Origin of the sequence: Nocardia coubleae NBRC 108252, from assembly GCF_001612805.1 — a bacterium.
Taxonomy (GTDB): domain Bacteria; phylum Actinomycetota; class Actinomycetes; order Mycobacteriales; family Mycobacteriaceae; genus Nocardia; species Nocardia coubleae.
In genome coordinates this window covers 172,303-229,729 of record NZ_BDBD01000025.1, presented here as the reverse complement: position 1 = coordinate 229,729, position 57,427 = coordinate 172,303, and the positions used below count along the sequence as shown (strand labels likewise).

Genomic DNA, 57,427 nt, shown 5'->3' with positions numbered 1-57,427 from the left:
GATACCTCATTCCGCTTCTGGCGGCGATGCTCTTGGCTGCAATGGGTTGTAGCTCACCGGCCTCGGAATCATCTGAGCCCTCCGCCGAGGTTCGTCATGACCAAGAGCCGCTGACGAAGCGGTTCCCGTTGATAGATGAACCCGTATCGGTCAGCTGGATCACTTGGAACAACGAGGAGGGTCGTGTGCCTGGCCCGACTACCTACTGGATCCAAGCTGTCGTAGAGTTGCGACCCGAGATTGCCGACGAGATGCGATCGAAGTTCAACCTCTCCTCCTCGCAACCGAAGCCGTTCGAGCCCGCGCTGGAACCGAGCGTGCCATCGGTGAGTTATGTGTCCGGCCCTGAAATAAATTCTGCATTCAGTGTGAATGGATGGAAGTCCAGCGTGTACTTACAAGCTGATGGGCAGACGCTCCTCATCGACACAGTGGACTGAAGGAGGAGCAATGAGTGTGCCAGGGAGCGAGGACCAACTCGGATTAAAGGTTCGCCGAGCCCAAGAGGCGTTGGCCGCGATTCGCGGCGTGGGCACCTCTGGGAAGGTTCGAGTTGTTGTCGACGCAAACAACAAACTTCTCGACGTGTTCGTTCCAGGGCTTGATCTGGACACCACCGATGCGATCATTGCTGCGTACGGCGCAGCCGTCGCGGACCAGCAACCGAGGATCGCAGAAGCGACCCGCGAGATCACGGCTGACCCCCAATTCGAATCGGTCTCGGCATTTGTGCGCGCGAACTCGAAAAGTCCTGAACCAACGTGGACCGAGGAAGACGAGGATCGTTACTTCGAGGAGCAAAACCGTCGTGGGTGGCGCTGATCGAGAGCGTAGGCACCTTGTGGCCTACACCTGGGTATCACGTGCTACCAGCTGTCGATCTCAGCCGGAATATGCTGTGGACTACGGACCTTGAGCCAGTTGCCATCGGCCTGACGATCGAATCGGGAGGTCCCCACGTCTCCTGAATAGACCCATAGCTGCTCGGGCTCGCTCGAAATCCAGCCGACGACATAACGGTGATGCCGACTGGTGCTGTACTGGTCGGTGTCACGGAAGACGATCTGACCGGTTCCAGTGTCGGTGATGGACACGAACATCGAAAGGGGCTCGCTCGGGTTCACCTCAGCCTGGAACCGCCCACTCGGCGACACCGCGGGTTTGCCTGGCTGCGCAAAAATGCTGTGCAGAGGCGCCTCTGTCGTCGTCTCAACACCATTGGCCCGCGAATGATCCGGGCCTGCACACGCTGTCGCACTCACTGTGGCGAGCGCCAGCAAGGAGGCGACCAGTCGAAATCTACTCATTTCGGGTACCCGGTCTGGCTGATTACCCGTCCCGAAGCGTCCATGATCAGGGTCGTGTTGGCATTCCAATTGATGTGAATGTCGTACGGATCCGCCTGTCCGAGGCTGATCGCTTCTGCAACTCTGTTCTTGTCCTGGTCGGACTCGTACTGCTTGTTGGCATCGATCGTGTCGTTCCAGGTGTAGCTGTTGAACATCGTCACTTCATACGTGCCGTCGCCTCTGTCGCGGACGGTGGAATTCGGAACGACTGTGAAGCCGCCGACGTCGTCGTTGGTGCCATGGAGGTACTGGTATCCGATGATCTGCTCACCATTCTCGATCTCCATTTGGAGTCGTTGTGGTGTGCCGGCCTGGGATGCGTTGCCGTTCTGCAAATACCCTTGCACTGCTGCCGCTGCTGCTGTCGTGACCGGTTCTTCGAGCTGGTTGCGGAGCAGTTGGTTGTTCATCATGTATTCCGACCACTTGGGGTCGCTGTTGATGTACCAATCCCCGCCGCCGGTCAGGTATCGCGCCAGGATCGCGCGGCCTTGCTCGTCGGACGTGGTATCCCAGATGTCCCGGTTTATCGACTGCGGTGCGCCGGTAGCAATGATCGGCGACGCGTCGGGAAGATTCGTGAACGCTGTGGTGATCGCCTCGGCGACAGCTGCCGCAGCCGAGTGTGCTTGTGTCAGTGCTTGTTTCACCGTGACTGTCGACGCATCCGCGTCCATCTGGAGTGCTCCGGCTGCGGTCGAGTACGACGCCGCGTCCGGCAGCTGCGACAGCAACGTCTGGTGTGTACTGGCCGAGATCGTCACTGTGCCGTCGTCAGCGACCTCATAGCCGTTTGCCTCTGCGGTTTTCACCGCGTTCACGACGGCAGATTTGGCCGACTCCAAGCTGCTCGCACCCGACTGGGCCGCCGCCGCGCCGTCCTGTAGGGCCGCTATGAAGGTCCTGGCTGATGTGCGGATCTGATCGTGCTTGGCTCGCATTGCTTCTGCCGCGGTTCCGGTCCAGAAATCTCGTCCCGCATCGACAGCGCGATCTTGGTTGTCGTCGAAGGTGAGCAGCTTCGTCGCCTGGGCGGACCAGGCATCGGCCCGCGTGGTCAAAGTTGCGGTGTCCCACGCGAGCACCTGCGCAACCGTCAACCCGGTGGCCTCGGCGACTGCCTGCTGCTCGGTGGTGCCAAGTGTCGTCACGACAGCGCCGACTGTGCTGCTGCAATGTTGCCGGCGTTCTGGGTGTCCTTGCTCTGGAACTCCGTGACTGCTTTCGAGGTAGCTGTCGACAACGCCGCGTACTCAATGACCAACGACTGCGCTGCCTGTGCGATTTTGCCGAGCGCTGTGGTCGCCGCATCTGGGATCTTTGTGCCGGGAAACGTCAGCGCAGTATTCTCGGTCTCCCCGGCGAACACCGCCGTCACCTCGGACTCGGCCTTGGCAAGAGTTGTCGCGAGCTCCCGTGTTCGTACCGGATCGAGATCCAGACCTTTTGAATCAGACACGATTCCCCCTTCGCACGTTCCCCGGTCGGCGGCTACGCTATCGGCTGCTCAACGCCGTTGCAACAGTTGACGGATCAGGCCGACAAACACGAACACTCAACTCGTGGTGATCATCTCAGCCCGCCACGCGTCGGTGCGGAAGCGGTAGGCTCAGCGGTGGAGTAGCTAGAGAAGGTTGCTGTATGGGGGATGTCGACCCGGTCTCGGGGCAGATCGAAAGGCTTCAACGCGCCCTCACCGATGCCCGCGGTACTGCGACCAGTGCCGACGGAACAGTGCGGGTGGAAGTCGGCGCGAACGGTACGCTGCACCGTATCGAATTGGGCGTTGGCGGAGAGGATCTCGAACCGCGGCGGTTGGTCGAGACAATCGTCGAACTACATCGACAAGCCACTGTCGACGCGTCGGCATCGGTACGCGACGCTGTTGCTTCGCTGAGTAGCGACCCCCGTTTGCGGGAAGACCGTCAAGAGATTGTCGATCAGCTGGCCCGGCCACCATCGCCGAATGAAGGTTCCAGCCATGCAGCGCCCTCCGCACCGGCTGTTCCACCGAACGATTGGGCGGCGGAGAACACCAGGTCTGCGTCACCGCGGCGGGTCTCCCTGCCCGGGCCGACGCAGGACAGAGGCTTTGACCGCGATCGCAAAGGCGGGCCCGGGCTGGTACGACCACCGTCCCCCTCGGCATCTCGCACCGCACCGGAATCGCGGCTACCAAGTCGCACTGGCACCTGGACGAGCTCGGTTTCCCCGCTCGACCCGGTCACATTCCTTCCGACGGCGAGTCGTCATGTGAAGAACCCCGAACCGCACGTTAGTGGCACCGAGCGAAGCCCGCTCGTCGATTCGGAATTCGCTGACGTCGCGGATCGGACTTCACCGGAAGTCGATCGGGTCATTGCCGCGCAGATGAGTGACGTAGGCCAGGCCGATCGTGACACTGCCGATTCGGAGCCCATGGACTCAATCGCCGCGTGGGGCGATCCGGCGGACGAGTCCGATGCCGCCTGGGCATCCTGGCCGCAGGACGACTATGTCCCGACTTCCTGGGAATGGTGGGCTTTGCCCTCCACTGACTGACGGCGGTCGCCGGTAGGCTCAGTCTTCGTCAGCTATTAGCGATCTGGAGATCGGCGTCCGGGCTCTGGTCGACGATCAGTCGCTGAGACTGAGGCGATTAGGTTTTCTGACCAGCTGGGTGATTCAGTCGCTCATTGGACTCTCCATGTGGTGCAACCGGTTACGCCTGCCAGAACTGCTCGAACGCTGTCTGATCCTGGTCTGGCGCTCACGCGTTGTCTCGTTCCCCCGCTCGACAGCGACGACGGCGCCGTTTCCGGCTTCGAGTCGACTCCTCACCAGCTCCCGCAACTGTTCTGCGGTAACTCCCACTGTGCCGGTCAGACCGTTCTTGACGAGTTCTATAAATTGAGTGTTGTTCAGGTATCGATCAACTTGTTTGTAGCCGAGCAACCGGCCGGCTATACCATCCTGGTGGGTGCGACCGCTGAGGGTCGACTCATGCGATAGCAGCAAACGAACATACGAGACCGGGAGATACATTCCTGGGACGAGTTCGTCTGCGGGGCATGGTGATGGCCCGATAGGCCAATGCGCCAGCTTCACGAAGCACGGGTCGTGGCTCAGGCGCCAGTCGTCGGGCTCCTGAGCGGTCCGACTGAGAGTGCGCACCTGTTCGAGCCGCGTCAACTGCTCCATGAGACGGTCGTCCACCGAAAGAGAACGGTCGGGGTCGAGACGCTTGTATTGCACGAGAACGAAGCTCGCGGTTTGCTCGTGATAGTAGATGAGGTCGGTGCCGAGGCGGGCTTCTACAGGGGTCGCATTGACATTGGCGATCTCTACCCGTCGGCCCGATGCATCGGCGAATACGTGGATGTCGCAGCGTGTCGAAGATGATTGGGTCCAGTCATGAAAAACGGTATTGCCGAAAAACACTCGGGAATCATGGTCGATCAAGCTGTGCTCGACAGGGGCTGGAATCAGGCCGGCGAGATAGGGCTCATCGTTCGACGCAGGACGTTGCCACCCCGCGAGTTCGGTCGGCTGGATGCCGGCAATGCGCGCCGTCATACCGAGTGCATCACGTTCTTCCTGCCACCGAGCATCAGCTTCATTGCGGCTGTCCAGAATCACAGGGTTTGCGACCGCCATCAACCAGCCCACGAGGACCTCGAGTCCTGCGCTTCGACGTGTTACTTCTGCACGTACGGCAGCCCACGTGTCATTGCCGATCACGCCTACACCACCGATCCTGCAGGCAGACTGAAACTCTCGCTGCAGCGCTGGAGCCGCGTCTTTCAGAATGCCGGCATGACCACTGACAGGAATCTCATCGAAGACCTCGCGTAGCGGGTCGATGGTGATCGTTCTGTCGAATCGTCCTGATGCTCCTTGCTGGGCGACCACCCCGAGCCAGGCCAGGTGACGGTTGCCGTTGTCGTCTTCGCGGAGAATCATGGCCAGGCGCGAGTAGTGCCGGGATTCGGCCGTGTTTTTCGCGAAGGCCTTGTCAGCCGCTGCGTCGTCCGCAACTGCGACTGCTCGGCCAAAAGCGCTCTGTCACTGAGTGTTACGACAAAGACCACACCGACAGGGTATTCCATGACACGGCTGCCGCAGGGGAGGCTGGACTGCGTCGTGCACCCGAACCGACTGGCGGTCGTGGTGTCGAAAGGCGTCGGGCACTGCGACAATGGCCGCACAGTCCCTCATTCGAAAGGAACCAAGGTGAGCTCTGCCGGTGTTGTACCGCTGCTCGGACGGGTGGCTGCCGCTGTGTCGGAGGCGATCGTGCGAGTCCGTCCTGAAGTGACGGATGCGGACCCGGTAGTGCGACGATCCGACCGCGCTGATTTTCAGTCCAATGCCGCGTTACCGCTGGCCAAAAGGTTCGGTATGGCACCAGCTCAGCTCGGTAGTGAGATCGCTGCCGATGTCGAGCGGTCCGACAACGCGATCGCCGACGTGCAGGTCTCAGGTCCCGGATTTCTGAACATCACGCTGACTGACTCGGCGATCTGGGAATCGGTTGCTGCGCGGCTGGCCGACGATCGGCTCGGCGTACCGGCCACAGAGGAAGGGCGTCGAGTGGTCATCGACTACTCGGCGCCGAACGTGGCCAAGGAAATGCACGTGGGACACCTGCGCACCACCATCATCGGGGACAGCCTGGCCCGGGTCATCGGGTTCCTCGGTGCCGACGTAGTGCGCGCCAACCACCTCGGCGACTGGGGAACCCAGTTCGGGATGCTCATCCAGTACATAGATGAGCACCCCAAATCACCCTGGCACACAGATGAACTCGATCCCAACACTAGCTCGGTGTCGGCGCTGGACAGCCTGTACAAGGCCGCACGCGCGCAATTCGATGCCGACGAGGAATTCGCGGACCGGGCACGGACCAGGGTGGTTGCGCTTCAGGCGGGCGATCCAGCAACCGTTGCACGGTGGCGCGAGATCGTGGCCGAATCGGAGAAGGCGTTCGGCGCGATCTACAACCGACTCGGGGTCCTACTCACTCCTGACGACTACGTCGGCGAGTCGTTCTACAACGATCAGTTGGCCGACACGGTGACCGAACTGGTCGACAAAGGAGTGGCGATCGACAGTGACGGCGCGGTCGTCGTCTTGTCCGAGCAGGCCAACGGCCCTGACGGCAAGCCGACCGTCCTGATGGCCCGCAAAAGGGACGGTGGCTACGGTTACGACAGCACAGACCTGGCCACGATCCGATACCGGATTTCCACGCTCCATGCGGATCGTCTGCTGTACGTCACGGACTCCCGCCAAGCACTGCACTTTCAGCTGATATTCGAGGTCGCACGTCGGGTCGGTTGGCTTACCGAGACGATCCAGGTCGACCACGTTGCCTACGGCACGATCCTCGGGCCGGACGGTCGGCCGTTCAAAACCCGTGCGGGTGGGACAGTTCGGCTGATGGACCTGTTGGACGAGGCCGTTGCCCGCGTGCGCGCGGTGGTCGCGGAGAAGAACCCGGATTTGCCGTCGGCAGAACTCGACACCATCGCCGAACAAGCCGGCATCGGAGCGGTGAAGTACGCGGATCTGTCGACTTCGCGAGTTAAGGACTACACCTTCGACCCCGTGCGGATGACCTCGCTCAACGGGAACACCGGTGTCTACCTGCAGTACGCCCACGCGCGTGTGCGTTCGATTCTGCGCAAAGTCGGTTCGACAACCCCTCCGCAGATTGATACCGGCGTCGCGCTGGAACCGGCCGAGCGCGAGCTTTCTCTGATGCTCGACGGATACGCCGATCTTCTCGCAGAAGTCGCTGACTCCCTCGAGCCGCACCGGCTGGCGGGATACCTGTACGAACTGGCGCGCAGCTACACCGCGTTCTACGACGCGTGCCCGGTCGTCGCCGCGCAGGAGCCGATTCGCACCAACCGAATCGCGCTGTGCCAGTTGACTGCTCGGACGCTCGAACTCGGTTTGGAGCAACTGGGGATCGCAGCACCGCAACGTATGTGACCGAGCGGCCGGGCGCACATCGCGATAGTGGTGCGTCCGGCTGGACGGGCTACTACGCCGTTGCTCGCCGATGCCGAGCTGGAAAGACGCCTTGCGCGAGGTTGCGAAGGAAACTCTGAACCCAGCAGCTATGCGCCGCGGCGTGGACATGCTCAAGGACACGTTGAGGATGTGGGAATGGTTGGCGTGCAAGGCTGTTGGGCTTGCTCGACTTACGGGCACGTGCTGTTGGCGCATACCCGGGGTGATCCCGATGCCGATCTGCGGGCTTGGTTACGCGGATGCGCCACCAACACCCAGGCCACGGGTTCCACCGCGCGTGGGCAACGCTGCGCTACGACGAGGGCGGGGAGGTGAACAAGAAGAAGGTCCACCGGCTCTGGCGTGAAGAAGGCCTACAGATTCGGGCACATTGCCCACGAAAACAGCCCGGGATCTCCTCGGTCCTGCAGGTCGACGCCCGATGCACCGAAGATGTCTGGTCACCGAGATCGACAAGGTCTTCGACGTAGTCGGCGGGTCGCCGAAGGTGTGGATGGACAACGGATCGACGTTTATTACGTTGCACTGCAACAGTTCTGCGACGGACGAGTCGGGCTGGTCTACATCCCGCCCGGGTACGCCCTAGAACAACGGCCATATTGAATCGTTCAACCATCGGTTGCGGACAGAATGCGTCAACCGCAATCACTGGACGAGTTTGCTCGAAACACGGGTCGTGATCGGCGACTTCAAATCCGACCACAACCTACGGCCTCGGCACTCGGCTCTGGATTATCTGACCCAGGCCGAGTACGCAGGCTGCCGCACCCACCGCCGTCATTCGGCGGCCTGCGGTATCAACTGAAAGGATCGAACACAAACCGGGCTCTATGACGACTGGGTGGACTCGATTTCTGGGACTTGCAGTGCTGCCACAGATCCCGCCGGAAGCTACGTCATTTCCGTCGCCACCGGCCACACATTGTGAGCATAGCCGCACGCCGTGGCGATCAGTCGAATCGGAAGCCGAACAACCCGCCGGTATCGGACTCATCTGTGAGCCGTCGATCGAGAACATACGGTGTGGCGTCGAAGGCTCCGTCGCTCTGTGACTGGACGCTGTCGAGGAAGTCCGAGTTGAGCGCGACGATGTACTGGAATCCGTATTGATCGGCCAGGCGGGCGCCGATATTCAGACAGGAAGCGACCTGGCGACTATCGATCGGGTCGAACAGTGGGCTGTCATGGACGAGGATGCGGGGTGCTCGGCCAGCCTTGATGGCAGCGATGGTGCAGACGAGATCGAGCATAAAGGTCTCAACGCTCTTGACACCGGTACTCGCATCGCCGGAGATACGTGGTTCAACTTTGAGAACGCCTTTGGCGGATGCGCGTATCAAGAGAGTCGCGTCACGATCGGAGTAGATCTCCGCGCCGAGTTCATTGAAGAGCGAAATCGACTCTTCCAGCTGTTCTCCGCGATCCTGGGTCTCGGTACGCACCGCAGCGACCAGCTCTGCGGTCTTGATTTTCATCGTGTCGCTGATCGAGCTGATGGTTTGGGCATCGGCAAGTCGACGTTCGATGTCGGCCACAACAGCTTCGCGGGCGGCGAGGTCTCGCTGCCCGCTGAGGAAAGTATCCAACGCGACGGTTTCGCGAAGGAGAACGAGCACCCGCGAACGCCGCTGGTCCAATATGGTGCGCTCCCGGTCGATAGCTGTGAGTCGAGCCTCAGCCGCATCGAGTTCCTGTTGCAGAAACATTCGACGATTCCGGACAACGGATTCGTGGAATGCGGCGACGTCGGTGTAACGACGGAGGATCAAATCCGGAAGCGTCACACCGATTTCGGCATACACACGCTCGACCTTGTCGGTCAGCTCTTGACTTGAGGTGACGGTGACTTCGTTCAACAGGGTCTGCCGGAGTTCACGTACTCGACGCTGAAGCGAGAGCCCTTCGTTGTTGAGTCTCTCGATCTCGCGAGTCAGGTTGTCGGCTTCGTGCTGATGTTCGCTGTATTGCTCGTCGACCCGGAAGCTGTGCAGCTGTTCCTGCATATGGTCGCGGTGGCGACGGGCTTTGACGAGTTCGGCCCGTAGATCGGACTCGTCGAGATTCAAGTGGGTGAGAGCACCGTCGCGCACTGCTTTGCGGATCGCTTTGCCCTGCTTTTCGAGGCGATCGAGCTCGCCCGCTCTGCCCAAAATTTCGGGCGAGAGGCCGAGCATGAAACCCAACCGCACCCCCGACTCCCAGTCGGATTCGGCGGAGAACCCTTTCACCGGACTGCCGAACCAGGTGCGTACCAGTTGTGCCCACAGCTGGCCGGTCGTCGGGCGCTCGGCGCCCTCCGGGATGTGGAACAACTGCCTGGCTTGCCATGTCTTCCACTCATCGAGCCGATATTCTGGATCGCCAAGCGCTGTTCCGCCGACGAAACGAACCCGGTTCGAGGGGCGGATTCCGCGCGTGACGGTTGCGAATGACGAGTCTCCGCTATGGGATTGAGGAAGTGCGAGCTCAGCCGAAAACACGTGGTTATCCAGGTGGTGTGACCTGAACTCCGGGGGTAGATCGCCTCCGACGAGGTACCGGAGGATCTTCACGAAACTTGTCTTGCCACTGCTGTTTCGGCTCTCGCCTTGCTCGGATACCTCGGTGCGGTCCGCGACGAGGATGTTGAGCCCTTCGTGAAAAGTGAGGGTTTTGAACCTCGGATCCGAGCACGAGAGCCTACCGAGGAACATGTGCCCGCCGAAGATAGCCGTTCGGTGAAGTGTCGATGAGCCCCATCGCATACAAGGCGGCGAGAGAGAGCGAGAACCAGTCGAACGTGACTCGAGCGGCATTCTTCGTAGCCTGCTGGTGTCGGCTGTATCGATCCCAGAGCGCAGACACCGACATCGGGTCTCGAAGTTCGTCGAGCAGGTCCGCCCCGATCGTGATGAGTGCGCGATCGACGGACACGCCCTTAGTTGGCAAGAGCACGGGTTACCTCCTCACCGGACGGGGTCGCACCGGGTGGCTCTTCGAAGATATGGCATGAGTCGAAGAAGTACGACACTACTGCGTACGTCGCGTTCGCCCGCGTACGGTCCATGCGTGGGTTGGCTCCGGCCAACGCGACATAGAGCCGTTCCAAGACCTCACCAGGGTCTGTGGTCACTGCCAGGACGCCCTGGTACAACGCGCGGAAGCGGGCACCGTGGGTGTCGTAGAGGCCTGGATCCGAGGCACTGGCGTACCAAGCGTCGATTCTCGGCGCGAGTAGGCGACCGCTGTTGAACTCGAGACGACTGCTCTCCGGCAGGTTGTTGAAACTCATCTTGTTGGGTGGCACCGGACGGATGGAGTCGCCGAGGTTTGGGGTCACTGCCGTGGAGCCCAGCGAATCGAGTAGTGGGATCAAGTCGTGGAGTTCCACGTTGGCAGCGCCTGGCACGCCCGGGAACAGCTCATCGAGTGTGTCGGCGGAGAGCTTGCCGACGATGTCGGACCAGAGTCGATCGGTGTTGAAGTGCACAATCTTCAACGGGCGCACCGGGTCCGCATGATGTGTCTGTTGTAGACCGACCATGACCTTGGTTGCTTTCGGCCCGAACGGCGCGTTGGTGACAAAGCGCCAGGTGTGGAACACGGGCCACTCCTGGAACGCGCGCTTGAAGTCTTTGCCGATCTTCTCCGCAAGTTCGTCCTCGGCCTTACGGCCTGGCCGTTGTCCGTAGCACGCGTACGCGATAGTGCCGGCTTCGGCGATCCCGTCGCAGCCGCCATCGCCGTAGGTACCGGTCGGCGCGGGATTCATGAAGTCGCTGTGGAATCGGGAGAGGACCGTGGATACGTACTCCTCGTACGGTGTGCCGGACTTGAAGCACTCCTGCTGGTGACGGCACCGGTACCACTCGCGCCAGTTCGCAGACGCCAGCTCCATCGGCCCCCCTCGGCTCGTCTGTCGGATGATCTTCGATACTACTGAGCTGCGACGACCTGGGCCAGTGCTTGTTACACCAACTACCGCTGGACATCTCGGCGCGACGGTTCATGTTGTCGATTCGAACCCGCGGCCGCAGTGACGTAGCACTTTGTCGGCGACTCGAGCTAGCTTCTGCCGACCAAGCCCGCCTGGTCTGGATGGCAGAGGATCGGGTTGGGACCACGCAGTACGGCAGAATCGCGAGGGACGCGGAAATACGCTCTTGCGTAGGTACTTTCGTCGTCTACCGTGATGATGTCGCAGACGCTGACCAGGTCGGACGGAATGTCCGCACCCAGGTGCCCCACATGCGGCGTGAAGATTGCTTCCGCCCTGGCGTTCCGGACACTCGAGATCAGTTGGTGGATCGGATCCTTGGTTCGGTCCGAGAACACGATGGTCTTGGCCAAGTCGTAGCCGTATCGCTTTGCCAGCGAGCGGATTCGGATCTCGTGCCAGTGCTGGCTCGGGCCGGCGAGGTCTGAACGCAGGTAGCCGAGAGCGAAAGGCTTCATCTTGGATCGCCGATCGTGGAACATCGAGCATGGCCTGCCGTTCGCCCTGGTAACTTCGGCGGCGGTTTCACGACGCCTCCGTCGAGGCTGCGGTAAGGCTCGGTCACGTCATGCTTTTCGTTAACGGTGTGTTCTGATGGCCGCTTGTTTTGCTGCGGTGAACTCTACGTCGGTTAGTAGTCCCTGAGCATGGAGGTTGGCGAGTCGCTGGATCTCCTCCGCAAGGAGAGAGGCTGGCGGGGAGGGGGATTGGGAGGCTGGCGGCCTCTTCGACGCGGAGATCTTCGATTGGAGGGTGTTGAGCTGGGGTAGTGCTTGGTCGTAGAGCGGCCTTGGTACGGGAATAGTGTTCGAGAGCGCGCGTGGGTTGTTGTCTGTGTTGTTGGGGTTCTTGAGGAAGGATCTCCAGTAGTCGTGGTTCCGGGAGCCTTGATAGCTCGGGGTGAGCACCTCTAGAACACCCATCAGCAGTCCGCTGTTGTATTCGATGTTGGTGATTCCGGGGTAGGGGAAGGTTGTGATTCGGCCTCCGCCGAGGGAACCGGCCATCATGCTGGCGTTGAATCCGACCTTTGCGATGATCAGTCGGTCCTCAAAAGCGGCGAGTAGGCCGTCCGCGTCGCAGCTGAGGATGAACCAGGGGACCTCGTCGGGTCCGCTGTGGTCGTCGATGGCGCGCCAGTGCACGTCTTTGAGAGCCGCACCGATCACGACTATCTCGTTGCGGCGAGACTCTTTGACCTGTCGTTGGTGGCTGTGCATCCAGCCGCCGCGTGGGGCGTTACCCGGGTTGTCACTGGCCGCGTTGGTGATGGCCTCGCGGATCGCGGGGGGAAAGCCGGCCTTCTGTAGACAGTCGACGAAGTACGCCACGAACTTGTTGTCCTCCTCGTTTCCGAGCAGCGGGAACTTCACCACCTGCCGGTCGCGCTTCGTCACTGTCAGCACCGAGCCGGTGAACTTCTTCTCGATCCCGAACGCGGCGATCGTGTCGGCGTCGACTTGGAACGCTGGGTCACCACCCGCGCGGAGTTCGTGTTTGGCGAATCCGATCACCCTGGCGTTGGTGATGGCTAAGCCGTCCATGATCGGCTTGAGCCCATTGAGTCGTGCCAGCGCCCAGACTAGCTCGCCTGGATATAGGTAGGGCGGCAAAGCTTCCATCCACTGGGCGGCGGTTTTCTCTTTGACCTTGGGTGCAAGCTGGGGGGTCATGCGAGTCCCTCCGCCAATTGGGTGAAATGGATGTGAGCTTGGCGCATGTCTTGTTCGCGGTCTACCGGGGTGAAAGGCTCGGTGTAGGTGATGCCGTCGACGGTGAGATCGGTGGAGGAAAGCTTCCCCTTTTTGCGGTATTCGGAGGCTAGTTTGGTGGGGAGTTGGCGGCCGGTGGCGTCGTAGAGTGCTTCGCGTTCGTATTTTTGGAGGACGGGGAATTGGGTGCGGTAGATGGTTAGGAGTTCTTCGGCGGTGATGTTGAGCATTACGGCTACGATGGCGTCGATTTCGATTAGGGCTTGGCGGCGGTCGGCGTCAGTGCGTAGGGGGGTGTGCCAGGTCCAGTCGGGTGTGCTGGCACCAAGACTGTTGCTGACGCGTGGATAGCCGGGCTCGATACCTGGGGTCCAGTCATCTGTCGACCACTCAGCGTCGTACAGCTCGGTCCAGAGCGGTCCGTATGCCGAGACCAGGGCGTTAAGTCGAAGAGTGCGGTGAATCAGGTGGCTGGTGAGGGGATGGTCGACAGGGAAGGGAAGCTGGAGCCAGGTTGATGCTTTGATATGGGCGTTGCCGATGGCCTTGATCATGAAGTCGGCAACGATCGAATGGCTGATGCCTGCGAGAAGGACCAGCCCGTGATTGTTTTCGCGGAGGTTCAGGGTGTGAACGGCGTGGACATGGGTCGGGCCTGGAGGTAGCAGGGCGGACTGTAGTGTGCGGACAGTTGCGATGTCGCACATTTCGCGCCAGGCGAGGCGGAAGAGGGATGAGGTCGGCTCGTCGTTCCACTTCGGGTAGGCGGCTTGGTATTCGGGGAGGGGGCGGGCGATCTGGTAGTTGGTTCGTGGGATGAAGTTGTCGGAGATCGAGGTGAGGTCGATGGGGGTGTAGTCGACGTTGCTTCGCATTGTCGGGTTGCCCTGTTGGTAGATCGGGCAGGCGACGGTGAGGTGGGGGCCTTGGAGGATGGTTTCGTCCAGAGTGGCGGGGACGGCGGAGCGGGATTCGAAGTAGCCGAGTTTGCGGTCGGCTGATTCGTGCCAGCCTGCGGTCCATTGAAACTCGAAGTCGCCGAGGCGTGGTGCGGCCGCGATCTTGTCGAGGACGGCCGCGCTCGCGCGGTTCACCGGGTACAGCATGCGGGCTTCGGCGGCGGGGGTGCCGGGTTCGTCGATAAGCGTGGCCCAGCCTGCAAGGTCAGCTTCGGTGATGTCGATGATGCGTTCAGGGTGGGGGCGGACGTCCCATTTGCCGTCAGGGTCTTTCACGCCAGGGACGATGGTGGAGCTGTTGTTGCTGGAGCGGCGGGCCTGGAGTGAGCGGGCGGGGACGTCGGGGTGATAGAGCGCTGCGCCCTGTAGGAAGTTGACGTCGGAGTCGGCGCCGTAGACGTGGACCCCGTACTGGCGGGTGTTGTTGATCTCGGAGAAGAGCTTGTGTTCGTTGCGGAATTGCCAGTGTCGCTTGAGCCTTCGGTAGCAGGCTCGTCGAAGTCCTTGGGCCCTGGCTTCGGTGAAGTGGCTTTCCGGGTGGATCAAGGATGTGATGCCCCGGGCGGAGGAGGATCGCCAGGTTCGTTCCATGAAGCAGCGGTACAGGTCGGGCTGGAGGCCGGAGAGGACGGGGCGGTCGATGCCTGATCCGACGTGCTGGTTTTGGCCTGCTTGTGCTGCTCGTTCATCGAGCAGTTTCGAACGAACCTCGGGAATGGCAAGCGCACGTGCGGCTTTGGCATTCTTCTCGGCTTCCGAGGGTTTGTGGGCCAACTGCCACCACGGGTCGAACTCAGCCAGTACGCCCGCTTCATCCCAGTCGGGTCGTACCCAGGGGGGATTACCCACCTGCAAGTCGACCCCGCCACGCGCGAACAGCGGTGCGAAATCGAGCTCCCAATGGTGGAACCCTTGTGTGTGGGCGATCCCGGAAGCGATGTTCAGCCAAGGGAATTCAGCGGCCGCGGCTTCGGCGGACTTGGCTTGGGCGAAGACACGATCGTTGTCCTCGGCGATGTCGAGTTCGGACCAGTCCAAGTCGGAAGCGAAGCTGGTTTGGCCGTACTTCTCGAACTTGCCAGCCTTGGCGGTGGTGCCGAGGACCGCTTCGAGGCCCCCGACCCACTGGTCCCAGTCCGGTGCCGCGATGTCGCCGGTGACCGGCCACGACCAGAGGGCACACCAGGCGTCCATCGCGCGACGCAACCGCTGGTAGGAGCCGTTCTCGTCGTTCAGTACCGCTTCGATCTGTTCCCGGGTGACCGCAGGAACATGGTCGATGGGTTCGCTGCGCCATAGGTGCAGGTCACGGCGGATTTCGGATTCGGCGATGGTCAGGCGGCGGAGGGTGAACTCCCATAGGGTCTCTACGCGTTGGGCGAGGGAGGCCAGGCGTTTGGTGATGTCTTTGGAGGGGGACTTGCGGATTTCGTTGCGCCACAGGCGGAGTTCTTCGCGCTGGTCGGGGGCGTAGGTTTTGGCTTCGGCGGTGTCGACTATCGCGCCCCAACCTTCGGCGGGGAGGAGGAAATGGTGGATGCCTGTGCCGATTTCGGTGCCGAGGGGGACGTCCTTGGGGATGATTTTGAGCCAGGCTCTTTTGGTGAGGTCGGTGGGCGTGTAGACCGCTCGGCGGGCGCCGATCAGGGAGTTGCCTCGGCGGAGGTGGAGGCCGAACCAGGGGGCTTGTAGGCCTGCGACCATTGTGTCGAGCCAGAGGGAGATTTCGGCTAGTTCGACGGCTGTTGCGTTGAGGTCGACGCCGTAGACCTGGTGAATGGCGATGTGGGCCTTCACCTTTTGGAGTTCGATCGTGTACTGGTCGGCGTCGATCAGTTCGCCCAGGTCTTCTTGCTTGCGCTTCAAGTACTCGGCGGCGAGTTGGCGGACTGCTTCGATGGCGAAGGCGCCGGAGCCGAGGGCTGGTTCGCAGATGGTGAGGGAGAGGATTTCTTCGGGGGTGGTGCGGTGGCCGTCTTGGTCGAGGAGTTCCTCGAGGGCCTGGGAGACGACGAATTTCGTCAGGACTTCGGGGGTGTAGTACGAGGCGGACTGTTGGCGTTCGCGGCCGGCGAGGCGGAAGACGAAGGTGCCCTTGGGGTGGAGGACGGGCTTGAGTTCGCCGGTGATGGGGTCTTCGGTGCGGACGAAGTCGGATTCGGAGAGGTGGTCGGCGCGGTCGACGGGGACGACCCAGGAGCCCTTTTCGGGATTGCCGTCCTTGGCCACCTCATAGAGGTCTTCCTCGGCGAAGAAGCCGGTGTAGGACATCAGGCCCTCGTAGACCGCGCCGAGCTGGTTGATGCCGAGCTCGGCGTAGCTGATGAAGCCGCGGTCTCCGCCCTTGCGGGTCTTGCTCTCCTTGGTGAGAAGGAGGTGCGCCAAGACCTGCTGGGTCGCTTCGTTGCCGAGGCCGACCTCATCGATCAGAGCAGTTGCCTTGGGGGAGAACAGGTCTGCACGCAGCGGGTTGAACTCGAGGCCGGGAGCTGGGTCGTCTGTGACGTTCTCCCGTACCTCGGGCTTGTGGCCCTGGTCGACGAGGTCGAAGAGCTTCTTCAACGAGTCGTACAGATGTGTGCCGGTGCGGGCGTGGTGGGAGACCAGTTCGGTGAGGGTGAGTTCGCGGAGGCGGTCCAGGCCGTAGCCCTCCTCGTACTCGGCGGCGCCGGTAGGCAGCACCTGCATTTCCGGTGACGCCTCGGCGTAGAGCAGGAACAGGATGCGGTACAGGAAGCGCAGGGAGTGTTTGGCGAGGTCGTTGCCGTCGATGCTGTCCATCGGGAGATCGCGAGCGCGGCGGCGGCGCACGACCTCGTTGGCGATGATTTCGATGGACAGGCGGATGCCTTCGCGCAGATCCTTGGAGACACCGACGGTGTGTTTCACCGAGTCTTCGAGGACGCCGATCCACCAGATGTTGCCGTCGGCGTCGGGGCGAAGGGATTGGTGGCCGAAGATGGCTGCGGCGCGGTCGATTTCGCCGCCGCGGGCATCGTGGCGGCGTTCGGCGACGACCAGCAGGTCCATGGCGAGGTAGCGGCCTTCGGCCCAGCGTTCGGCTTCGGCGAGCAGGAGCCAGCGGCCGGCCTGGACGACGATGAAGGCGGGCGGGGTGTCGGAGCGGAAGGCGGCCGACACTGTCTTGGGGGCCGATTCGAGGGGTTTTCCGTCTTCGGTGGCGGTGGTGATCAGGGTGCCGGTGCCGAGGAAGTCTTCGATCGATTCGACGGGGTTTGCTTGCAAGAAAAGCACATTGGGGGTGCCTGCGAGTTGGGCGTCGGGGATCAGCAGTTCGGAACCGGCGCGTTCGGCTGTGAAAGGGGTGAGTTCGCCGTCGAAGCCGAAGGCAGCGCGGACCTGGGCATGCGCCTTCGGGGCGGCTTCGGGGTTCTCGGCCAGAGCACCGAGTGCGGTATGCAGGTCACCGGCGCTGGACAGCAGGGAGCTGCGGACTGTCTTGCGGCCCTCTTTGGCCTCGGCGTCCCACCCTTTGCGCAGCTCCATCACCTTGCCGTGGAACGACTCCTTCACCGAATCGGTGGTGAAGTAGTGTTCGCTGATCCAATCTTCGCCGACGACGATGGAATCGAAAGAGGCCATGATCACTGGTCCTTGTCTGCGACGATCACCAACAGCGGGCGCACCAGCTGCTGGGTGGGGGCGAGCGATTCGGCGAGGCGCTGTTCCTCGGCGATTCGGCGGGCGTAGGTGTCGACCTTCTTTTTCTGGCTGCCGAACAGTTCGAGTTGTTCGGCGCCGGAATACCAGCGGTCGGCGCGTTGGCGCCATTGGGCCAGACGCTCGTTGGCGGAGCGTTCCTGCTGGTCGAGGACGAGTTTCATCGACTGGGTGGCCTTGTCGACGGCGACCGGGATCAGGTGCTGGAAGCGGTCCGGCTCGGGATTCGGGCCGGGGTTGGCGGTGTTCGGCTTCAAACCGGTCTCGGTGAGCAAGAAGTCGAGGCTCTCCAGCGGGCTGGCGATCGCGAAGTTCGGTCGGGCCGGGTCGGGGAACTCGACGGTGGAGAACACACGGGACACGAGCTGGCCGCGGCGGTTCATCAGAGTGCCCATGAGCACGACGGTGACGGCGTCGACCTTGCCGCGGATGGCGAAGATCTGATTGCGGCCGAGGGCCGATAGGGCGCGGTCGCTTGCCCAGTCGAGCACGGGGTGCAGCGGGCCGAGGTAGTGAGCCTCCGGCCAGGTGGTGTCGTTGATGCCTTTACCCTGGCGGGCGGCGCGCAGTTGGGCGTCGCCGACCTGGGTGGAGGTGGCGAGCTTGAGGCGCTTGTCGATCTGGCCCTTCTCGCGGTAGTTCTGCGGGAGCTGCGACAGACGCTGGCGAAGGTCCTTGGGGGGAATCAGTTCGGCGATGCCGTGATTGGCGTGCACGGTCCAGCCGACGCCGCCCTTGCCGGGTTCGGCCTGGGGGACATCGTCGAACGCGGCGCGCAGTGCCTCGTCGAGGTAGCTCACGTCGTCGGGGTAGAGGCTCTGGCGGGGGAGCTCGGGGAGGGTCGGGGTGAAGTCGGTGTCGAGCTGGGCGAAGAAGGAATCGAAATCATCGCCGTCGAGGACGTCGTCGATGGTTCGGACCTGCGCGTCGAGTTCGGCCTTGCCCGCGAGGACGTCCCGGATCGCCGATTCCTCCTCGGTCACACTGTGTTTGCCCATCAGCGAGGCCACGTCGCCGAGGGTGGTGTGGGCCTGGTTCTCGCGTTCCAGCAGGCGTGACAGCACCCGCAGGTCGCCGGAGAACTCCGGGTCCGACGGTTCGAGGATGAGCGAGGAGATCACCGGCGGGAACTTCTGGCCGTAGCGGTCGACACGGCCGTTGCGCTGTTCGATGCGGATCAGTGACCACGGGATGTCGTAGTGGATCAGGTGATGGCACTGGGCATGCAGGTTCACGCCCTCGGAAGCAACATCGCCGGTGACCAGCACGCGGATCGGGGAGGTCTCGAGTTTGAAGCTCTCGACGATCTCCTGCTGCTCCACATCGGACAGGCCGCCGTGCAGCATCGCGATGTTCTCGGGCTTCAAACCCAATGCGGCGGGCAGGGATTCGGTGAGCCATTTCAGCGTGGCGACACGCTCGGCGAACACTACCGCCCGCATCGCGGACTTCGGGCCGACGCCGATCTCACGCAGCCGATCCACCAAGGCCGCTTGCTTGCCTGCTGATTCAGTGAATGCCTTGTCGTTGAGGTCGGCGAGGGTGTTCAGCGCTTCCAATTCGATGCGCTGCTCCGGGGTGCCGTCGCGCAGTTTGGCGCGGCGCTGGTCGATCGACTCGCGCAGGGCGGCGGGGGAGGACAGGAAGGCTTTGGCCAGCGTCCACGGGAACAGGCCCTTGGTCTCACCGGAGTACGGGCTCGTGTTCTCGGGGTGCAACCAGACCTGCGAAAGGTCGCGGGCGACAGCGTCTTCGGCGGGCGAGGGGGTGACGAGTTTGTGGACCGGTTCCGCGCGTTCGGCCCAGTCGCTACCGACCTCGGCGGCGACCTCGTCGTGGTGACGGTGGCGGCGGATCAGCAGGTTCTGCACATCGTCTTTGGTGAACGAACCATCGGCGGCCACGGCGGTGGGGTCGAGCAGGCGAAGCAGTTCGGCGAAGGACTCCTCGCGACCGTTGTGCGGGGTCGCCGAGGCGAGGATGAGTGCCTCGGTATTGGGGGCGAGCACGCGAGCCAGCTCGTTGTTCTGGGTGCCGACATTGGTGAGGTTGTGCGACTCGTCGATCACCACCGCGTCCCAGTGCTGGCGAGCCAGGTGGGCCTTGTAGCGGGGGCTCTTGAGGGTGTCGATCGAGATGATCGCCCGCTTGTAATAGGTGAACGGGTTGCGGGTGGCGGGCAGCTTCTGGCGGACCTTCTGGATGCCCGTCGAATCGAGGCGCACGAACGGCAGGGCGAATCGGCACCACAGTTCGTGCTGCATCTGCTCGAGTACGTGCTTGGGAGTGACGATCAGGATGCGCTCACCACGGCCGCGGCGCACGAGCTCGGACAGGATCATGCCGATCTCGAGGGTCTTGCCGAGACCGACCGCGTCGGCGAGCAGGATACGTGGCCGAATATGTTGGGGGTCAAGGGCTTTGGCTACCGCGGCGCGCTGGTAGCCCAGGGAATCGGCGAGCATGCGCGTCGAGACCGTCAGGGTTTGGTCGCCGTAAGGGAAGGGGGTCTTGCGCAGCAGCGCTTCGAGCCAGAGGCGGGAATCCCGGTATCCCGAGGACCCGTCGGCGATCACTCGTGCTTGGGCTGGATCGAGAACTTCGATCTCGTCGAGGCTGTCGTAGAACGTCGCCGTGGTGTCGGCGACGAGTTCGGACAGGCCGCGCACGCGCAGCAGCCAACCGTCGGAGCCCTGTTCCGCTGAGGTGACCAGCCACTCCTCGTCACGGACCACGACGATCGAGCCGGGGGCGACGTTGAGCGGGCGCGGCTCGACGGCGTTGGTCATCAGGGGTACTCCTGGTTGGTCGACGGTAGAACGGTCCAATTTAGTACCCATTCGGGAGTAATTCGCCGTTCTGCATGTTTAGGTTCGCGTTGTGTGGGATCTGGCTGGTGGAAGGTTCGCCGACGGCCACGCTACGTGGAAGTGAAAACTATGTCAATCGCAAACGTGGCAAAGTATTCGCATTCACCCGATGAGGTCGTCGCCCGCCAGCCGCACCTGGCGCTGCTACCGTTATGCGTCCAGAGGAAGGTGAGCGATCGGTGGTTAGAGACTCGGCCAGCGCGCCGACCGAGCCGGGCGACAACTCCTATGTCGCTCGCCGCGCCGATGTTGTTGCGTTCTCCCTGCCATCGGTACCCGAGCTAGAGATCCGCCCTCGTGTGCTGCCGGCAGTGACGATCGGTGAGCTCGTCGGGGCGGGCGCAGTAGAGGTACTCGAATCACCGCCCACACTCCTCCCCGTCGACACCGGAAGTCCGATGTTGAGCGCCAAGGATATTCGGGTCGACAGGTCGCCGTCCACATCGGGCGACCCCAGCGTTCCCGGTGCGGTCACCACCCGACCCGGCGACGTCCTCGTGGTCACCGGCAGTGGCCCGACAATCGTTCGGGTATGCGCGGTTTCAGCCCTGCTTGCGCCGCGAGTGGCGCTCGTGCGGGCCAACCCGGGAGTGGTCGACCACCGATTCCTCGCCGGTGTACTACAAGCCGCGGCGGACAATGAAGACGGCAAGCTGTCGGATCTGTTCGCCGTGGGCTTTCCCCGCATGCCGCTCGCCGAGCAACGCCTGACAGGCGACAGTGTTGTTGAGCTGATGGCGCTCGACGACGCGTGGCGGCGTCAGCGGTCCGCGGTCGAGCGGCTGGTTCGCGAGGGAATCGCCGGGCTCGCTGGAGGCCGGCTGTCACCGGGGCCGACAACATGACGCCGCGCATCGTCGCTGGGCGATACGAACTGATCGAAATCATCGGTCGAGGTGGGATGGGGCAGGTCTATCGAGGATTCGACCGGCAGCTCAAACGACGGATCGCGGTGAAGTTCATCCATCCCGGTCTGGCCGACAGCGAAGAGTGGGAGCGGCGCTTCGTCAGGGAAGCCGAACTGATGGCGCGAATGAGCCATCCCGGGATGCCAACCGTCTTCGACGCGGGCATCGACGCCGGTCCCCCCGAACAGCCGTTCCTGATCATGGAATACATCGACGGGATTACGCTCGACAGCGTTCTGGCCAAGCGGGGGAGCCTGTCCACCGGGGCGGTCGCATCGATTGCCGCGCAAACCGCCGCGGTGCTTGCGGAAGCTCACAGCCACAGCATCTTCCATCGCGATCTCAAGCCGTCGAATCTGATGCTCTGTCCCGATGGGACGGTGAAGGTGCTGGACTTCGGAATCGCCGTCGCGATGGACGCGAACCAGACCCGGCTGACCAGAACCGGATCGGGGATCGGGACGCCCGAGTACATGGCGCCCGAGCAGGTGCGAGGGAAAACCGTTGTGCCGCAGACTGATCTGTATTCGCTCGGGCTGGTCATGTACGAGCTGCTCACCGGGGTGCGAGCCATGCTCGGTGCTTCGGAGATCGACACCATGATCAACCAGATCAATGCGGACCCGCCGGTGGTCCACCACGCGCGCGGTGACGTACCCGAGGAGCTGAGCGTGCTGATCACGAGCATGCTCGCCAAAGATCACACGCACCGTCCGGCCGATGCGACCGCCGTGTACTCGGTGGTGATGCGTTATGTGGGCGCCTTGGACGGGCTGCATGAAAACCCCGATCCGACCAGTCCTACTCGGTTGTACGCGACAGCGGTCGGCGCTTCGGCAGCGACGAGGACGGCAGCTACCCACCATCGTCGTGCCCCGAAGTCCCCGGCAGAGTCGGACTTCACTCGTGGCGACCTCGAGCGGGCCGTTCGGCAGGCGCGCGATCTCGCCGACGAATCACGGTATGTGCCGGCCATCGGTCAGCTGAACACTGTGCTCGAAGTTGCAGTGCCGCAACTCGGTGCGCGGGATGCCGACGTTGTCGACGCTCGGGTGCGGTTGGCTGATCTGTGCATGGAGGCAGGGGATTACAAGCAGGCCATCGCTCACTACAGCGAACTGATAGACGACCTCACCGCCGAACGGGGACCCTACGACGACCAAGTGATGTTCTGTCAGCGGCAAATGGCGAACTGCCAGGTGCACAACGGGCAGGTGCGTGCGGCGTTGACTCGATTACGGCGGCTGCACGAGCAGTTGGCTGCTTGGCACGGGGAGGATGATCCGAGGGTGGGGCAGTTGGCTGAGATGATCGCTCAGATCCGAGCTGGGAATCGATAGCCGAGACGGGTGAACTCGACCGGGCGACTGAAGGAGCGGCGGTGCAACCGCAGGTAGTGGCTGGCCGGTATGAACTGGTTCGATCAGTTGGGGCCGGCGGGATGGGCCAGGTCTTCGAGGGATTCGATCGCAACCTCAAACGACGAATCGCGCTCAAACTGACCAGTGCGAATCTCGATGCGGGCCCGGAGTGGACCAAACGGTTCTATCGGGAGGCAGAACTGATGGCCGGGGTCAGCCATCCTGGCATGCCGACGATTCATGATGCGGGGATTCACCCTGGTCATCCGGATCGGCCGTTCTTGGTGATGGAATTCGTCGAGGGACGGACCTGGGAACAACTGCTCGCTCACCGGGGACCGCTCCCGATCGGCGTCGTCGCGTCGCTGGGTGCGCAGGCCGCGGCGGTGCTCGCTGCGACGCACCGGCACCGGGTCTATCACCGAGACCTCAAGCCCGCCAACCTGATGATGTGTGACAACGGCACGGTCAAGGTGCTCGACTTCGGTCTGGCGGTAGCACTGGACGGCGACTTCACCCGATACAGCAACACCGGTCAGACGCTTGGGACGCCGGCCTTCATGGCGCCCGAACAGATCGAGGGCGATGAAATCGTCCCTCAGACAGATCTTTACGCGCTGGGGCTGGTTCTGCACGAGCTATTGACCGGGCGTCGGGTGATGACAGGATCGAATCCGTATGTGGTGTGGCGAGACCAAGTCCATACTCCAGCTCCCGACATTCGCCTCGATCGGGGAGACACACCACTCGAGATGGCGTCGTTGATCATGTCGATGGTCGAGAAGATGCCCAGCCATCGGCCGGAAGACGCGGCGACAGTACACAACGTGCTGCTCCGGCACGCGACCCAGATCGCAGTACTACCGGAAGTCGGCGACCGGCACAGCCCGGTCCACATGTATGCCCGGGCGGTGAGCGCGCCCGCTGCATCCCGTACTGCACCCACTATGGTTGCCGACGCCCAGTCCACTTTCGCACCGTCTGTGTCGGCGCCCGAAACCACCAAGTCCTTCAGTCGCGGTGAGATCCGGGCCGCCATGCGAAGTGCTCGCGAATTCGCCGACCAATCGCGTTACCAGCAGGCCATCCAGGAGCTGAGCCACGTCCTCGAGGCTGCGCAACTCGCGCTCGGCTCGCGCGATGTCGATGTGTTCGACGCCAGAATCGAGTTGGCGGATCTACGATTCGAGAGTGGGAACTACCCGGTCGCAGCCGGGTTGTTCCTCGGTCTCGTAGACGATCTCACGGCCGAGCGAGGACCCTACGATGAACAGGCCATGTACTGCCGCCGTCAACTTGCCGGCTGCAAAGTTCATTTGGGGCAGGTTCGTGACGCCCTTGCCGAACTCGGACGGCTACACGGACAGATGCTGGCGCGCTACGGTGCCGACGACAAGCGGGTGATCGATATCGGCGCTCAGATTACCCACATTCGCGCTACTTGAACCGTCTCGAGCTTTCCGGTCTGTCACACTGTTTCGGCTTGGAAGTGACGGCTGCGGTGGAACGAAGGTGGATGTGGGTACTTCGGGGTTTACGGATGACGGTGAGTACCGGCGTGCACTGACCGCAGTGCTGAAGGAGTGGCGAGAGTCGCTGATCGACCTCAGCAGCCGTAATCGGCTCCTGAACTACAAGCCCACGCGAACGTCCTCCCTGGAACTGTCCGCACCTGCCGCGGACACGATCATCGCTGCGCTCGAGCGGGGTATCCGGTTCGCGCCGTTGCCCGACGCCGACGAAGACGAGGTGACCGACGATACCGTTCGCACCGGCCGGCGTCAGCGAACGCTCACGGGCTCGGAGATCATCACCGAGAAGACTACGACCAAGGCGTTGCATTCCACTCTGAAGGCGCTGAACCGCAAGGCAACCCAGATTTTCAACGACTACGGCTTGTGGACGTTGCAGCTGGGGGTCGGCATGCTTGACTGGCGCGAAGACAACGCCACGAGTGGAACCGACGCACCGTTGATCCTGATCCCGGTGCGGATCCGACGTGACAAACGTGGTGAATACCTGCTCGAACTCAACACCGATGACGAACCTCGGTTCAACCCGGCACTGCGAATCAAGCTCGGACAGATGCACCTCGAGTGGGCAGTGGCCGGCACGCACGAGCCAACCGATGTACCCGGCGTCCTCTCAGCGACCCAGAGCCTGGTGCGCCACAAGCCGCTGTGGACCGTCTCGCCGAGAATGGTGCTCGGCATCTTCGCCTCGCACAAGGAAGCGATGTATCAGGACCTGCTCGACAACGAGGCACAGGTCATCGCCAGCGATTTGTTCGGAGCCGTGGCGCTGGGACCCGATGCGCGGATACCCGAGGACCGGTTCAGTTTCGACCCGGTCGAGCTCGACCAGATCGACGAAGCCTTCCCACCTGAAGACGTCCCGCTGGTCCTCGACGCCGACGCGTCGCAGCGGCAAGCTGTCGCTGCGGCGGTGGGCGGCAATTCCTTCGTCCTCGACGGTCCGCCGGGTACCGGAAAAAGCCAGACCATCGCCAACATCATCGCGGCCCTGTTGCATTCGGGTAGTTCGGTGCTGTTCGTGTCGGAGAAGGCAGCCGCACTCGACGTAGTGCTCAATCGCCTTCGGGGTGTAGGCCTCGACTCATATGTGCTTGCTCTGCACAGCAACAACACCTCACGCAAGGCGGTCGCGCAGGAGCTGGGACGAACCCTGCTCGAAGCGCCCGCCGCGAAGAAATTGGCGCTAGAAGCTCTGGATGAACTGCGTACCAACAGATTTTCGCTGAGTGCCTACGCCGAGGCGATGAACGCGGCCCGCATGCCGTTCGAGTCTTCGATCCACGATGTGATCGGGCGGATCGGCGAATTGACGGAGGTACCCGAGGCGGACCATCTCGTCACCGCTGCTGTCCAGCGGGGTAGCGGGCGGCCGTTCCCGCTGGATCTGCTCGATCGTCGGGTGCTCACCGAGATTCTGGACCACGCGGCGGCGATCGCGCAGACGCACGCGGTGGTACACGATCCCGGCTATCCATGGAAGGGCGTCAGACAGATACCCGAGGGTGCCGATGTCGTCCGTCGGCAGGCTGCGGCGGCGCTTGATCGTTTGCGGGCAGTTGTCGCTGTGTTCGGCGCGATGGCTCCGGAAACCGGCCCTATCGACGACGATGCCGGATTGGACCGATTGGGTAAGCTGATCAACCTGCTGGCCGACCGGCCTCGTGTGCCCGAATTCTGGTTGACAGCAAGCGGATTCGACCATGCGGTCGAACAGCCAGTGGCCGAGTTCCGCGGGCTTCTCCACGAGGTGCAAACCGCACGGACGAAGGCGCACCAAGTCGGTGGTTCTCAATGGGAAGAACTTCCGGTGTCCCTGGACCCCGAGAAGCCCGCGGGGGAGCGCGCACTGACGGCGCTGACACCGGCCGGTATCGAACCCGCCGATCTTGCTGTCCCATATCTCAAAGAACTGCAGGCAAAGTTCCAGACCTGGACCGATGATCTCGAGTCGTTGGTCGAGGCATTGACCGGGCTGGCCGAAACGATGGGGATCACCGCGCCGACAACGGTGGCGCAGGCACGGACCGCCGGCGAACTCGCCGGATTCGCCGTCACCGAAAATGCGCCACCCGCCGCGATGCTGGAGCCAGGTGGACTCGCTCGTGCCGAGGCCGCGGCTGTGTCGACGGTTGCTGTTGCCTTGCAGCTTTTTTCGACGCAATGCGCAGACGTCCGTTTCGCTCAGCAACGGGCCGCAGCCGGGCTAGGTTCCCGTTGGGTCGCGCTGCCTGCAACGTTGTCGGAGGCGGCGCCTATCAGTGAGCAACAACTCGCGGTGCTCACACCGACCGGAATCGTCCTTTCAGGGTTCACTGCCGCGCGGTCGGCCGAACATCGCCGACGATTCGAGCTGCTGAGTCAACGCCTCGATTCGGTGGCCCGCCAAGCCGAAGCCGTGGCAATGCAGTTCGGCATCGACGCGTCGGTCCCGGTGTGTGAGCTCGGGCGGCTGGTGGAGCTCGCCGATCTCGCGCAGGTCGCGAATCGTGCTCTGCCCACCTGGTTTCAGCGCGGCGCGATCCAGAAAGTACAGAAGGCTGTCGACGAACTGAGTGCTGCGCTGTCGGAACTGACGGCAGCTCGGACCGTGGGGGCAGAACACTTCACCGAAGATCTTCTCGCCTCGCCCGAGACGGTTGCCGCTATAGAACGCCTGCAGAAGGCCCCGCCCGGCCTCGGTGGTGCGTTCTCCAAGCAGGTTCGCGCAGATCGCAAGCTGATCGGCGCTTTCACCCCGGCAGGGAAGTGGCGTAAGGACGTGCATGAACACTTGGCGGCCGCGTTGCAGTGGCACAACGCGCATACGAGGTACCACTCGATCGCTGCCGGGCACGAAGAACTACTCGGCCGATACGTCGCCGGTGGCCGACCGGACGTTCCCGCCGCGCAAGCAGCGCTGACCCAGGGACAGCGAGTGCTGGAGCTCGCGGGGATCGGTGCCGACGACGACCGTGCACGGAAACTGCTGTCGGCTACCGTTGCCGATGGTGTAGCCACCGACCCTGATCTGGTCGAGCGGCGCGCCGAAATCGTGGCCGGGTTGCAAGCCTGGGAGGCCGAGTCGGCTCGTGCTCCGCTGGCAGCGGTGGCCGTCGAGCTCTCGGGTCAGACGGCTGGCGAGGTCGCGAGATGGCTTCGGGCACATGTGGATCCATTCGAACGCGCGGAAGCGTTGATCGAGACTGTCAGTGCGGTGCCGGCAGACGGCGAAGGCGACGTTGCCAATCTGACCCTGTCCGGCGCGCGCGAGATGGTTCGCTGCGCGCACGATGCGCAGCGCGCCACCGTCGAATTCGAGAGCAGGCAAACCTTCGACCGGCGCCTGCTGGGACCGTGGTACCGGGGACTTGACACCGATTGCGGACGGCTGTCCGCCACCGTGCCGGAACCGGGTCTTGGACTCGAAGCCATGTGGGAGTTGCTGAAGAAGGCCGAATCGTCGCCTACCGCAACTGCTTCTGTCGAGCAGAATCGAATTCTCGGACGGTATGCCTCGATCGAGGAATGCGGAACCCGGGCGCTGACCGACGCACTGACTACGGCCGAGGTCATCGTTCGCGGTGCGCCCGACGCTGTCGCCGACCCCGCACGGCTGGCAAGATTGTGCGCAGTCCTCGCTGACGGGACTCCGTCGCGGCCCGATCTGGTGTCCAAGGCTGAACGTATCTCGATGTCGCTGGACACGTGGGTCGAGCGCACCGCCGAGCACGGTGCCACCACACCACTGCAGGCGCTGCCGTTCACCTCCGCGATCGACTGGCTGCATGCTCATACCGAACCGTTCCGCCAGGCCATCGCTTTCACCTCGACCGTGTCGCGCGTCATCGGCACCGAAATCAAGATCAACCTGGCGCAGGCTCGGCGCATCGCCGACATCGTCGGCAAGGCCCGCGCGGCCCAGGAGAGCCTGGTCGTCGAAAGCGAGCGGTGGCGGGAGTTGCTCGGTGACCTCTTCACCGGCGTCACGACTGATTCCGACAGCATTGAGAATGCGGTCGGGTGGACTCGTAGCGTCCGGCGCGCCGCAGATGTCCGGCACTACGGGCGGGGGCACACGAGCACGTCCACGGAAGGGTTGCCTCCTGTTTCGGCCGCTGTGGCCGAAGCGATACGCACTCTTGCGCCGGAGACCACTTTCTTCGACGACCGAGCAGAGTGGACACGGCTGCGGGAATCCTTTGCTGCCTGTTTCGACGATCGGCACTGTGGGCAGGTCGAACAACGTCTGGGTACCTCGCTTTCCGGTGCGGCGCAGACGCTGCATGAACTCGCCGACAACGCTGACGGTCCGGGAGCGTGGCGGCGCTACGCAGAAGCCGCCGCCGCCCTGGCGACGGCCGGTCTCGGTGACGTCCCCGAATCGGTGGCACAAGAGGGAATGCCGGTTGCCGAGCTTCCCCTGATCCTGGAGAAGGCAGTCCTCACCGCGTGGGTGAACCTGCATCTCGAACGTGACCAGCGGCTCTCGCCGACACGAGCCGACGAGCGCCACCGCTTGGTCGATCGATTTCGCGACGGTGACCGCGCACTGATTCGAAACGCGCCCGGCAAGATCATCGATCAGGTCAACAAGGCCAGGCCAACCAATATCACGATGGGGCAGGCCGGCACCATTGTCCGTGAAGCGGAAAAGAAGTCCCGGCACAAGCCGGTCCGGCAGGTGCTCGATGAATGTGGCGAGGTGGTTCGGCTGATCAAGCCGTGCTTCATGATGAGTCCGCTGACGGTCAGCCAGTTCCTGCCGCCAGGCTTCCGGTTCGACGTCGTCATCTTCGATGAGGCATCGCAGGTCCTTCCGGAAGATGCGGCCAACTCCTTGTACCGCGCTGGTTCGCTGATTGTTGCCGGTGACCAGAAGCAGCTACCACCCACTTCGTTCTTCAGTGTCACCGGGGAAGCAGGGGACGATGAATGGGCCGAAGGGGGTGTCGACAAATTCGAGTCGGTGCTCGACCTGTGTAAAGGCAGTGGCGTGCTGCGGGGTCTGCCCTTGCGCTGGCACTATCGCAGTCGGCACGAAAACCTGATCGCGTTCAGCAACCACGACTTCTACGACAACAGCATGGTGACTTTTCCCGGTGTTTATGAAAGCGGCCCGGACATCGGGGTCCAATTCTTCAAATCCGACGGGGTGTACGACCGCGGCGGCCGTCGAGACAATCCAGGGGAAGCGGCCCTTGTCGCCGAACGGGTGATCCACCACGTCCAAACTAGACCGCAGCTGACCTTGGGTGTCGTGGCGTTGTCAAAAGCACAGGCTGAAGCAATCGAAACAGCCGTCGCCGCTGCGCGCGCCGGTCGGCCCGATCTCGAAGCGTTCTTCAACGATGACCGCCTGGACGGATTCTTCGTGAAGAACCTCGAATCGGTGCAGGGTGACGAGCGCGACGTCATAATCCTGTCGATCGGCTACGGCCCGGATTCCGCAGGAAAACTCCACGCGAACTTCGGCCCGATCAACAACGACGCCGGCTGGCGAAGGCTCAATGTGGCGGTCACCCGTGCGCGTCAGCGAGTCGAACTCGTGGCGTCGTTCTACGGTGGGGATCTCCAGGACACGACGAAAAAGGGTATCCGGCACCTCAAGCGCTACCTGCAATTCGCTGAAGCCGGGTCGCAGATGCTGACGGCGACCGGGGCTGGGCCGAGCCGCCGACTCGACGGTCCGTTCGAACAGGACGTCGCAAAGGTGCTCAGCGGGTGGGGCTACGATGTGGTACCGCAGGTGGGAGTGGCCGGATATCGCATCGATGTGGCGGTTCGGCACCCGGACCATCCAGGCGTCTTCGCCTTGGGCATCGAATGTGATGGCGCTATGTATCACTCGACCCGAGCGGCCCGCGACCGTGACCGGCTGCGCGAAGAAGTGATGCGAAACCTGGGCTGGACCGTCTACCGCGTGTGGGCGACCGATTGGTATCGCGATCGCAGTGGCGCGCTGGAGCGGCTTCGCTCCGCCGTGGAAGCCGCAATTGCCCGCGACCCTCATCAGACGCGCGAAACAACCGCCGCTGCCCCGGAACTGCCGCCAGATTCGGCTACGGACCTTATCCCGGACGCACCGAGTACGGATTTCCAGTTCGCGGTCAGCCGATTGCCCTGGACCGAAGAGTACGACGGATACACCGATCAAGAGCTACACAATCTCCATACGGCACTCGCGGACAAACACCGCAAATGGACTGTTCCGCTGCAAGATCCAGACGCCGTCGACCTGATCGGTGAGATCTGTCGGGCGGTTGTCGAGCGGGAGGGGCCGATAGAACTGGAATTGCTGGTGACGCGTGTTCGCTGTGCTTGGGGACTCGCGAAGGCCGGGGCGGTCGTGCGACGTCAGATCGCGACGGTACTGACGAGACAGGTCGCGCGCGGGGTATTGGCTCGTGAAGACGGGGCGTTCGTGATTCCGGGGATCGAATTGGACCTCGTACGGACACCCAGCATAATCTGTGCGCGGCAGATCGGACTAATCCCCGCAGTCGAACGGAAGCTGGCTATCACCCATACACTGCGCGGTTCGGTAGGCGTAACTCGCGACGAACTGATCCGCGAGGTTGCCCGCGTCTTCGGGTGGACCCGGCAGGGACCCGACATCCGCCGGACGTTGAATCTCGATGTCGACAACATGGTGGCGGCCGGTGTCATTCTCGAGGGCAGCGGGGGGTGCAGCTTCATGAATGAGCAGGTCCACTGATCCGCTAGGGAGTTCGCTCCGATAGCCATACTGCTGATCGACGTCTGCCGTGTTCCGACGCACTCCCGAAATCTCAGGTGGAAATGCGGTGGGAAGCAAGGTGACTCAGGATGGATTGGTTGGCTTCCCAGCCATCGGGGAACTTGACCGGGACACCCAAGTGAACAGGTTCCGTGGAGGGGTAAGCGTCGAGGAGGTCGGCGATGCCTGCTCGGGCGACCACGATGCAGGCGTGGCGGTGGCGGGAGGCCAGCACACACAACCGGCCGGCCTCCAGGTGGAAGGAGCTGGCGTCGCGGCGGCCCGACAACGGGTGCAAGACGATGGTGATGTCGTATTCGCGGCCCTGGAGGCGGTTGGCGGTGTCGACGGTGACCGTCTCAGCGAGGGTGCCGCGCAGGGCCAGGCGGATGGCTTCGGCTTGGTCGCGGTGGGCGGTACCGATCGCCAGGCGGTCGGCGGTGACGGGGTGGGTGCCCTGTTCGGAGGTCGCGGTGGCGCCGCGTTCGAGGATGCGGACGGCTAGAGAAGCGATGGCGGACACTGCTTCTCGGTCGGTGCGCAGGGTGTTGCGGGCGGGGAGTTCGTAGAGGGCCCAGCCGTGGTCGGCGGCTTCGTCGAGGCAGCGGTCCAGGGGAGTGCGCAGGCCGTGGGTAACGTAGGTGAGTTGGCGGGTGCCGGGGGCGGTGCCTGCGGTGAAGGGGGTGAAGGGGTAGAAGGCGGCGGAGATGACGTCGGCGGCGCTGGTGGGGAGGCGCCAGGAGACGGGGAGGCGGTGGATGGGGATGTGGCGGTCGCGGTTGTTGGCGAGCATGACGGGGACGGCGCTGCGGGTGGGGTCCCAGTCCAGGCCTGCCCAGCGGTCGGATTCGACGGTGGCGAAGGGGTCGAGTTGGCCGGGGTCGCCGACGAAGAGGCCGCGGTCGAAGCGGCCTGCGATGCGGAGGAGCATTTCGGAGCGCATCTGGTAGGCCTCGTCGACGATGGCGTGTTCCCAGGTGCCCTCGGTGAGGGTGGCCCATTTGGCGGCGGTGCCGATGAGGATGGTGCGGTCGGCGAGGTCGTCGACTTTGGCGGCGGCGCGGACGTTCGGGAGGGCGATGCGGTCGCTGGGGCGGTAGTCCTGGGCGGAGAGGCGGCCGATGGGGAGGTCGGGGTGGGCGGCGGCCAAGCGGGCGATGAGGTCGTCGACCTGTTCGTTGGTTTGGGCGACGATCATGCGCTGGGTGCCGTCTTGGGCGAGCTGACCCGCGGCCTTCACGACTAGGGTGGATTTGCCTGCGCCGGGCGGTGAGTCGACGACGATCGCCTTGTGGGAGGTGTCGGCCAGGTCGGTGAGGATGTTGGTGACGGTGGTATCAGCGGCGTGGGCGGCGGACATCAGTTCTCCTCGTCGGTTTCCGGTGGGCCGCCGTGGGTCCAGGGAGTTTCCTCCGGGGGCGGGAGGGTGGCGGCGCGGAAGTTGCCGTTGGGGCCGAAGCGGGCCAGGACGATGCGGTCGCCTGCGAGGTTCACCGTTCCGTCGGCGGGAACCTTTGTGCTGCGGCCCATTCCGCCGCTGAGTTCGAGCACGATGACGTCGTCGTCGACCTCGAGGACCTTGGCTTGCTGGTTCTTGACCGCAGCGTTGTGCAGTGATTCGCCGGGGATCGGGGTGAACGGGTCTGTCGTTGTCACGCGGAGCAAGGGGCGCAGGATGCTTTTTCCCTTGTCGCTCAACGTTGTTCGTGTGGGTTCGGAGTCGATGACGGTGGCGAGGCACGCCTCGCCTCCCAGTCGGCGTTCGAGCATGACGTAGGGGTCGTCGTAAGCCATTGCGGCGGTGAGGCGTTCGAGTGCCTGTTCGCGGGCGAGCAGGCGGCGGACCGCGGAGGTGGGGGAATCGCGGCGTGACTGGGCTTGGGTTTCGGCGATCTCGGCGTAGTAGGAGAAGGAACGCACATCCTCTGCCCAGCGGGTGGCCACGCTCGAGCTCTCGGGGAGGGCGCGCAGGAGCGAAATGCCCTGCCACATCAGCTTCCACGTGGGCTCCAGCTGGGTTCGCAGCGCCTGTTCGAGTCGCTGGACCGCACGGGTGCGGGCGATGTCGTCGGAAGCGGTGTCGTAGGCGTTGATCAGCGGGGCGAGGACGACGTTGTCGAAGCCGGGGTCGGTGGCGGGGCCGGCCGGGGGACAGATGGTCGGGTCCTCTGCGCGGGCCGCGGCTTGGGGGCCGGTCAGGTTGTCGGGCGGTGCGATCCAGCCGAGGAGGGCGGTGAGGTTGGCGTCTTCCAGGGCGGATTGGCCGGTGGTCCAGTGCGTGGACAGGTGTGCGGTGAGGGGTGCCAGCGCGGTGGAACCGGGATGTTCGGCGCGGTCGCAGTACCAGGTGAGCCACCGGCCGACGAGCGGGATCGTCGGGGAGACAGCGTCTTCGCCTTCGGTGCGTCGGAAACGCAGGGATCGTCCGAGGAGCTTCAAGAAGGTGACGGCAGCCTGGTTGGGAACCCAGATCTGCGGGGCGTCGACGCAGCGGTCGATGGTCTCGTTGGTCTTCTTGTCGATCACCACGGGTTCGGTGTCGTCGGCATATCGGCCGATGTGGGGGAGCAGGATTTCCGCCAGTTCCTCGGCGAATCGCAGGCGCAGGACGCGGTCGCGTGGCTGCGGGACCACGAGGAGCCGCGGATTGTCGGGGCCGGTACCGATGAGCACTGCCAGCGGGGCCGCCGCCTCGCCCGCGAGGTGCAGCGGGATGAGGACAAGCGGCTGTTCGGCGAGGTGACAGTGCCGGACGGTCGCGGTTCGGACAGCGCGGCCCGCGTCGACCGCCTCCACCTTGGCGAGGGCCGACAGCACGCTCACGCGATCTCCTGACGCAGGCGGTGGGCGGTGCGGAGCAGATCGGCGATGTCGGCCTGGTCCTCGGTCGGCGGGCGCGAACCACGGGCGAGGGCGAGGACGTCGTCGATGTTGTGCAATCCGCCGAGCTCGTCGCGGACGCCGCGGCCGAGGGCGTCGACAGAGCCGCACGCACGGGCTTCGGAGCGGCAGACGAAGCCGAGTTCGCACGTCGAAATGCACTCGGGGGCGAAGCGGGCCGGGAGTGCGGAGATCACCTGGTCCAATTGCGGCCCGGGCTCGAAAGTCGCTCCGGGCGGGACCAATTCGAGCAGGGACTCGATCGAGGTCAGGCGGGACAGCTGGCGTGAGACGACAGCGATCTGATTGCGCAGATCGACGAACGTCGCGGTGGGTCGGTTCGAGAAGTCCTTCGTGCACACCAGGATCGCGTTGTGCGACAAGAGCTTTTCAGGGTCGGCACCCAATTCCTCGAGCAGGCGCCGCAACGCGATCACGTAGACTGCGGACTGGCGGGCCGCGGCCGCGACCTGGGCGGGGTCGGCCTGACCGTCGATCATGGGGAACGACTTGATCTCGACGATGTGGAACTTGCCCTCGATCTGGAGGGCGACCAGATCCGGCTCGAGGTAGGCGAGTGCGCCCGCGATGTCCAGGCGCAGCATCGGGTGGTCGAACAGGGTGCCTTCGCCGGTGTCGAGCGCCTGTCCGAGCAGTTGGCGGGTTCGCTGATAGCGCACTGCGTTTCCGGCGTTCTCGCCGACCGCCTCGAGGTTGTGATAGGCCACCTCGGGGATGGTCAGATCGAGGACCTCGCGCAGGAGCGCGAGCAGGTCGGCGCAACCGTTCGCCTTGACCATCGACTCGAAAGCATTGCCGCGCGTGATGGCGAACGACGACTGGCCGTACTGCGGCGGATAGCCGAGTTCCCGAGCGACAACGGCCTTGTCGACGGCGGCGGCGTCGAGCAGCGCGCGGCGGGCGCAACCGGGGTTCGCCGTGAGCGTGGCGATGGTACGGGCATTGTGACGGATCGACGGGGCACCACCGCGCAGCTCCTGCAGGCGGGCCGAAAGTTCTTTCATCCCATCTCTTTTCGTGAGGCGGCCAGGCTCAGCCGGGTGCCGAACAGTTGGGCGGGCTGATCGAGCTGCTGTGCCGCCCTGGTCGCGGCCTGCTGCCGCTGCAATGCGTCGTTCTCTTCATGGACCGCCAGTTCGCGCTGGGCGGCGGTCTTCACGTCTTCGGGATCGATCGAGTCGGGGGTGCCTGTTACGCCGGGGATGGAATTGGCCAGGCGCCACATCAGGCGGATGCCGTCCGGGGTGATGTCCGGTTGGCCCCTGATGTGGCCGGCCAGGCGGATCGCGGAGGTCAGCAGGTTCACGCGCAGGCTCAGGGGGCCGATCATGCGGTGGGGGAGGGTCCAGCTGCTCAGGGCGAGGAGTCCGCGTGCGGGAGCGAGGAGGTCGGTGGTGAGGGCGGCGGAGATGTAATAGGGGCGCGCGAAAGGTGCTGCGCGGAAGGAGCGTTCCTCGTCGCGGCGCAGGCTTGTCAGGCGGGCGGGGGCCAGGTCGCCGGAGAAGAAGGCGGTGTGGACCTGCATCACCAGTTTCGGGGCCGATGGGGCGCCGAGCAGGGTAAGGGCGCGGTGAACGTGCTCGCGGACTGGAACATTCGGGTCCGGGATGGGTGTGTTGTCGGGGCCGAGAACTGCTTCGTCCCATTCGGTTTCGACCGTGCGTAGTTCGTTGCGGAACTGGCGTGCAGCCAGGCGGTCACCGGCGGCGATGGCGCGTCGGACGGCCGCGCGCAGTTCGTTGATGCGGGTTTCCAGCAGCTCCGCAGCTTCTGACATGGGGCGAGAGTATGGGGAAGTTCCAGTGATGTCCAGTATTTACCAGTAATCGTTGGGGTGAGTCCCCGCTATTGTTCCCGCCAACGGCACTAGTTGCGGCTCGTGGATAGCATGCGACGATGGAGTGTGACTGTGACCGGGCTTCGGAACACAGAGTCTCCCTGGGCGAAGTCGGTTACGGGACATGGGTTCGGCTGTGGAATCGCGTGGATCCCTGGGGAGACGACTCGGCACGGGTTTGTGTCCAAGTCGGTGCGCCGGGGGCTGGCCGCCGAGCTGCACCAGGTGACGGTGTCTCTGCTGGGTGACCGTGAGCTGGTCTCGTTCTTCGAGAGTCTCGGCGCCGACTTCGCCGGGTGCGACGGTGTGCGGGTGTGGGAGAGCGTTGATCGTGACCTGCGGATCGAGGCGGTCTTCGGTTCGCGAGGGTATGTGGGGCTGACGTGGACGCTGCGGCCGTGGCGACAGGCGGATGATGCTTGGACCGCCTCGACCACCGTGGTGCTCGAGGCTGGGGCCCAAATGCTGCAGTTCGCAACCGATCTCGGTGCGGTGGTCCGGAGTGGCCGGGGTTCGTGAGTGGTCAGGGGCGGTCGACGTCGGGGAGGATGACCTCGGGTTTGAAGATCACCTTGTAGTGGTAGCGGTCTACCTCGGCGGGCTCGAGCTGTTCTACGAAGTAGCTGACGTTGTCGGACAGGCCGAGGAAGTGCTTCTTGTATTCGTCGTCGCCGGTTTTGCAGGTGACCTCGAGTTGGTTGTTCTCGTCCTTGATCGAGCACTTGCCTTCCACCGACAGCAGGTATTTGTCGGTGATGCCGTTGAAGAAGACCACGCGGCGGTTGATCTTGAATTGGTCGGATTCCTTGGATAGGTTCTCGGAGACGACGTCGGCGTCCGATGAGCATCCGGTGAGTGCGAGGGCGGACAAGGCCGCGATGGCGACGATGAGCGTCGATTTCATTCTCTACCCCTACTTTGGTGTATCCCCCGGAGAATGACTCCCGGATGACCGATCTTAGCTGGGATCGTGGGGCAGACCGGGTGATTTCAGCTGGGCCACATGGACATTGGCGGTGTGCGCGGGGTCAGCGGAATCCGGTGATGTCGAGGGTGGCGTTTCCGATCGATTCGTCGTTCTGACAGACCACCAGGACTGACGACGGTACCGGAAGGATTTGGCGGGTCGCGCGGGGTTTGCAGGTGCTGTCGACGGTTGGGGTGGGGGTTGTCGCGAAGGGTTTGTCGGAGGGGTGGATCGGGGTGGTTGAGAGTTCGGATGGATCGCTGACCTGTAGGTATCGGGAGTTGCGGAAGTGGGCGAGGACGGTGTCGTCCTGCAGGGTCAGCATGGGCTCGGCCGAGCTGGGGCCGGGCGAGTCGCGGTGGCCGGCGACCCGGCCGGTGCCGGAGTCGACCGCGGTGATTCGCCAGGTCGAGCCGCCGCAGCGGAGGACGCGGTACACCGCGTTCGCGGTGACAACGGGGATGGATCGGGTGGATCGGCAGTTGTTGTCGACCGGCGCGGTCCAGCGGTGCGCGCCGGTGCGGGCGTCGTACCCGAGGAGGGCGCTGTCGGATTCCATGATCAAAGTGGTCGATGACACGGCGACGAGGCCGACTGCGGAGATCCTGTTGAAATCGTTGGTGTCGTCCGAGGTCCATAGGACGTCGCCGGTGATGGTATCGAAGGTGATGCGGTGGTAATCGTCGCCGTTCCTCCAAAGGGTGGTGACTATGGAGCGGTCGCCGGTGACAACGGCTGAGCCGCGCTCGTATGTCATTGCGCGGTTTCCCGATTGGGGTCGGCGCAGGTAGTGCCAGCGGGGTTCGCCGGTCGCGCCGTCATAGGCTCGGAGGCCGTCGACACCGATTACGAGGAAGCCTGTACCGGCCGCGAGGACTTCGCGGCCGGTTGCCTCCGGTCGGTTGTTCAGTGGCGGAAGCTGAAGGCGGAAGGCTTCGGTGGCGAACGACTGTGGTGTGGAAGGGATCTCCGCTGCGGCTGCGGTGCGGTGGTCGACGTTGACGCTGTCGTCACCGGCACGCACGGCGAACACGCCGAGCACCGCCGCGACGACCAGGCCCGCTGCGGTTGCCGAAGCGGCGTGGCCCCGGCCGACTGTTCTGGCAGTCCCCATATGAAAAGCCAAGGGCAGCACCAGGATCGAGCCGAAGGCCACCAGCACCGTCGCGCCGACCGCCGTGGGAAGTTGCGCGAAGTACGGCGACTCGGCGCGGATGGCGGTGTAGCTGCTGGGGAGGTGCTCGCTCCACGATCTCACGACGACGAAGACGAGGACAAGCGCGACGGCGCCGGTTGCGCACACTTCCCAGCGGTGGTGGGTGGTCCACAGGTCGGCCTCCCGTGCGCGGCCGGCTAGCCATGCCGCGACGGTGATCGCCAGGACTGCCCCACCGAGGATGCTGGCGAGTGCCGCGAAGTCGCCGGCCTGCGCGTACGTGGTGCGGACCGTGACCGGTGCCGTGCCGAACAAGCTGTAAAGGGCGAGTGCGACACCGCCGGTCAGGAGACCCGTGCCGAATGCGGCCATCAGCGCCTTGAATCGGGCCGTACGGCCGAGTTTGCGGAGCAGTGTCGGCAGCGGAGTAGACGTATCGTCGTCCACTGCTGTGCCGGATCGTTCTGTTGCCTCGATGTCCCCCACGATGCCCTCCCCGGCCTGCGTGCGATCGCAGCCACCATATACCGGGGCCGATCACGGAACGTCGGGTAGGTCCTCGGCAAAGGCGTTGTGCCCGCATCGTTTCGCTTGTACCGCGAGCAATTCGCGGAGGCGGAGCGGGAGTTCGGTGCGGATTGTGTTCAGGTCGTCCCATACGGCGGAATCCGTCGGGGTGAAAGTTTCGACGAGGGCGTCGAGGTTGTCGGCCTTTTCGAGCAGGGCGAAGGAACGTGAGCGGGACGAAGCGTCCTGGCGGAGGGCGATTTTCACCATTGTCGTGGAGCAGCCCGCGGCGGGGGCGGCTTGGACGGCGGCGAGGAAGGTGGCGTCGGAGAGGTCGCTGATCGCGGTGGCGAGGAGGGGGTGGGTGGATTCGGGGAGGATGTCGAGCAGGGGGAGGGCTTCGGGCCAGAGGTTGTGGGTCGCGGCCGCGGTGACGGCGGTGGTGAGGGTGTCGGGGCGGTGGACGGCGGGGAGGGCGGCGAAGCGGTGGCGGGCCTCGGGGTCGAGGGCGAGGGCTACGGGGAAGAGGGTTTCCCAGTGGTCGCGGGCCTGCTCGACGAGGGTGGTGAGGACGTCGTCGGGTTCGGTGGAGATGCGGGCGGCGACGGTGTGCAGCTGGGCGGGGGTGAGATGTTCGGCCAGGGGGAGCAGGTCGCGCCAGAGGTCGTGGGTGAGGGCGAGGTCCGCGATCTTCGTGAGAACGGCGGGGTCCTGCATGAGCGGGCGGGCGGCCAAGCGTCGCAGGCCTGCGGCTTTCATACCCGCGGCGACGGGGAGGAGGGTGTCCCAGGCATCCAGGGCGGTGACGGCGTCGAGGAGGCCGTCGAGGATTTCGACGTCCTGAGCGGCGACTTCGTCGGCCAGGTGCGAGCGTTGGGTGGGGCCGAGGGTGTCGAGCAGGGCGATGGCCTCGGGCCAGTGGTCCTCGGCGTTGGTGGCGTGGATGAGGCCGGGGAGGCGGTCGGTGATGAGCGACAGGAGGCGGTCGGCGGCGCTGGGGTCTTCGAGGTGGTAGCCGACATGGAGGAGATCGATGTCGGCGGCGTGGGGGAGGGCTACGCGCAGGACTTCGTCGGGGACCGAGGTGGCCAGGCGGCCCATGGTGAGATAGTCACGGCGGCTGAGCAATTCGCGGGCGACGTCGGCGGCCATGCGGTCGGGGATCTCGGCGATCACCTCGGCGGCGCGGCGGGGGTCGAGCGTGACGGCGACGTCGGCGAGGAATGTGGGCGAGAGGGCGCTGGCGATGGCGACGGCGCGGGCCGGATCGACGGAACCGGCGATGGCGGCGGCCAGGACCGGGCCGAACGCGGCTTCGGTGATCTTGGCGGCGAGGGTCGGCGGCACCAATTTGGCTGCGGCGGCCGTCTTTTGCATGCGACGGGCCTCGCGGGCCGAGACCTGGTCACTGATCCGTTCGCGGAAGGCGCGCAGGGCGGACGGGGGGAGCGCGGCGAGGAACTCGAGGTCGGCGGCGGGGCGGTCGAGTGCGGCGGACAGGCGGGCGATCTCGGCGGCGGTGTGGTGGGACGCGGTCATAGTCCGAGCACCTTCTTCACGGCGGGGCGGGCGAGGCGGGGGATGAGGCGCATGCCGGAGTCGAGTGCGTCGTCGAGGGCGGCTTTGCGCTGGTCGAGGGCGGCCTGGACATAGGTGTTCAGGGTGGCGAGCTCGTCGGGCGTGAGGGTGGCGAACTCGGGTGGGGGCGGGGTGCCGAGCGTGGTCGTGAGCTGGTGCAGGGCGTCCGGCACAGGCCGTCTCCATTCGATGCGGTACGGATGTCGGTGCGGGTGACGATACTGGGTAGCGGAACAGATCGGCATTTGTGAAAGTTTCGAAAATGATTCGCGCAGTGTGAAATTCGATCGTCCATGGCTGGAAGAGGCGGACGGCTCCGGCGGAATGAAAGGCCTGTTGCGCCGGGCGCAAAGGGTGCGGGTCGAGCTGATGCGGACCCAGGCGGTCGGCAAGGCTGGGCGGGGATTGGCCGGGGTCTCCTGATTTCGTCGCGGCACGAAAGAGGTGCAACGGTGAGGTGCCGACAAAGTCCTCCGATCGAGATCACAGCGTGCTGGTTGCGCGATCGTCCGGCATGCGGGATGCTTTTCCGACCGCACGTCATACGTGCGGCGTGACATTTCCGCGACCATTTCGTAATGTAGCGGTGACCTTGTCCTCTACGAGTAGCTGGTGATCGACATCGTGCGTGGTCAACATCGCAAACCGGCGCCGCCGCGTGGGCGCGCTCAGCTTGCCGTGTGGAGTGTCGCTGCGACAGTCCCGGCCATGCTGTGGATGACGATCCGGCCGGGGCCTGCGGTCCAGGAGGCGGCCGCGGTCGAACCGCAGACCACCTCGACAGTCGACCCCGATCCAATCGCCGCCGCGGCCGCGTTCGTGGAACCCGAGCCGGCGCCGGTTTCCGCCCTCGACGAATCGGCGACGCTGTCGCTGATGCATGCCACCACCCCGTGTGACACCGAGTGGAAGGGCGTGCGGCCGCACGTGGCGCAGGTGAGCCACCTGCTGCAGAAGATGTTCGGCATCAGCGATATCGGCGGGGCACACGGCCGCTACGACGGTGACCACGGCGCCGGGCTCGCGCTCGACGTGATGACCAGCGGCGGCGTCGGCGACGCGATCGCCGAATTCGTGCTGGCCAACAAAGAGCGCTTCGGCGTCACCTATGTGATCTGGAAGCAGCGCTACAACGACGGCGGCGGTTGGTCGTTCATGGAAGACCGTGGCAGCCCCACCCAGAATCACTATGACCACGTGCACATCTCGTTCGAATCTTCGGGTGCGACGAATATTTCCTGCTGAAATCGGTTGCTACCAGCCGTTTCGCGGAATTCCGTCGCCGTGGAATCGTGCCGTATCGGCCGAACCGGGCGACAGGGGCGTGCTGGATCGACCATGATCGATAGATGGCCCCCAACAGCGCGAAATTCTTGTTCAGCAACGGCACCGACGACCGGGTGTCGCTTTTCGACGACGGGCGTGTGAAGGTCTGGTCGACCACTCATCTCTGGTCCGAAATGGGCCGCGAACGGCACAACGCGCTGGGCGAGACGGTACTGCTCGGGATCGGGCGCACACTCGACGTACCGGGACCGGGGGACCGGCGCCAGACCTGTGATGCCGAATTCGCTCTGACACCCGAGCTCGGGCACACGGTCGCCGCGACCGTGGCGGCAGACAACGGGACGTTCGTACAGTTCTTTCACGACGGGACCATCGCGGTCGGCAACGACGGACGCGATGTGGCGACGGTGTTCAACGCGGGCCGTGAAGCGACATCCGAGCGAGGCGTGAACGGGGTCGGCGGGTCGGTGATGGTGACCTTCGGCGGCAGCTACCGGCCGAAGACGGTGCGCCAGAGCGACTACCAGGTCGAGCTCAGCGAAGCGACGGCGCCCCGGCCGAACCGGCTGTACAAGGACGAGTTCCTCGTGAAATAGCCCCGAATCGCCCCTGCGCTCGTACGGTGTAAACGGCAGGGGCCGGCAGAAGGATTCGTGGCATGGGACGGTTGACAGGCAAGGTCGCGGTGATCAGCGGCGGTGCGCGGGGCATGGGTGCCGCGCACGCGCGCCGATTCGTCGACGAAGGCGCGTCGGTGGTGATCGGCGACGTGCTCGACGACGAAGGTGCCGCTCTCGCAAGCGAACTCGGTGTGCGATACCAGCACCTCGATGTCCGCGAGCCCGAGCAGTGGCAGGCGGTGGTGCGCACGGCGGTCGAGGAGTTCGGCGGGCTGCATGTGCTGGTGAACAACGCCGGGATCGTCAACGGCAACCTGCTCGTCGACTTCGCGCTCGAGGAATGGCAGCGCATCATCGACATCAACCTCACCGGCACCTTCCTCGGGATGCAGGCGGCGGTCCCCGCCATGACCAGCGGTGGGTCGATCGTCAACATCTCCTCGGTGGAGGGGATGCGGGGAAGCCCTGGGCTGCACGGGTACACGGCGACGAAGTTCGCTGTCCGCGGGCTCACCAAGTCGGCGGCGCTGGAACTGGCGTCGCAGGGGATCCGCGTCAACTCAGTGCATCCGGGCCTCATCAGCACCCCGATGACCGAGGGAATCCCGGCCGACTTCCTGCAGATTCCGCTGGCTCGAGCGGCCCAGCCCGACGAGGTGTCGGCGCTGGTCGCCTTCCTGGCCTCCGACGAGTCCTCGTATTCAACAGGCGCGGAGTTCGTGGTCGACGGCGGACTCACCGTCGGGGTGCCGCACAAGAGCTTCTGACCTGAAAGCCGGGGTGCCGTCGTGGAGACGGCACCCCGGTGGATCAGCCGTAGTGGCAGATGTAGTGCATGGTGTCGACGACCTCGATGTCGAACGAGCTGTCGCCGGGGATCTTGAACGACTCGCCCGCGCGGTAGGTGATCGGGGTGGAGTCGCCGGCCAGGGTCACCTTCGCCTCGCCCGCGACCAGTTCCATGATCTCCGGGGCGCTGGTGGTGAAGGTCAGGCTGGACGGCTGGATGACACCCACCGACTTCGAGGTGCCGTCGGGCAGCTCGAGGCTGTAGCTGACACATTTGCCGTCGAAGTACACATTGGCCTTCTTGCTGACGGAGACATTCTCGAACTTCGACATGGGTCCTTCCAGAAACTTAGGGGAGGCTCAGTCTAGCCAAGAGGGTTTGTGCGCAAGGACGCGCGCGGCCTCGGTGGGATCGCGTTGTGCCAACAGCGCCAGAATGCGAGCGGCCACCTCCGGCACACTTTTCGTGGCGGCATTGAAGACGATGATCAGATCGGCATCAAATACTGGTGCACCAGCATGTTTCGCATGCCTCGCACCAACTTCCCAGGGATCTCCGGTTGTGCATCCCGGGTCTCCTGCGTCAATGAGGAGGCCGCTTCGCCGATAATCGACAGCTGCCGGATCACGCCGTCTTGGCGGAGGTCGTCTTTCTGGAAACCCGAGAAGTCGAGGCCCTCGAGGTAGGAAGCGATTCTGTAATGGGCAGTGACGATGTCGGCAAGATACAGATCTTCACGCCGCGACATGCAGATCCTTCGCCTCAGCCAAGACGGCATCACGAATGAACCAGTGCAGGTACTTCTTCGGAACGACATCGACCCTTCGACCGAGAAGCTTCTCCAGCTCTTCTTGGAATCCGAAGAATTCCAGCCCGATATCGGTGTCCGGCTTCAGGGAGTAGAGCAGGTCGATGTCGCTGTCCGGTCTGTCGGATCCGCGGGCTACAGACCCGAAGACCGACAGCTCGACAACGTCGTACTTCTCGCACAGCGCCCGCAGCTGCGGCATGAGTGCCTCGAAATCGATCGCCATCTCGTCTCCTCCGGGGACGCAAGGTCAGGCTGCTGATTCCAGCTTAACGGGACGTGCCGTGGTGTCAGCTGCCGTAGCGGGCCAGGACCGAGCTGGCTTCCTGGGAGGCGGTGCCTTCCTGGGCCAGGTGGGCCATGGCTTCGGGGATTTCGCGGCCGTGGTGGGTCATGGCCTGGGCGTAGAGGCGGCCGGCTCGGTAGGAGGAGCGGACGAGGGGGCCTGCCATGACGCCTGCGAAGCCGAGTTGTTCGGCGACCTTGGAGTGTTCGACGAATTCCTCGGGCTTCACCCAACGGTCCACGGGGTGGTGGCGCGGCGACGGGCGAAGGTACTGGGTGATGGTGAGGATGTCGCAGCCGGCTTCGTGCAGGTCGCGCATCGCTTCGGTGACCTCTTCGGGGGTTTCGCCCATGCCGAGGATGAGGTTGGACTTGGTGACCAGGCCTGCCTCGCGGGCCGCGGTGATCACCGCGAGGGAACGCTCGTAGCGGAACGCGGGGCGGATGCGCTTGAAGATGCGCGGCACCGTTTCCAGGTTGTGGGCGAGCACCTCGGGGCGGGTGGAGAACACCTCGGCGAGCTGGTCGGGGTCGGCGTTGAAGTCGGGGATGAGCAGCTCGACACCGGTGCCGGGGTTGAGGGCCTTGATGGCGCGCACGGTTTCGGCGTAGAGCCAGGCGCCGCCGTCGTCGAGATCGTCGCGGGCTACACCGGTGATGGTGGAGTAGCGCAGACCCATGGCCTGCACGCTTTCGGCGACGCGGCGGGGTTCGTCGCGGTCGAGGGCGGCGGGCTTGCCGGTGTCGATCTGGCAGAAGTCGCAGCGGCGGGTGCACTGTTCGCCGCCGATGAGGAAGGTGGCCTCACGGTCTTCCCAGCATTCGAAGATGTTGGGGCAGCCCGCTTCCTCGCAGACGGTATGCAGGCCTTCGCGTTTCACCAGGCCCTTGAGCTCGCTGTACTCGGGGCCCATGGTGGCGCGGGTGCGAATCCACTTGGGTTTGCGTTCGATCGGCGTTTCCGCGTTGCGCGCCTCGATGCGCAGCAGCTTGCGTCCGGCGGGGGCAGAGGCGTCTACGGAGCTCACTGCACCGACTCTACGCTCGGGGCCCGCTCGGGCGCGGGGCCGGTGGTGCGATCGATGTCATGCGGGCGGACGGGAATTTCTCCGTCGAGCGCGGCAACGATCGCGGTGGCGACGAGCGGCTTGATCTCGGCGACGGTGACCTCGCGACCCAGCTCACGGGTCAGGGTGGTGACACCCGCGTCCTTGATGCCGCAGGGCACGATGGCCTGGAAACCGTCGAGGGCGGAGTTGCAGTTGAGTGAGATGCCGTGTAGGGCGACGCCGCGTTGCACGCGCACCCCGATCGCGGCGATCTTGCGTTCGGCGAAGTAGTCGGTGGCGGGCAACCACACTCCCGACCGGCCCTCGACCCGTCCGCAGGTGATGCCGAGACCCGAGATCACGTCGATCAGCGCTTCCTCGAGACGACGCACGTACTGCACCACATCGACCGGTTCGGCCAGCCGGATGATCGGGTAGCCGACGAGCTGCCCCGGCCCGTGCCAGGTGATCTTGCCGCCACGGTCGACCTGCACCACCGGGCTGCCGTCGATGGGCAGATCGTCGGCCTCGGTGCGGCGGCCCGCGGTGTAGACCGACGGGTGCTCCAGCAGTAGCAGCCGGTCGGTGCCCTCGCCTGCGGCGCGTTCGTCGGCGATCTGCCGTTGCAGCTCCCAGGCGGCGTGGTAGTCGATGAGTCCGAGATCCTCGACCACGATCGGGGTCGTATCGAATCGGGCGGACGCGGAGGGGCGCGTGTCGTTCACGATCCTGACGTTACGCCCGGCGACCGACGACGCCAACGGATGGTCGGGCCGCCGTGTCGCACGGTTGCCGCGAGGACGCGGGGTCACATGCCCGCGACGTCGACCAGCGGGGCGGGATAGTCGGAGCCGGCCAGGTCCGCGCGCCACGGGCGGTGGATGGCGCCGCCCGGCAGGTGGGCGAGTTCGGGGAGGTGGCGGCGGACGTAGGTGCCGTCGGGGTCGTGACGGTCGGCCTGGCGGAGGGGATTGAGCACGCGGTTGGGGCGCGTGTCGGTTCCGGTGCCCGCGGCCCACTGCCAGTTGAGCTGGTTGTTGGCCAGATCGGCGTCGACGAGCCAGTGCAGGAAATGGGCGGCGCCGATCCGCCAGTCCAGGCGCAGGGTCTTCGTGAAGAACGACGCGGTGATGAGGCGTGCGCGGCCGGGCATCCAGCCGTCGGTGACGAGCTGACGCATCGCCGCATCGATGATCGGGTAGCCGGTGCGGCCCTCCTTCCACGCGGCGACGGCCTGGGGATCTCGGCGCACCGGGAACGGGCCGGGGCGCAGGCTGGTGGACGCGGTGTCGGGACGGGCGGCGAGCAGCTGATGGTGGAAGTCGCGCCATGCGAGCTGGCGGGCGAAGGCATGACCGCCGTCGGTGGACAGGTCCGTGCGGTGCACGACCTCGACCGGGGACAGGCAGCCGAAGTGCAGGTACGGCGACAGGTGCGAGGTGGCATCGGCGGCGAGGTCGTCGTTGCGGTCGGCGTAGTCATCGATCGGGCCCGTCAGCCACTTGCTCAGGAGTGCGCGGCCGGTGATCTCGCCGCCGGTCGGGCAGTTCGGGGAGGGTTGCCCGGGCGACAGCTCGGCGACGGAAGGTATTGCCGCACTGGGGATGTCGGGTACGGCGAGCGCGCGGAGGCTGTCCAGTGGACGGCGTCGATGGGTGTCTACCCAGCGGCGGAAGTACGGGGTGAACACGGCGTAGTAATCGCGGCCGGTGGCTGGTGCCAGGGCCGATGGGTCGACGGCGGTGATCACGGCCGAGTGTGGGTGAACGGTGCAGTCCGGACGTCTGGCAGTCGTCACCACGCGCGTGGCTCGCGGTGGGGGAGCATCGGTCGACAGTGCTGCGCGCAGGGCGTTCTCACGTCGGGTGGCGAAGGCGCTGACGTCCTGGGCGACGTGTACCGACTGCGCCCCGGTTTCCGCGACCACCCGCGCGACCTCGGTGGCGACGTGACCACGACGCACGACGAGGCGCCCGCCTATGTCACGCAAACCCGCGTCGAGTTCGGTCAGGGCGCTCGCGAGGAAAGCCGCCCGGTTGGGTGGGCAGCGGTCGGGCACGATTTCGTCGTCGACGACGAACAGCGGCACGACCGTGTCGGCGGACCGGCGGGCGGCGTCGAGGACGGGGTTGTCGGCCAGGCGCAGGTCGCGCGTGAACAGGGCGATCGAGACGGTCATCGGGCGCAGAGCGGGGCGATGCCGGTGCGCCCGCCGGTGGTCGGCGTGGTCAGGTACAGGCAGGTGTTCTGGCCTGCCGTTTCGATCGCGGTGTGGATGTCGTCCCACGCGGCGGCGTCGAGGGTGGGTGTGCGGGACAGGACGAAACCGGACAGGCGGCTCGGCGAAGTGATCAGCGCCCACGAGTACTCCGGGCCGAGCGCGGTGACGATGTAGTCGGTTTCTCCGTCCTGACCGGGTATGCCGGGGAAGGAGACGTTCAGCTGGGCGTTCGTGGCGGGGTCGGTGACGGTGGCGGTGCCACGGATCTCGTCGATGCCGCCCGACCAGGTGTGGCAGCGGTTGTGCACGGCGACATCGCCTCGCTCGTCGAGCGAGTAGGTGGCGGTGGTGTCGCGCGCGCATGCGAGGTTGAACGGTTGGGGTACCGCGGCCAGCTGGTGCCAGACGCCGAGATACCGGTCCAGATCGAGGGAAGGAACGGGAGCCGGGGGCGCCGCGGCTGCCGTGGCCGAGGACAAGGCGGTGATCGCAAGGGCGACGAGGGCGGTCGCCGCCGAACGGCGGAACGCGGATGGTAGGGCGATACGCACAAGGGCTCCTCGAAATTGTCGGTAACGATAGCGTACCAAGGAATGATGCACAAATGATTCATCGAGCGGGAGGGTGCGTCGGCGGTCGGACGACTTCGGCCGTATCGGCGATGACGCTTCTGGGTGCGTGGGAGAGATCTGCCGGCAGTGAAGAGGGCGCGCGTTCGGTGAGCGAGCGGTTCGCAGGACGGCGTCGAGGCACGTCGGTAAGGCGGGATGATCGGGTTATCGGCAAGAATGGAGCGATGTCCGCCGGTTCAGCCCCTGTCTCCGATGCGGCCGGTTACACGGTGCGCGCCGTGGCGGACCGGCTCGGGATTCCGACTGCCACTCTGCGTAGCTGGAACCGGCGCTACGACATCGGTCCCGCACAGGATCGCCCGGGCAAGCACCGCCTCTACACCGAGGCCGACATCGCCGCGCTCGAACGCATGCTCGCGCTGATTCGTGACGGCGCGAGCCCGGCCGGTGCCGCCGCCACCGTGCGCGGCATCGCCGTGCTGCCCGGCGATCGCTTGCCGCTGCTCGATGCGGCCTTCGCTCTCGACTCGGGCCGGGTGATCGCACTGCTCGAGGCACACGTCCGCGCGGTCGGCATCGTGGAAACCTGGGACGGATTGTGCAGACCCGCCTTCGCCGATGTCGTGGCGCGTCAGAGCAGTGGCGAGGGCTGTATCGACGTCGAACACCTGCTGTCGTGGTGCATCACATCGGTCATGCAGCGCACTCATACCCCGCACGCCCACACCGACCACACCATCCTGCTGGCCTGCACGGGTGGCGAAACCCATTCACTCCCTCTCGAAGTGCTGCGCGCCGCCTTGGCGGAGCAGGGCGTAGGCGCGCGCATGCTCGGCGCGGATGTGCCGACCGTCGCCCTCGCCGACGCACTGGCCCGGCCGAGCGGACCGACCTCGGTCCTGCTCTGGTCACACAGAGAATCCACCGCGTTGACCTCAGCGGTGGTCGCCGGCCTGGCCGCCGGGGCGCAGGTGTTCGTCGGCGGCCCGGGCTGGCAGGAGGTGCTGCTGCCCACCGAGGTGCAGCGCGTCGACGGACTGGCCGAAGCGGTCGCCGTGCTCGGCCCCGACTCCTCTCGACTCGCCGACACCGAAGCCGCTGCGAATCAACGACAGTGACGCCCGGTCGGCTATCTACAGACCCCGCGCATAACGGACGGACGCGGCCACTGCCTCCATGTCGATGACCAGACCCGGGTCCCATTCCATGGCTTCACGAAATTCGAGCATCGCGTCATCGACCGTGCTGCGTCGCCCCAGCGCGATCAGCTCCCGACGCGCGTAATCGCTCAGCGGCATCCCCGCTGCAGCCGCGCGACCGCACGGCTGGTCTGGGTCAGCGGCCGAGGAGGTGGCGGAGGGTTTGTTCGAGGTCAGGGGTTCGGAAGGGGTGGGTGGAGGCGGTGAGGCGGGTGGGGGTGACTCGTTGGCCGGCTTCGGCGAGTTCGCGGGCGCCCTGGCGGCCGAGGAGTAGGGCGGGGCCGAAGGAGGGGACGGGGAGCAGGGCGGGGCGGTGGAGGACGTTGGCCAGGGTGTGGGTGTAGTCGGTGTTGCGGACGGGGTTCGGGGCGACCGCGTTGACCGGTCCGACGAGTGCGGTGTCCCAGAGTGCGCGGTGGTAGATGTCGAGGAGGTCGTCGATGCCGATCCAGGACTGCCACTGGGTTCCGGGGCCGATGCGGCCGCCGAGGCCGGCGGTGAAGAGGGGGCGCAGTAGGCGCAGGGTGCCGCCTGCGGGGGATTGGACGATGCCGGTGCGGATGCGGACCACGCGGACGCCCGCGTGTGCGGCGGGTTCGGTTGCCGCCTCCCAGGCAGCGACCACGTCGGCGAGGAAACCGTCTCCGCGCGTGGAGTTCTCGGTGAGGATCTCGTCGCCGCGGTCGTAGCCGTAATAGCCGATGGCGGAGGCGGAGACGAAGGTGGGGACACCGCAGCGGGCGGCGGTTTCGGCGAGGGCGCGGGTGGGGCCGATGCGGCTGTCGGCGATCGCGTGGCGGTGTTCGTCGGTGAAGCGGCCAGCGATTCCGGCGCCCGCCAAGTGGACGACGGCGTCGACGCCCTTCAGCAGCTCCGGTGCGGGATCGTCAGGGTTCCAGTGGCGTTCGGCGGGGTCGTTGGTCGGGCGGCGGACCAGGCGGATCACCCGGTGCCCACCCGTGGACAGGAACGCGCACAAGGCGGTGCCGACCAGCCCGGACGCTCCGGTCACCGCGATGGTCCGGGCGGCGAAGCCTGTTGCGGCGGCACGCTGGTGAGCCGCGAGATCACCGGCGAGCTGGCGATAGCGATAGTCGAACATCGGCTGGAGCAGGCGGGTGGGAATCGGGGTGTCGACGCGGTCGATCACCGCGGTGTGCTCGGGGTCGACCTCGGCGAACTCGTGGGTATGTCGCCACGGCAGCAGACGGCCGAGGGGCGCTGAGGCAAGACCGTCGACGGCGACCTCGTCGGCGAAAGACGCGGGCGGATCGTAGGCCGCGGGGTCGTGCCGGGCGATCCAGCGCAGGCCGCCGGGAAGACTGAGAACCGCGGCGCCACGGGCCAGGTCGGAGGATTCCGCGAGCAACCGCACCGGCTGCCACGGCGGCGCCAATCGGGTGAACGCGCCGGGTCGCTCGAACCAGCGGAACACCTCGGCGCGGGGTGCTGTGACAACGCTCGAACAGTCGATGCCCATGACCCGACTGTAGCCCGCCTCGGAAAGACGATGAAGCGTTCAAGCATCGTTTCGCGACTCCGGGCCTGCCAGAATTCCGGGCCCGCCGGTGAAAGGCTGCGGAAGGTCAGCGCGGTTCGAGGGGGAACAACCTCTGCATGAGGGTGAGATCCATCCAGCGACCGAATTTATGACCCACCTCGGGCAATTCGCCGACGACCCGGAACCCGAACCGTTCGTGGAGGACGATCGACGCGGCGTTGCCGGACTCGATGGCGGCGATCATCGCGTGCACGCGTCCGGAATCAGTTGCGCGAGCGATCAATTCGGTGAGCAGGGCGGTAGCGACACCGCGACGCTGGAAACGCTCACCGACATAGACGGAGTTCTCGACGGAATACCGGTAGCCGGTTTTGGGCCGCCACTGCCCGTAGGACGCGTAACCGGCCACCTCACCGTCGATCTCGGCGACCAGCACCGGCATCCCCGCCGCGGTGCGGTCGGCGAACCAGGTGAGCCGGTCGTCGAGATCCACCTGATCGGTGTCCCAGATCGCGGTCGACTCGGCGATGTTGGCGTTGTGGATCTCCAGCACGGTCGGCAGGTCGGCTTTGTCGGCGTCGCGAATCAGCATGGGCGCCCTCATGATCGGCCGACGGTCGCGGCGAGCGCGGCACCGATGGTCGGATGCTGGAAGGTGTAGCCCGCCTTTTCCAGTGCGGCGGGAATGGCCCGTGGGCCGGTGAGCAGCGCCTCGTCCGCCAGCTCACCGACCGCGGTCCGCAACGCGAACGCGGGCACGATGAGTGGGGCGGGGCGATGCAGGGCGCGACCCAGCGCGCGGGTGAACTCGGCATTGGTGACCGGAGCCGGGCCGACGGCGTTGATCGGCCCGGAGAGGTCGGGTCGGGTGAGCGCGAAGACGATCGCGCCCACCTCGTCGTCCAGGGAGATCCACGGCGTGTACTGGCGCCCGCTGCCCAAACGGCCACCGAGGCCGAGCCAGTACAGCGGATGCAACATGCTCAGCATCCCGCCGTTGCGGGCGAGCACCACCGCACTGCGCACCAGTACCGTGCGCACTCCCGCATCGGTGGCGGGCGCGGTGGCCGCTTCCCAGTCGCGACACAGTGTCGCGAGGAAACCTGTTCCGCTCGAGGCGGTTTCGTCGACGATCGAGTCGCCGGTCGTGCCGCCGTAGTACTGCGCGCCGCTGGCGTTCACCAGCGTCGGCACGCCCGCGGCGGCGACCGCCGTGGCGAGGACATCGGTGGGGGTGATCCGGCTGTCACGCAGCAATTGCTTGTAACTGCCGTTCCAGCGGCGCGCACCGATACTCGCGCCGCACAGATTCACCACCGCGTCGGCCCCGCGCAACGCCCGCTCGTCGAGCTGGGCGCGCGCGGGATCCCACGCGAATTCGTCCGGTGCCGCGGGAGCGCGGCGCACCAGCCGGGACACGTCGTGCCCGTCGCGGCGCAGAGCCGCGACGAGCGCCGTCCCGATCAGCCCGGACGAACCGGCGATGACCACCTTCATCGAAATGACCTGCTACAGCCCGAGATCGGCCTCGAACGCCGCCTCTTCCAACCGGTGCTTGATGGTGGTGAGGAAGCGGCCCGCGTCGGCGCCGTCGATGAGCCGGTGATCGTAGGTGAGCGGCAGGTACACCATCGAACGCACACCGATGGACTCGCCACCGGTCTCGTCGGTGACGACCACCGGACGCTTCACGATCGCGCCGGTACCGAGCATGGCCGCCTGCGGCGGGACCAGGATCGGGGTGTCGAACAGCGCGCCCTCGGAACCGATGTTGGTGATGGTGAAGGTGCCACCCGACAGCTCGTCGGGCTTGAGCCCACCGTTGCGGGCGCGGTTGGCGATGTCGGCGATCGCACGGGCCAGCCCGGCCAGCGACAGGTCGCTGGCGTTGTGGATGACCGGCGAGAGCAGACCCTGCTCGGTGTCGACCGCGATACCCAGGTGCACCGACGCGTGGTAGGTGATCTCCTTGGTGTCCTCGTTGTAGGAGGCGTTCACGTTCGGGTGCACACCGAGGGCCTCGACGACGGCCTTGGCGAAGAACGGCAGGTACGTCAGGTTGACGCCCTCGCGGTTCTTGAACGAGGCCTTCGCGAGCTGCCGCAGATGCGCGATCTTGGTGACGTCGGCCTCGTGGACCTGGGTCAGCTGCGCGGTGGTCTGCAGCGATTCGCGCGTCTTGGTCGCGGTGATCTGCCGGATGCGGCTCGCCTTCTGGGTGGAACCGACGAGTCCGGCCAGCTTCGGAGCCGCCGTCTGCTTGGCCGGAGCCGCGGCGGGGGCCGGGGCGGCGGCGGGCGCGGGCTCCGGTGCCTTCTTGGCTTCGGCGGCGGCGAGCACGTCCTGCTTGCGGATGCGTCCGCCCACACCGGAACCGGTGAGGCTCGACAGGTCGACGCCGTTCTCCTCGGCCAGCTTGCGCACCAGCGGAGTCACGTACGGGGTGCTGCCGTTACCTGCCGACGCGGCCTGCGCGGGCGCGGGCTTGGCGGCGGGTGCGGGCTTCGGCGCGGGGGCGGGCTCAGGCTTCGGAGCCGGTGCCGCTTCCTGCTTCGGCTCGGGCGTCGGTGCCGGCGCGGGGGCGGGCTTGGGCTCGGGCTTCGGTTCCGGCGCGGGGGCGGCGGCGGGCTTGCCGCTGCCGATCACACCGAGCTGACCGCCGACGGCGACGACGTCGTCCTCCTGCGCCGAGATCTCGAGCAGCGTGCCCGCGACCGGCGAGGGGATCTCGGTGTCGACCTTGTCGGTGGAGACCTCGAGCAGCGGCTCGTCGACGGCGACCTCGTCACCGACGGCCTTGAGCCAGCGGGTGACGGTGCCCTCGGTGACGGACTCGCCCAGCTCGGGCATCTTCACGGGGGTGCCGGACGACGCGTCGGCCTGAGCGGGCGCGGCGGCGGGCTCGGGGGCCGGTGCCTGCGCGGCGGGCTCGGGTTCCGGCTCGGGTTCGGGTTCTGCGGCCACGGATTCCTCGGCGGGCGCGGGGGTGGAAGCGGGGGCTTCGCCGGCGTCGCTGATCACGCCGAGCTCACCGCCGACCTCGACGACATCGTCTTCCTGGGCGACGATCTTCGACAGCACACCGGCGGTGGGCGACGGGATCTCGGTGTCGACTTTGTCGGTGGAGACTTCGAGCAGCGGTTCGTCGACCTCGACCGTGTCTCCTTCCTGCTTCAGCCACCTGGTCACCGTTCCCTCGGTGACGCTCTCACCAAGAGCCGGCATCTGGACGGAGAAGGCCATGTCCTCTGACTCCTCTGACTGTTCGACGGGTAATACAACAGTGCTTCGACCCCGGTGGGCATTACGTCGCGGGTCGCGGCGTGTGTCCACCCCGACCGTGTGGCGGGACTCCCGGGAATCGTTGGTTCTTGTTCCGGCAACCATCCTTGCACTCGCCCGCCGCGTCTGTGGCGCTGGGCGGCAATCCGTGCGGAGCTGGCACCATGGAATGTACGGCGGTGAGCAGAATTCCGTCGGAAAGCAGAAGGGCTGAGCCGGTGGGTTTGCTGGATCGTTTCCGCGGGGTGCGGCGCCGGAGCAGGTCAGTCGCGCGTGAGAACGCCTCGGAGGTGCGCGCGCTCGCGCAGTGGGCGCGGGCGCGGCACGGAGTCGAGGCGTTCGTCGAGCCCAAGACTACTGTGACCGATGTCACAGCGGTCCTGGTGGCGGCGGACGGCGAATGGACGCGCCGGATCGTCGGCGAGCACGGCGCGCGTCGTCTGGCCGACACCTTGCGCGTGCCGGTGTACGACGTGACCAAGACGGGCTACCCCCAGCGGATGCGCGACTTCGATGCCCGCCGCCGCATCGAGCAGCGGCGGGCCAGGGAAGCCGAGCTGGATGAGTGACTACTCCGCGCCGATCTGTTCGATCACCGCGATGAGCGTGCGCACCGGGACACCGGTGCCGCCCTTGCCGATATAGCCGAACGGTCCGCCGGTGTTGTAGGCCGGACCGGCCACGTCCAGGTGGGCCCACTGCACGCCCTCGGGCACGAATTCCTTGAGGAACAGCGCCGCCGCGAGCATGCCGCCCCACCGGTGCGGCGTGACATTGGCCAGGTCGGCGACCTTGGAGTTCAGGTCCGCGCGCAGTTCGCTCGGCAGCGGCATGGCCCAGCCGTTCTCGCCGACCGCGCGCGAGATCTCGGCGACGCGATCGCGGAACTCGTCGGTGCCCATCACACCCGGGGTGCGGGTGCCGAGCGCGACCATCTGCGCGCCGGTGAGGGTGGCGACATCGATGAGGTAATCGGGTTCGTCCTCGATGGCGCGCACGATGGCGTCGGCGAGGATGAGCCTGCCCTCGGCATCGGTGTTGATGACTTCGACCGTGGTGCCGCCGTATTGGGTGAGCACGTCGCCGGGGCGCTGCGCGGTGGCCGACGGCATGTTCTCGGCCATCGGGACGGTGGCGGTGACGGTGACCGGAAGACCGAGGCGCGCGGCGAGCAGCACGGTCGCGATGACCGCCGCCGCACCGGCCATGTCGGAGGTCATGTTCTCCATGTTCGCGGCGGGCTTGATCGAGATACCGCCGGTGTCGAAGGTGATGCCCTTGCCGACCAGCGCGACCTTCTTCGGCCCGCCTGCATAGGTGATGCGCACCAGCCGCGGCGGGCGGGAGGAACCCTGGCCGACGCCGATGATGCCGCCGTAACCGGCTGCCGCCAAGGCGTTCTCGTCGAGCACCTCCACCTCGAGCCCGGCGGCTTCGGCGAGCACACGGGCCCGGTCGGCGAATTCGGCGGGGTACAGCGCACTCGGCGGGGTGTTCACGAAATCGCGTGCGGTGGCGACGGCTTCGGCGACCAGCTGGGCGCGCAGCAGTTCCAGCACCCCGAATTCCGGTTCCGGAACCAGCAGTTCGACGCGGAGCACCGGCTGTTCGTCGGGCTTGGGCGCGCTCTTGGCCGACTTGAACGCGGAGAAGGTGTAGGCGCCCAGGTAGAAGCCCTCGGCGGCGGCGCCGAGATCGATGCCGGACAGGGTGGTGGCGACGAGTTCGGTGCCCGACAGCGCGCGGGCCGCGACGCCGGCGCTGCGGCGGACCTGCTCGGCGTCGACCTTCTCGGCCGCGCCGAGACCCACGGCGAGCACGCTGGTGACGTTGTCCAGCGCCGCGGGCGCCGGTACCCGGGTGAGTTCCTCGGGCTTGCCCTTGGCACCGACCGCGCCGAGTGCGTCGAGCAGCTCCGCGCGGACCTCGGAGGTGAGCACGTCGCCGAACAGGTCGGCCGGGGCGATGGCCGGTCCGTTCTCCGAGGAGGTCAAGCCGATCACCAGCACATCGGTATCCGCGGTGAGGGATTCGATGCGTGCCAGTTCCGGTCCGAGTGAACGATCTGCAACAGCGGTCATCGACCCAGATTATGTGGTCGGCGCTCGGGGGCGCACAGCTAGGTGAGCTCGGCCGCGAGCCGCGTCGCGTTCATGTACCCGATCGCCTCGATGGTCACCATCGGGTTCACGCCGGGTGCGGTGGGGAAGCAGGAGCCGTCGGCGACGACGATGTTGCCGACGTCCCAGGTGGCGCCGTCCGGGTTGGTCGCGGACTGCTCGGCCGTGCCGCCCATCCGGGCCGAGCCCATGATGTGCAGCGCGCCCATCGAGCAGCGTCCCGGGCCGTATCCGGCCCGTTCGCAGGCGGCCTCGAACTGTGCGAGCGAGCCGTCGGCGCCCGGTGTGAAGGAGATGCCCGCCTGGTGGCCGGAGTAGATGCGTTGCGCGCCCGCGGCTTCGAGCATGGTCGCCGCACCGACGATGCCCGTGTGCAGGTGTCCGGCGTCGTAGTCGGAGAGCCGGTATCTCACTACCGGTTCGCCGCTGCGATCCACCGTCACGGTCCCCGAATCCCGGTCGCGAGTGATGACGCCGATGGAGGTGGTGCGGGCGAATTCGAGCATGGCGTCGCGATGCTGCCGTGCGCCCCGCCAGTTCATGAATCCGGTGGCCAGGCCCGGGTGCACCGGGCCGGTCTCGTAGATGACGCCGAAGCCGTTGCCGTCCAGGTCGGCGTGGTGCCTGCTGATCCGCGCCTGCAGCGCGCCCTCCCAGGGCCGGATCTCGTCCTCGAACACCCCGAACACGGCGGCGGCGGGATGCAGGCGCAGGTGGCGGCCGATGTTCGGGTTGCGCAGACCCGATCGGCGCAGCAGCGCGGGCGTCTGCACGGCACCCGCGGCGACGACGACGGCGCGGGCGCGCACCGTGATCTCGACGCCGTCGGAGGTGCGAGCCGATACCGACTCCGCCCGACCGGCTTTCACCGTGACGGTGCGGACGTCGGCGTCGACGACCAGCCGGGCGCCGTGCTCGGCGGCGTCGCGCAACCAGGTCTTGGTCGCCGACTGCTTGGCGCCTAGGCGGCAGCCGTAGCCGCAGCGACCGCATTCGATCGCCGCGTCGCAGGCGTCGCCGACATTGCGCGGCAGGGTGTCGACGTCCCAGCCGAGCGCTCGCGCGCCGCGTTCGAGAATGCCGTCGCGGGCCGAGATCGGCGATTTGGCGCGGGTGACGCCGATCCGCTCACTCACCACATCGAGCGCTGTGCCGAACTCGTCACCGGCGAACTGGGGGACCCCGAGGTCGGCCCATTCCGCGCGCACACGGTCGGGAACCGGCAGCGAGGTACTCCAGTTGACGACGGTTCCGCCGCCGAGGCAGCTCCCCGCGACCAGCGTGAGCTGGCCCTCCGCCGTCGTTGCGGGACCGGCCGCGTAGAGGGTGGTCAGCGCGGCGAGTTCGCCGTCGCCGAAGTCCTTGTCGTCGTAGTAGTTTCCGCGCTCGAGCACGACCACGTCGAGCCCGGCCCGCGCGAGCACGGCGGCTGCGGTGCCACCACCGGCGCCGGATCCGACGACGACCACATCGCAGTCGAGCGTGGTCGGCCGGGTGAACCGCTGCGGCTTCAGCTCCGGTGTGGCGGCGTCGGGCGCGGGGCCGGTCGGTGCCGGGTAGCCGATCCGCTCCCACAGCGGATTCGTGCCGGTCGGGCCGGGGGTGACGTTGTACGCCAGCAGGGAGGCCTGTTTCAGGGCCTGGAAGACCGCGCGGAGCG

General features: G+C 65.4%; 50 protein-coding genes (2 of these 50 running past the window's edge). 17 read left to right on the top strand and 33 right to left on the bottom strand.

Annotated features, from left to right (window positions below; translation table 11 throughout):
* Positions 1-440: the 3' portion of a hypothetical protein gene (locus tag NCO8_RS31610; protein ID WP_157105112.1), read on the top strand. It extends 10 nt beyond the left edge of the window; the window shows 440 of its 450 coding nt (coding positions 11-450); its start codon lies off the left edge, out of view; its stop codon occupies positions 438-440.
* Positions 441-450: 10 nt separating this feature from the next.
* Positions 451-822, top strand: a complete 372-nt coding sequence (locus NCO8_RS26150; protein WP_067643158.1) for a YbaB/EbfC family nucleoid-associated protein — start codon at positions 451-453, stop codon at positions 820-822.
* 44 nt (positions 823-866) lie between these two features.
* Here NCO8_RS26150 and NCO8_RS31605 read toward each other — a convergent pair whose 3' ends face one another.
* Genes NCO8_RS31605 through NCO8_RS26135 form a run of 3 tightly spaced genes read right to left on the bottom strand, consistent with a single transcriptional unit; the run spans position 867 to position 2,808 of the window.
* Entirely contained in the window at positions 867-1,307 is a 441-nt protein-coding gene (locus NCO8_RS31605) for a hypothetical protein (protein WP_157105111.1), read from the bottom strand.
* Positions 1,304-2,500 carry a hypothetical protein gene (locus NCO8_RS26140; protein WP_067643152.1) on the bottom strand — a complete coding sequence of 399 codons (1,197 nt, stop codon included), beginning with the start codon at positions 2,498-2,500 and terminating at the stop codon, positions 1,304-1,306. Before NCO8_RS26140 ends, NCO8_RS31605 begins: the two co-directional genes overlap by 4 nt.
* Complete coding sequence (locus NCO8_RS26135) at positions 2,497-2,808, bottom strand: hypothetical protein (RefSeq protein WP_157105110.1); 312 nt, start codon at positions 2,806-2,808, stop codon at positions 2,497-2,499. The genes NCO8_RS26140 and NCO8_RS26135 overlap by 4 nt, the downstream gene beginning before the upstream one ends.
* Before the next feature lie 182 nt (positions 2,809-2,990).
* On the opposite strand from NCO8_RS26135, the gene NCO8_RS30880 reads away from it, so the two are divergent.
* On the top strand, positions 2,991-3,890 hold the full coding sequence (locus NCO8_RS30880) for a YbaB/EbfC family nucleoid-associated protein (protein ID WP_084457485.1): 900 nt from the start codon (positions 2,991-2,993) through the stop codon (positions 3,888-3,890).
* Positions 3,891-4,013: 123 nt separating this feature from the next.
* Here the strand turns inward: NCO8_RS30880 and NCO8_RS31600 are convergent, their stop codons facing one another.
* On the bottom strand, positions 4,014-5,291 hold the full coding sequence (locus tag NCO8_RS31600) for a hypothetical protein (protein ID WP_157105109.1): 1,278 nt from the start codon (positions 5,289-5,291) through the stop codon (positions 4,014-4,016).
* A 144-nt stretch (positions 5,292-5,435) separates the two neighbouring features.
* On the opposite strand from NCO8_RS31600, the gene argS reads away from it, so the two are divergent.
* The 3 genes from argS to NCO8_RS32930 all read left to right on the top strand — a co-directional run bounded on the left by argS (position 5,436) and on the right by NCO8_RS32930 (position 8,175).
* On the top strand, positions 5,436-7,328 hold the full coding sequence (argS, locus tag NCO8_RS26115; protein ID WP_210740839.1) for an arginine--tRNA ligase: 1,893 nt from the start codon (positions 5,436-5,438) through the stop codon (positions 7,326-7,328).
* Between the two features lie 281 nt (positions 7,329-7,609).
* Positions 7,610-7,840: an IS3 family transposase gene (locus NCO8_RS32935; protein WP_084457484.1), complete on the top strand. Its 231-nt coding sequence runs from the start codon at positions 7,610-7,612 to the stop codon at positions 7,838-7,840.
* A 128-nt stretch (positions 7,841-7,968) separates the two neighbouring features.
* Positions 7,969-8,175, top strand: coding sequence for an integrase core domain-containing protein (locus tag NCO8_RS32930; RefSeq protein ID WP_084457483.1), 207 nt, complete (start codon positions 7,969-7,971; stop codon positions 8,173-8,175).
* A gap of 145 nt (positions 8,176-8,320) precedes the next feature.
* Here the strand turns inward: NCO8_RS32930 and NCO8_RS26110 are convergent, their stop codons facing one another.
* The 7 genes from NCO8_RS26110 to NCO8_RS26085 form a co-directional block, all read right to left on the bottom strand.
* The gene (locus tag NCO8_RS26110; RefSeq protein WP_067643138.1) at positions 8,321-10,063 is read right to left on the bottom strand and encodes an ABC-three component system protein; all 1,743 of its coding nucleotides are present in this window, start codon (positions 10,061-10,063) and stop codon (positions 8,321-8,323) included.
* On the bottom strand, positions 10,050-10,283 hold the full coding sequence (locus NCO8_RS32925) for an ABC-three component system middle component 6 (protein ID WP_369689848.1): 234 nt from the start codon (positions 10,281-10,283) through the stop codon (positions 10,050-10,052). The genes NCO8_RS26110 and NCO8_RS32925 overlap by 14 nt, the downstream gene beginning before the upstream one ends.
* A gap of 4 nt (positions 10,284-10,287) precedes the next feature.
* Positions 10,288-11,247 carry an ABC-three component system protein gene (locus NCO8_RS26105; RefSeq protein ID WP_067643135.1) on the bottom strand — a complete coding sequence of 320 codons (960 nt, stop codon included), beginning with the start codon at positions 11,245-11,247 and terminating at the stop codon, positions 10,288-10,290.
* Positions 11,248-11,414: 167 nt separating this feature from the next.
* On the bottom strand, positions 11,415-11,804 hold the full coding sequence (locus tag NCO8_RS26100) for a hypothetical protein (protein WP_067643133.1): 390 nt from the start codon (positions 11,802-11,804) through the stop codon (positions 11,415-11,417).
* A gap of 120 nt (positions 11,805-11,924) precedes the next feature.
* A complete protein-coding gene (locus NCO8_RS26095) occupies positions 11,925-13,019 on the bottom strand; it encodes an SHOCT domain-containing protein (RefSeq protein ID WP_157105108.1) in 1,095 nt (364 codons plus the stop codon).
* Positions 13,016-17,620, bottom strand: coding sequence for an Eco57I restriction-modification methylase domain-containing protein (locus NCO8_RS26090; RefSeq protein ID WP_067643327.1), 4,605 nt, complete (start codon positions 17,618-17,620; stop codon positions 13,016-13,018). Before NCO8_RS26090 ends, NCO8_RS26095 begins: the two co-directional genes overlap by 4 nt.
* A 2-nt stretch (positions 17,621-17,622) precedes the next feature.
* A complete protein-coding gene (locus tag NCO8_RS26085; RefSeq protein ID WP_067643127.1) occupies positions 17,623-20,487 on the bottom strand; it encodes a helicase-related protein in 2,865 nt (954 codons plus the stop codon).
* Positions 20,488-21,065: 578 nt separating this feature from the next.
* On the opposite strand from NCO8_RS26085, the gene NCO8_RS31595 reads away from it, so the two are divergent.
* The 4 genes from NCO8_RS31595 (at position 21,066) to NCO8_RS26065 (ending at position 31,066) form a co-directional block, all read left to right on the top strand.
* The gene (locus tag NCO8_RS31595) at positions 21,066-21,413 is read left to right on the top strand and encodes a hypothetical protein (RefSeq protein WP_157105107.1); all 348 of its coding nucleotides are present in this window, start codon (positions 21,066-21,068) and stop codon (positions 21,411-21,413) included.
* Positions 21,410-22,816 (top strand): serine/threonine-protein kinase, encoded by a 1,407-nt coding sequence (locus NCO8_RS26075; RefSeq protein ID WP_067643121.1) that lies wholly within the window; start codon positions 21,410-21,412, stop codon positions 22,814-22,816. The genes NCO8_RS31595 and NCO8_RS26075 overlap by 4 nt, the downstream gene beginning before the upstream one ends.
* A gap of 41 nt (positions 22,817-22,857) precedes the next feature.
* Complete coding sequence (locus NCO8_RS26070; protein ID WP_067643119.1) at positions 22,858-24,282, top strand: serine/threonine-protein kinase; 1,425 nt, start codon at positions 22,858-22,860, stop codon at positions 24,280-24,282.
* A gap of 67 nt (positions 24,283-24,349) precedes the next feature.
* Positions 24,350-31,066 carry a DUF3320 domain-containing protein gene (locus tag NCO8_RS26065; RefSeq protein ID WP_084457482.1) on the top strand — a complete coding sequence of 2,239 codons (6,717 nt, stop codon included), beginning with the start codon at positions 24,350-24,352 and terminating at the stop codon, positions 31,064-31,066.
* Positions 31,067-31,139: 73 nt separating this feature from the next.
* On the opposite strand, the gene NCO8_RS26060 is transcribed toward NCO8_RS26065, so the two are convergent.
* The 4 genes from NCO8_RS26060 to NCO8_RS26045 are packed head-to-tail and all read right to left on the bottom strand — an operon-like array spanning position 31,140 to position 35,765.
* Complete coding sequence (locus tag NCO8_RS26060; RefSeq protein ID WP_067643113.1) at positions 31,140-32,447, bottom strand: AAA domain-containing protein; 1,308 nt, start codon at positions 32,445-32,447, stop codon at positions 31,140-31,142.
* Positions 32,447-33,910, bottom strand: coding sequence for a hypothetical protein (locus NCO8_RS26055; RefSeq protein ID WP_067643110.1), 1,464 nt, complete (start codon positions 33,908-33,910; stop codon positions 32,447-32,449). The genes NCO8_RS26060 and NCO8_RS26055 overlap by 1 nt, the downstream gene beginning before the upstream one ends.
* Positions 33,907-34,992, bottom strand: coding sequence for a hypothetical protein (locus NCO8_RS26050; protein ID WP_067643107.1), 1,086 nt, complete (start codon positions 34,990-34,992; stop codon positions 33,907-33,909). Before NCO8_RS26050 ends, NCO8_RS26055 begins: the two co-directional genes overlap by 4 nt.
* Positions 34,989-35,765 carry a hypothetical protein gene (locus tag NCO8_RS26045; RefSeq protein ID WP_067643104.1) on the bottom strand — a complete coding sequence of 259 codons (777 nt, stop codon included), beginning with the start codon at positions 35,763-35,765 and terminating at the stop codon, positions 34,989-34,991. The genes NCO8_RS26050 and NCO8_RS26045 overlap by 4 nt, the downstream gene beginning before the upstream one ends.
* 240 nt (positions 35,766-36,005) lie before the next feature.
* Between NCO8_RS26045 and NCO8_RS26040 the strand changes: the two genes are divergently transcribed.
* Positions 36,006-36,344, top strand: a complete 339-nt coding sequence (locus tag NCO8_RS26040; RefSeq protein WP_067643101.1) for a DUF6228 family protein — start codon at positions 36,006-36,008, stop codon at positions 36,342-36,344.
* Positions 36,345-36,348: 4 nt separating this feature from the next.
* Here NCO8_RS26040 and NCO8_RS26035 read toward each other — a convergent pair whose 3' ends face one another.
* The 4 genes from NCO8_RS26035 to NCO8_RS26020 form a co-directional block, all read right to left on the bottom strand.
* Positions 36,349-36,729 (bottom strand): beta-sandwich lipoprotein, encoded by a 381-nt coding sequence (locus NCO8_RS26035; protein WP_067643098.1) that lies wholly within the window; start codon positions 36,727-36,729, stop codon positions 36,349-36,351.
* Between the two features lie 124 nt (positions 36,730-36,853).
* Positions 36,854-38,434, bottom strand: a complete 1,581-nt coding sequence (locus NCO8_RS26030; protein WP_157105106.1) for an outer membrane protein assembly factor BamB family protein — start codon at positions 38,432-38,434, stop codon at positions 36,854-36,856.
* 51 nt (positions 38,435-38,485) lie between these two features.
* A complete protein-coding gene (locus NCO8_RS26025; protein WP_067643092.1) occupies positions 38,486-39,994 on the bottom strand; it encodes a hypothetical protein in 1,509 nt (502 codons plus the stop codon).
* Positions 39,991-40,206 carry a hypothetical protein gene (locus tag NCO8_RS26020; protein WP_067496080.1) on the bottom strand — a complete coding sequence of 72 codons (216 nt, stop codon included), beginning with the start codon at positions 40,204-40,206 and terminating at the stop codon, positions 39,991-39,993. The genes NCO8_RS26025 and NCO8_RS26020 overlap by 4 nt, the downstream gene beginning before the upstream one ends.
* Before the next feature lie 103 nt (positions 40,207-40,309).
* On the opposite strand from NCO8_RS26020, the gene NCO8_RS31915 reads away from it, so the two are divergent.
* From NCO8_RS31915 to NCO8_RS26005, 4 genes are all read left to right on the top strand, one after another.
* Positions 40,310-40,456: a hypothetical protein gene (locus NCO8_RS31915; protein ID WP_167353334.1), complete on the top strand. Its 147-nt coding sequence runs from the start codon at positions 40,310-40,312 to the stop codon at positions 40,454-40,456.
* A 285-nt stretch (positions 40,457-40,741) separates the two neighbouring features.
* On the top strand, positions 40,742-41,278 hold the full coding sequence (locus tag NCO8_RS26015; protein WP_084457481.1) for a VldE C-terminal domain-containing protein: 537 nt from the start codon (positions 40,742-40,744) through the stop codon (positions 41,276-41,278).
* Between the two features lie 104 nt (positions 41,279-41,382).
* Positions 41,383-41,916 carry a hypothetical protein gene (locus NCO8_RS26010; RefSeq protein ID WP_067643090.1) on the top strand — a complete coding sequence of 178 codons (534 nt, stop codon included), beginning with the start codon at positions 41,383-41,385 and terminating at the stop codon, positions 41,914-41,916.
* A gap of 62 nt (positions 41,917-41,978) precedes the next feature.
* Complete coding sequence (locus tag NCO8_RS26005; RefSeq protein WP_067643087.1) at positions 41,979-42,707, top strand: SDR family oxidoreductase; 729 nt, start codon at positions 41,979-41,981, stop codon at positions 42,705-42,707.
* Between the two features lie 43 nt (positions 42,708-42,750).
* Here NCO8_RS26005 and ppnP read toward each other — a convergent pair whose 3' ends face one another.
* The 7 genes from ppnP to NCO8_RS25970 all read right to left on the bottom strand — a co-directional run bounded on the left by ppnP (position 42,751) and on the right by NCO8_RS25970 (position 47,644).
* A complete protein-coding gene (ppnP, locus tag NCO8_RS26000; RefSeq protein ID WP_067643084.1) occupies positions 42,751-43,062 on the bottom strand; it encodes a pyrimidine/purine nucleoside phosphorylase in 312 nt (103 codons plus the stop codon).
* A 155-nt stretch (positions 43,063-43,217) separates the two neighbouring features.
* Entirely contained in the window at positions 43,218-43,478 is a 261-nt protein-coding gene (locus NCO8_RS25995) for a HepT-like ribonuclease domain-containing protein (protein ID WP_067643081.1), read from the bottom strand.
* Positions 43,465-43,764 (bottom strand): nucleotidyltransferase family protein, encoded by a 300-nt coding sequence (locus NCO8_RS25990; RefSeq protein ID WP_067643078.1) that lies wholly within the window; start codon positions 43,762-43,764, stop codon positions 43,465-43,467. The genes NCO8_RS25995 and NCO8_RS25990 overlap by 14 nt, the downstream gene beginning before the upstream one ends.
* Positions 43,765-43,828: 64 nt before the next feature.
* Positions 43,829-44,851, bottom strand: coding sequence for a lipoyl synthase (gene lipA / locus NCO8_RS25985; RefSeq protein WP_067496062.1), 1,023 nt, complete (start codon positions 44,849-44,851; stop codon positions 43,829-43,831).
* Positions 44,848-45,597 (bottom strand): lipoyl(octanoyl) transferase LipB, encoded by a 750-nt coding sequence (lipB, locus tag NCO8_RS25980; RefSeq protein WP_067643319.1) that lies wholly within the window; start codon positions 45,595-45,597, stop codon positions 44,848-44,850. Before lipB ends, lipA begins: the two co-directional genes overlap by 4 nt.
* 83 nt (positions 45,598-45,680) lie before the next feature.
* Positions 45,681-47,051, bottom strand: a complete 1,371-nt coding sequence (locus tag NCO8_RS25975) for a cryptochrome/photolyase family protein (RefSeq protein WP_067643074.1) — start codon at positions 47,049-47,051, stop codon at positions 45,681-45,683.
* The gene (locus NCO8_RS25970; protein WP_084457480.1) at positions 47,048-47,644 is read right to left on the bottom strand and encodes a lipocalin family protein; all 597 of its coding nucleotides are present in this window, start codon (positions 47,642-47,644) and stop codon (positions 47,048-47,050) included. Before NCO8_RS25970 ends, NCO8_RS25975 begins: the two co-directional genes overlap by 4 nt.
* 245 nt (positions 47,645-47,889) lie before the next feature.
* On the opposite strand from NCO8_RS25970, the gene NCO8_RS25965 reads away from it, so the two are divergent.
* On the top strand, positions 47,890-48,783 hold the full coding sequence (locus tag NCO8_RS25965; RefSeq protein ID WP_067643071.1) for a MerR family transcriptional regulator: 894 nt from the start codon (positions 47,890-47,892) through the stop codon (positions 48,781-48,783).
* Between the two features lie 15 nt (positions 48,784-48,798).
* On the opposite strand, the gene NCO8_RS31590 is transcribed toward NCO8_RS25965, so the two are convergent.
* From NCO8_RS31590 to sucB, 5 genes are all read right to left on the bottom strand, one after another.
* Positions 48,799-48,963, bottom strand: a complete 165-nt coding sequence (locus tag NCO8_RS31590) for a hypothetical protein (protein ID WP_157105105.1) — start codon at positions 48,961-48,963, stop codon at positions 48,799-48,801.
* A gap of 37 nt (positions 48,964-49,000) precedes the next feature.
* Positions 49,001-50,344 carry a TIGR01777 family oxidoreductase gene (locus NCO8_RS25960; protein WP_067643068.1) on the bottom strand — a complete coding sequence of 448 codons (1,344 nt, stop codon included), beginning with the start codon at positions 50,342-50,344 and terminating at the stop codon, positions 49,001-49,003.
* A 106-nt stretch (positions 50,345-50,450) separates the two neighbouring features.
* The gene (locus NCO8_RS25955) at positions 50,451-50,957 is read right to left on the bottom strand and encodes a GNAT family N-acetyltransferase (protein WP_067496167.1); all 507 of its coding nucleotides are present in this window, start codon (positions 50,955-50,957) and stop codon (positions 50,451-50,453) included.
* 8 nt (positions 50,958-50,965) lie between these two features.
* A complete protein-coding gene (locus NCO8_RS25950) occupies positions 50,966-51,862 on the bottom strand; it encodes a TIGR01777 family oxidoreductase (RefSeq protein ID WP_067643065.1) in 897 nt (298 codons plus the stop codon).
* Between the two features lie 12 nt (positions 51,863-51,874).
* Entirely contained in the window at positions 51,875-53,608 is a 1,734-nt protein-coding gene (sucB, locus tag NCO8_RS25945) for a 2-oxoglutarate dehydrogenase, E2 component, dihydrolipoamide succinyltransferase (RefSeq protein ID WP_067643061.1), read from the bottom strand.
* 257 nt (positions 53,609-53,865) lie between these two features.
* Between sucB and NCO8_RS25940 the strand changes: the two genes are divergently transcribed.
* Positions 53,866-54,216 carry an oxidoreductase gene (locus NCO8_RS25940; protein WP_067643058.1) on the top strand — a complete coding sequence of 117 codons (351 nt, stop codon included), beginning with the start codon at positions 53,866-53,868 and terminating at the stop codon, positions 54,214-54,216.
* On the opposite strand, the gene NCO8_RS25935 is transcribed toward NCO8_RS25940, so the two are convergent.
* Together NCO8_RS25935 and NCO8_RS25930 are read right to left on the bottom strand one after the other, a co-directional pair.
* A complete protein-coding gene (locus NCO8_RS25935; protein ID WP_067643055.1) occupies positions 54,217-55,728 on the bottom strand; it encodes a leucyl aminopeptidase in 1,512 nt (503 codons plus the stop codon).
* 38 nt (positions 55,729-55,766) lie between these two features.
* Positions 55,767-57,427 carry the 3' portion of a GMC family oxidoreductase N-terminal domain-containing protein gene (locus NCO8_RS25930; RefSeq protein ID WP_067643052.1) on the bottom strand. Its footprint extends 295 nt past the window's final position, so only the last 1,661 of its 1,956 coding nucleotides appear in the window; the start codon falls outside the window, past its right edge; its stop codon occupies positions 55,767-55,769.

What these genes read in the sequence shown, in the direction of transcription:
- NCO8_RS26150 (WP_067643158.1), top strand. Translation starts at nt 451, where the DNA reads ATGAGTGTGCCAGGGAGCGAGGACCAACTCGGATTAAAGGTTCGCCGA.
- NCO8_RS31605 (WP_157105111.1), bottom strand. Translation starts at nt 1,307, where the DNA reads ATGAGTAGATTTCGACTGGTCGCCTCCTTGCTGGCGCTCGCCACAGTG.
- NCO8_RS30880 (WP_084457485.1), top strand. Translation starts at nt 2,991, where the DNA reads ATGGGGGATGTCGACCCGGTCTCGGGGCAGATCGAAAGGCTTCAACGC.
- NCO8_RS31600 (WP_157105109.1), bottom strand. Translation starts at nt 5,291, where the DNA reads ATGATTCTCCGCGAAGACGACAACGGCAACCGTCACCTGGCCTGGCTC.
- argS (WP_210740839.1), top strand. Translation starts at nt 5,436, where the DNA reads ATGACACGGCTGCCGCAGGGGAGGCTGGACTGCGTCGTGCACCCGAAC.
- NCO8_RS32935 (WP_084457484.1), top strand. Translation starts at nt 7,610, where the DNA reads ATGCGCCACCAACACCCAGGCCACGGGTTCCACCGCGCGTGGGCAACG.
- NCO8_RS26110 (WP_067643138.1), bottom strand. Translation starts at nt 10,063, where the DNA reads ATGTTCCTCGGTAGGCTCTCGTGCTCGGATCCGAGGTTCAAAACCCTC.
- NCO8_RS26105 (WP_067643135.1), bottom strand. Translation starts at nt 11,247, where the DNA reads ATGGAGCTGGCGTCTGCGAACTGGCGCGAGTGGTACCGGTGCCGTCAC.
- NCO8_RS26100 (WP_067643133.1), bottom strand. Translation starts at nt 11,804, where the DNA reads ATGAAGCCTTTCGCTCTCGGCTACCTGCGTTCAGACCTCGCCGGCCCG.
- NCO8_RS26095 (WP_157105108.1), bottom strand. Translation starts at nt 13,019, where the DNA reads ATGACCCCCCAGCTTGCACCCAAGGTCAAAGAGAAAACCGCCGCCCAG.
- NCO8_RS26090 (WP_067643327.1), bottom strand. Translation starts at nt 17,620, where the DNA reads ATGGCCTCTTTCGATTCCATCGTCGTCGGCGAAGATTGGATCAGCGAA.
- NCO8_RS26085 (WP_067643127.1), bottom strand. Translation starts at nt 20,487, where the DNA reads ATGACCAACGCCGTCGAGCCGCGCCCGCTCAACGTCGCCCCCGGCTCG.
- NCO8_RS26075 (WP_067643121.1), top strand. Translation starts at nt 21,410, where the DNA reads ATGACGCCGCGCATCGTCGCTGGGCGATACGAACTGATCGAAATCATC.
- NCO8_RS26060 (WP_067643113.1), bottom strand. Translation starts at nt 32,447, where the DNA reads ATGTCCGCCGCCCACGCCGCTGATACCACCGTCACCAACATCCTCACC.
- NCO8_RS26050 (WP_067643107.1), bottom strand. Translation starts at nt 34,992, where the DNA reads ATGAAAGAACTTTCGGCCCGCCTGCAGGAGCTGCGCGGTGGTGCCCCG.
- NCO8_RS26045 (WP_067643104.1), bottom strand. Translation starts at nt 35,765, where the DNA reads ATGTCAGAAGCTGCGGAGCTGCTGGAAACCCGCATCAACGAACTGCGC.
- NCO8_RS26035 (WP_067643098.1), bottom strand. Translation starts at nt 36,729, where the DNA reads ATGAAATCGACGCTCATCGTCGCCATCGCGGCCTTGTCCGCCCTCGCA.
- NCO8_RS26025 (WP_067643092.1), bottom strand. Translation starts at nt 39,994, where the DNA reads ATGACCGCGTCCCACCACACCGCCGCCGAGATCGCCCGCCTGTCCGCC.
- NCO8_RS26015 (WP_084457481.1), top strand. Translation starts at nt 40,742, where the DNA reads ATGCTGTGGATGACGATCCGGCCGGGGCCTGCGGTCCAGGAGGCGGCC.
- NCO8_RS26010 (WP_067643090.1), top strand. Translation starts at nt 41,383, where the DNA reads ATGGCCCCCAACAGCGCGAAATTCTTGTTCAGCAACGGCACCGACGAC.
- NCO8_RS26005 (WP_067643087.1), top strand. Translation starts at nt 41,979, where the DNA reads ATGGGACGGTTGACAGGCAAGGTCGCGGTGATCAGCGGCGGTGCGCGG.
- ppnP (WP_067643084.1), bottom strand. Translation starts at nt 43,062, where the DNA reads ATGTCGAAGTTCGAGAATGTCTCCGTCAGCAAGAAGGCCAATGTGTAC.
- NCO8_RS25995 (WP_067643081.1), bottom strand. Translation starts at nt 43,478, where the DNA reads ATGTCGCGGCGTGAAGATCTGTATCTTGCCGACATCGTCACTGCCCAT.
- NCO8_RS25990 (WP_067643078.1), bottom strand. Translation starts at nt 43,764, where the DNA reads ATGGCGATCGATTTCGAGGCACTCATGCCGCAGCTGCGGGCGCTGTGC.
- NCO8_RS25975 (WP_067643074.1), bottom strand. Translation starts at nt 47,051, where the DNA reads ATGACCGTCTCGATCGCCCTGTTCACGCGCGACCTGCGCCTGGCCGAC.
- NCO8_RS25965 (WP_067643071.1), top strand. Translation starts at nt 47,890, where the DNA reads ATGTCCGCCGGTTCAGCCCCTGTCTCCGATGCGGCCGGTTACACGGTG.
- NCO8_RS31590 (WP_157105105.1), bottom strand. Translation starts at nt 48,963, where the DNA reads ATGCCGCTGAGCGATTACGCGCGTCGGGAGCTGATCGCGCTGGGGCGA.
- NCO8_RS25960 (WP_067643068.1), bottom strand. Translation starts at nt 50,344, where the DNA reads ATGGGCATCGACTGTTCGAGCGTTGTCACAGCACCCCGCGCCGAGGTG.
- NCO8_RS25955 (WP_067496167.1), bottom strand. Translation starts at nt 50,957, where the DNA reads ATGCTGATTCGCGACGCCGACAAAGCCGACCTGCCGACCGTGCTGGAG.
- NCO8_RS25950 (WP_067643065.1), bottom strand. Translation starts at nt 51,862, where the DNA reads ATGAAGGTGGTCATCGCCGGTTCGTCCGGGCTGATCGGGACGGCGCTC.
- sucB (WP_067643061.1), bottom strand. Translation starts at nt 53,608, where the DNA reads ATGGCCTTCTCCGTCCAGATGCCGGCTCTTGGTGAGAGCGTCACCGAG.
- NCO8_RS25935 (WP_067643055.1), bottom strand. Translation starts at nt 55,728, where the DNA reads ATGACCGCTGTTGCAGATCGTTCACTCGGACCGGAACTGGCACGCATC.